Consider the following 57,406-nt stretch of genomic DNA (forward strand, 5'->3'; position numbering starts at 1 on the left):
GGTGCCCACCAGCACCATTCTCTCGACCAGTTCGGGCCGCCGCTGCGCGAGGCGGTAGACAATCGCCGTGCCGTAGGAACCGCCCACGAGATTGACGGAGGTCAGCCCCGACTCGTCGAGCATGTGACCCAGGGCGTCCGCGAGGAAGTCCGCACCATGGCGGTCAGGCAAAACGTTCCCGGCACCCCATCCCGGAAGGTCGACGGTGAACACGTCCACGTGCGCGAGCAGTTCACGTTCCAGACGGCCCCAACTCTCCTTGGTCTGGAACGCTCCGCCGACCAGCACCAGTGGTGCGATACGCGGCGCGGCCGCCCGGACCAGCCGCGACTCGCAGCGGAATCCCTCCCATTCGTGGCGGGATACGAGAGCGGATCGGGTGCGGGTGTTCGGGTGGGCGAGCGCCGGGGACATCAGAGACACGGGGCCTCAACCCCCGTTCCGTGCACCAGGTCCCGCGGCGGGCCGCCTCGGCACCTTCGCCGCGTGGTGGATCCGGCCCAGGTCCCGACAAAACCGTGCAGTGACATGCCATCAAGATATCGTTCCGAACGGAACATTCCGTTCTATTCGCTGGATAGTGGTCGAGTCGTGGCATACCAACTCTCTAAGCTCGCAGACTTGTTCCCCCCGACGCCGGTGCACAGCCGCAAGCGCAAGCGCCGGCTCAAGTACGACGGTCGGCGAGCAGGCGCTGAAGCCAGCGGGTGCGCGCGTCGCGTGCGTCTCGGCTCAGGGCCGCCTTTGGCGCCAGGCTGTCGAAGCCGTGGTAGGCGCCGGGCCATACGTGCAGTTCAGCCTGGCCGCCGGCCTGCCAGATCGCGTGCGCGTACGCCACACCCTCGTCCCGGAACATGTCTGCCGACCCGACGTCGAGATATGCCGGGGGGAGTTGTGACAGGTCCGTGGCACGGGAGGGGGCCGCGTACGGGGGCAGGTCCTCAGCACCGTAGAGGTCACCGAGCAGTGCCTGCCACGCGGTGGCGTTCGAGGTGAGGTCCCAAAGCCCGAGGCCCGACATCTGCTGACTGGAGACGGTGCTGCCGCGGTCGTCGAGCATGGGGCACAGCAGCAGTTGCCCCAGCGGCTGCGGACCGCCGCGATCGCGGGCCAGCAGGGCGAGGGCCGCGGCGAGCCCGCCGCCGGCGCTCTTGCCTCCGATGACGATGCGGTCAGGGTCGACGCCCAGTTCGGCCGCGTGCTCGGCCGTCCAGGCAAGCCCGGCACAGCAGTCCTCCAGCGGCCCCGGGTACTGGGCCCGCGGCGCCAACCGGTACTCGGCCGAGATCACGGCCATGTCCAGCGGAAGCGCCCACGCGCGAAGAATCCGGGGAAGCACGGACCATGCGTTGCCCATGACCATCGCGCCGCCGTGCATGTAGTAGAGCAGCGGCAGCGGTTCGACGAGCCCGGACGGCCGGGCGCTCACGAGCGTGACCTCCGGCCCGCCGGGCGGTCCCGGTACGCGTAACTCCGTCACCTCGAAACGGCCGTCCGCGCGAAGATCCTCGACGGTCGGCCTGGGCCGGGCCGTGGCATCCCGCTTCTGCCAGGCCGCAAGATTCTCCGGTGTGAGCGGCTCCCTCGGCTCCTTGTTCAAGTCAGCGAGTGCGAGGCCCAGTTCGGGGTCGAACGGGGGCGCCGCCATGGGTGCCGAGGCCCGGCCGAACTCCGATTCCGAGCCGCGCGGCGGTCACTCATGACCCATCCCTTGTCGGACTGCGAAACGATCGCCTGAGACGCATGCAACGCAGCCAACCACATTGATTCGACGGGGGAGATAGGGCCGTTATTCATCCCTACGAGTGAATTGATGAATGGACGTCTGAACGGTCGTCCCGGCGGTGCGCTGTGCTGGGTCAAAGGACAACGGATGCCGAGGGGGAGCGTATGCGTGTCGCCGTGCTGTGTGTCTGGCTGGTCACTGCGAGCCTGGGCGGATATCTGGCCACGGTGTGGATCCGCCACGGCGGGCTGCAACAGCGCACGCCGGGGGTGACGCGGCTGCCGCTGTGGCTCGTCCTCGGCCACATCGCCCTCGCTGTCGCCGGACTTGCCGCCTGGACCGCGTACCTCCTCGGCAACGCGCGCGGCTCCGCCTGGGCCGCTTGCGCTGTCGTTCTGATCGTCGCCGCCTTCGGCTTCATGATGCTCTTCCGCTGGCTGCCCAGCCGGGGGAGACATTCGCAGGGCCATGCCACCGCCGAACGGAACTTCCCGCTCACCGCGGTCGTCGCCCATGGCATGAGCGCCGCCGTCACGGTGCTGCTGGTGGCGCTCGTCGTCCTGGGGCGCGCGTGACACGAACCGTGGCGGCGTCCCGCTCCCTCAGGAGCGCTCCCGCACCGCGTCCAGGCGGTCACGCACCCAGGCGTCCACGTCGCTGACGTGCCGGCTGGCCGCGGTGAAGGCGGCGAGGCTGTCGTGGTCGCGCAGCGCGCGGTAGATGTCCATGTGCTGCTCGTGGGTCCAGGCGAGTACATCGGACTTGATCAGGGCCCGCCAGATACGGGCCCTGGCCGTCTGCTGGGTGACCGAGGAGAGCAGCGACTCGAGGGTGCGGTTGCCCGTCGCGGCGACGATGTCGGCGTGGAACGCGAGGTCTTCGCGGACCAGCTCCTCCGGGTCGTTCAGCGTGCGCATGCGCTCGATCCGCTGCTGGAGACCATCGAGGGTGGCCGCGTCGATCCGGGTGGCCGCGAGCGCGGTGGCGCTCGGCTCGATGACCTTGCGGCACTCCAGCATCTCGTCGAGCCCGGTGTCGTTGGCGAGGTCCAGGAAGCTGCCGATGGCGCGCACCAGCCGGTCCGGCCGCAGATCCGTGACGAACGTGCCGTCACCGCGCCGTACGTCGAGGACCCCGGCCATGGCGAGCGCGCGTACGGCCTCGCGGAGAGAGGGGCGGGACAGCTGCAGCTCGTTCGCGAGCGCGGTCTCCGGGGGAAGCCGCTGCCCCGGCGCGAACTCGCCTGATTCGATGCGCTTCTTGAGCCGGCTGATCGCCACGTCGACGACACTGTGCCCGCTCTCGCCGGAGCCGTCCGCGTCCCTCTTCGTTGACATGGGGTCAGGATCCCATCCGGTCGGCCTCGCCCCAGACCGGACCGGTGGGGTAGCGGTAGGTCTCCAGCGTCTCGCGGCGGATCTGCGCGCTGTAGCCGGGGGCCTCGGGCACCAGGTAGCGCGAGCCGCGGATGCGCACCGGGTCGTGGAAGTGCTCGTGGAGGTGGTCCACGTACTCCACGACGCGGTCTTCCATCGAGCCGCTGACCGCCACGTAATCGAAGACCGACAGGTGCTGGACCAGCTCGCACAGGCCGACGCCGCCCGCGTGCGGGCAGACCGGCACATCGTGCGCGGCAGCGAGCAGCAGGGCGGCGACCGCCTCGTTCACGCCGCCGAGCCGGCAGGCGTCGATCTGGCAGATGCCGATCGCCTTGTTCTGCAGGAACTGCTTGAACATCACGGCGTTGTGGGCGTGTTCACCGGTGGCCACGTGGATCGGCGCGATGCGCTGCGCGATGGCGGCGTGGCCCAGGATGTCGTCCGGGCTCGTCGGCTCCTCGAACCACCAGATGGTGAACTCCGCGAGCGCGTCCGCCCAGGCGATCGCCTCCTCCACGCCGAGGGTCTGGTTGGCGTCGATCATCAGCCTGCGGTCGGGGCCGATGATCTCCCGGGCGATGCGGCAGCGGCGTATGTCGTCCTTGAGGTCGGCGCCGACCTTGAGCTTGACCGCGTCCCAGCCCTGCGCGACGGCCTCCTTGCACAGCCGGGCGAGCTTGGCGTCGTCGTAACCGAGCCAGCCCGCGCTGGTGGTGTACGCGGGGTAGCCGTGCCGGCGCACGTACGCTTCCCGTTCGGCGCGGCCCGGCACTCGGGACTCGAGGAGTTCGAGGGCGGCCTGCGGAGTCAGCGCGTCCTTGAGGTAGCGCCAGTCCACCAGATCCACCAACTGCTGCGGTGAGAAGTCGGAGAGCAGCTTCCACACCGGCTTGCCCGCCAGCTTGGCGGCCAGATCCCAGGCGGCGTTGACGACCGCGGCCGTGCCGAGATGGATCGCTCCCTTGTCGGGGCCCAGCCAGCGCAGCTGACTGTCGCCGAGCAGATGGCGCGAGAAGCCGCCCAGGTCGCTGACGATCTCGGCGACGGACAGGCCCACGGCCCGCTCGCCGATCGCCCGTGCGGCCTGGACGGCGAGGTCGTTGCCGCGGCCGATGGTGAAGGTGAAGCCGTGCCCCTCGGACACGTCCGTGGCCTTGTCGCCGCCGGCCACGCGCAGCACCACATACGCCGCCGAGTAGTCCGGCGAGTCGTTCATCGCGTCGGAGCCGTCGAGATCCTTGGACGTGGGAAAGCGGACGTCGATCGTTTCCACATCGACGATACGAGCAGTCATCGGCGGTCACTCCTGTGTTTCGGCGGATTGATGGCCAAGATGTCAGATGTCTGTCGCACTCGCCAGACGTTTCGCTCAGATCATCTAGGTAGTTCCCAGGTATTGCCCGTCAGTTGGGTCATCGCTACGGTCCAGTGGCCAGATGTCTACGGCGCTCCCAGGCCAGACATCTGACAGACAGCCGCAACCCCTACGCGCGTCAGCGTGGACCGCAGGGAGGTCCGATGAACACGGTGTCCACCGTGGAGAACGTGCGCCGGAAGGTGTCCCGGCGCTTGCTCCCTCCACTCTTCTTGATGTTCGTACTGAGCTTTCTGGACCGCACGAACGTCGCGCTCGTGAAACCCCACCTCGAGGCGGACGTGGGTATCGACGCCGCCGCCTACGGCCTCGGCGCCGGCGTCTTCTTCGTCGGATACGCCGTGCTAGGAGTCCCGTCCAACCTCGCTCTGCACCGGATCGGCGCCCGCCGCTGGCTGGCCGGCCTCATGTTCGTATGGGGCCTGCTGTCCTGCGCGATGGCACTCGTCAACAGCCCCACCAGTTTCTACGCGTTGCGCTTCCTGCTCGGCGCCGCCGAAGCCGGCTTCTTCCCCGGCGTGATCCTCTACATCACGTACTGGTTCCCGGCCGCCGACCGTGGCAAGGCGACCGGGATGTTCCAGTCTGCCGTCGCCATCTCCAGCATCATCGGCAACCCCCTCGGCGGCTATCTCATCGGGCTCCACGGCCTGGCCGGGCTCGACGGCTGGAAGTGGATGTTCCTCCTGGAGGGCGCGCCCACCGTCCTGCTGGCCATCGCCGTCCCCTGGCTCCTCACCGACCGTCCGGAACAGGCGAGTTGGCTGACGCGCGAGGAGAAGGTGCTCCTCACCGACCGCATCGCCGCGGACCGCCCGGACCCGAGCATGCGCTCACCGCAGCGCGCCCGCGCCATCATCAGCGACAGCCGGGTGCTCCGACTGATGTTCGTCTACTTCGCGATCCAGATCAGCGTGTACGGGGTCACCTTCTGGCTGCCCGCGCTGGTCGGCCGCATCGACGGTCTCGGCGATGTCGGCATCGGCTTCGTGTCCGCTCTGCCCTGGGTGTTCGCCCTGCTCGGCGTGGTGATCCTGCCCTGGTACTCCGACCGCACCGGCGACCGGCGCGGGCCCCTGCGACTCGCCCTCGTACTGACCGTCGCCGGACTGCTCGGCGGCGTGCTCCTGCCGCCGGTGCCCGCGGTCGCCGCCCTGTGTGTCGCCGCCTTCGGCTTCCTGGGCGCGCAACCGGTGTTCTGGACGGTGCCGCCCACGATCCTCGCCGGCATCCAGATCGCCGGGACCATCCCGCTGATCTCCGGCTTCGGCAACCTCGGCGGTTTCGTCGGCCCGTATGTGTTGGGTGCCGTCGAGTCGGGTACCGGTTCGGGGGCCGGCGGCCTCTATGTCATCTCGGCGATCGCCGCCGCCGGGGCCGTCGTGGCCACCGGTTTCCACTGGGTGGGTCAGACCACCCGAACTCCCGCAGAGGGGAACGAGAATGACGCGCATCGTGCGCTTCGCTGACGACACCGGAACCGTACACACCGGAGTCAGCGACGGGACCGGAACCATCCGCACCTTCGAAGGCGCGCCGCGCATCGCCGACCTGCTGCGACTTCCGGCAGCGGAACTGCGCACCCTGACGGAGGCCACCGCGGCCTCCACCGGGCCCGGCCTCCCGGTGGGCGACGTCCTGCTGCTCCCGCCGCTCGACGGCCTGATGGAGCTGTGGGCCGCCGGCGTCACGTACGAGCGTTCCCGGGACGCCCGGGTGGAGGAGAGCACCGAGCAGTCGGTGTACGAGCGGATCTACGACGCCGAGCGCCCGGAGCTGTTCTTCAAGTCCCAGCCCTGGCGCGTCGTGACCGACGGCGAGCCGATCGCCGTACGGGAGGACTCGGACCTCGACGTCCCCGAGCCCGAACTCGGCCTCGTGCTCAACCGGCATGGCGAGACGGTCGGTTACGTGATCGTGGACGATGTCAGCTCCCGTTCGATCGAGGGCGAGAACCCCCTCTATCTGCCCCAGGCCAAGATCTATGCCGGAAGCGCGGCGGTGTCCGCAGGCATAGCGCCCTCCTGGGAGATCGAGGACGCGACCGCCCTGAAGATCGCCCTCGTGGTGCGGCGGGGCGGGGCCGTCGCCTACGAAGCGACGACCACCACGGCCTCCTTCCACCGTCCGCCGCAAGGGCTGGTGGACCATCTCTGGCACTCCCAGCCGTTCCCCGACGGCGCGGTGCTGTCCACCGGCACCGGCATCGTGCCGGGACTCGACTTCACCCTCCGGGGCGGCGACGTCGTCGAGATCACCATCGACGGCGTCGGAATGCTCTCGAATCCCGTACTCGGGGATCAGGCAGAGCTGGACTGGCTGGTCGAAGCGATCGACCGCCCACTGACGCGGCGTGCGCACCGAAGGGGGCTGAGCGGGGGCCGGTGACCGACGGGTGTGCGGCGGAGGCCTCAGGGGCGGGCTGCGTCAAACTGCCAGCGGGACAAGGGAGTTGACCCACTCGTGGGGGTCCCTGTGAGGAGGGAGGCCGGCCCACCGACGGGGCACTTGTCAGCGCGAGGCTCTAGTCTCGTCGCTTGTGACTGAGACTCCCTCCCACCACCATGCGACAGCGGACGCCTACGACGCCGTGGCCGTCCTCTACGCCGAACTCGTCCGCAACGAACTGGACACACAGCCGCTGGACCGCGCCGTGCTCGCCGCGTTCGCCGAACTCGCGCAGACGAACGATGGCGGGCCCGTGGCCGAGCTGGGCTGCGGCCCGGGCCGAGTGACCGCGCACCTGCGGAGTCTCGGACTCGATGTCTTCGGCATCGACCTGTCGCCGGCGATGATCGATCTGGCCCGCGAGACCTACCCGGACCTGCGGTTCGAGGTCGGCTCCATGGACGCCCTGAGCCTGGCCGACGGCTCGCTGAACGGCATCGTGTCCTGGTACTCGGTCATCCACACCCCACCGCAGGACGTGCCCTCGTACTTCGACGAGTTCCGGCGTGTACTCACGCCCGGCGGCCACCTCTTGCTCGCCTTCTTCGAGTCCGGGGACGATCCGGTCACGGAGTTCGACCACAAGGTGGTGACGGCTTACCGGTGGCCGATCGACGACCTGGCGAAGATGGCCGCCAAGGCCGGGTTCACCGAGGTGGGCCGGATGCTGCGCGAGCCACGCGAGGGCGAACGGTTCCGCCAGGGGCGTCTGCTGATGCGCAGGGGCAGCTGACGCACACCGCTCGCCCGCGAGTCGCCCGGCATATGCGGCCAGTCAGGCGCCGGCCTCGCTGATGTTCACCATCCAGGTGATGCCGAACTTGTCGCTGCACATGCCGAACACGTCGCCCCACATCTGCTTCTCCAGCGGGACCGCCACGTTGCCGCCGGCGGACAGCTTCTCCCAGTAGCCGCGGAGTTCGTCGGCGTCGTCGCCGCTCAGGCTCACGGAGAAGTTGTTGCCCTGCTTGAGCTCCATGCCCGGAGGGTTGTCCGCGCCCATGAGCGTGAAGCCGTTCGGAGCCTCGAGCAGGGCGTGCATGACCTTGTCGGCGTACCCGGGGGCGTCTCGGAGCCGAATGAGCCGTACGTGTTCACCGACAGGTCGCCGCCGAAAACGCTCTTGTAGAACTCCATGGCTTGTTTGGCGTCACCGGCAAAGCTGATGTACGGGTTGAGTCGAGAGGCCATGTGGGATTCCTTTCGTGACGTTTTGTCAGGGGTGCACAGTAGTCGCGTTCCGGCTGTTCAGCGGGGATAGGCGCAGGCCGATTTCCCGGGCCGGGCCCTGGACGAGCGGATTCGTCGGCGGCAGCGGAATTCCCGACACTAGAGTGAAACGGTGAATCTCCCGCAGGAAAACCCGGCACGCCCGATCAGCGAGGACGACCGCAACACAGCTGTGCAACGTGTGCAGGAGGCGTACGCCGAGGGGCACCTCTCGCATGAGGAGATGGACGAGCGGCTGCAACAGGTGCTCACCGCCAAGACGCACAGCGACCTCGGGCCGGCTCTTGCCTCGCTCCCGGAGGAGGATGCGGGCACCTCGTCCACGATCGGCGCCCTGGGCGGACGGATCCAGCGGCGCGGAGCATGGCGGGTCCCTCGGAATCTCAAGGTCGAGTCCGCGTTCGGAAGTGTGCGTCTGGACCTGTCCCGGGCGGTCTTCGAGCATCCGGCAGTCGACATCGAGCTTCAAGTCGGCACCGGCACGGCCAGGATCACGGTTCCTCGTGACGCGATCGTCGACGTGGCGGGTCTGCACACCGGGTGGAAGGACCTGCGCTACAAGGCGCCGCGGAGCTCCGGCCGGGGCGGGCCGAGGATTCGGATCTCTGGGACCATGGGTTTCGGCCGGTTGAAGATCCGCCACGCGCGGCGTTGAGAGTCATCCGGCACTACGACCGTCTCGCACTACGACCGGCCGGCGCTGAAGCCGTCTGGCGACCGCTGGTTCAGTGGTCCCGGGCGAAGGCCCGAACAGCATGACCGAATGGCTGGAGTTGCCGAGGGCAGGCACTCGAACTTCCTTTGAGGGAAGGCCACTTGGCGGTGTTGCGCAGAGGCAGGCAACCCCATGAGTCTTACGGGCCCGACCCGCACGATCGTAGGCCGCCGCCTTACGGGAGGATGGCGTCGATATATCCGCCGTCGACCCGCAGCGCGCCGCCCGTGGTCGCGGACGCCAGGTCGGAGCTCAGGTAGACCACCATGTTGGCGATCTCCTCGGGTTCGATCAGGCGCTGCAACAGCGACTGCGGGCGGTACTCCCGCATGAAGACTCGCTGTGCCTCGTCCCACGGCAGGTCGCGGTCGACGAGTTGGTACACGAAGTCTTCGACACCGCCGGTGTGAGTAGGGCCCGCGATGACGCAGTTCACGGTGACGCCGGTCCCGGCCGCATGCTTGGCGAAGCCGCGGCTGACCGCGAGCAGAGCGGTCTTCGACATGCCGTAGTGGATCATCTCGGCGGGGATCACCACCGCGGAGTCGCTCGCGATGTACTGGACGCGCCCCCAGCCGCGTTCGGTCATCCGCGGCAGGTACAGCCGGGTGAGCCGGACGGCGGCCAGCACGTTCACCTCGAAGTAGCGGCGCCATTCGTCGTCCGTGATGTCCAAGGGGTTCTTCGCTTCGAAGATGCCGAGATTGTTGATGAGGATGTCCACGTCAGGCAGCGTTTCCCAGGCGCGTTGAGCGCCCTCCTCGGAACCGACGTCGGCGGCGACCGGAACGAAGTCGCCGTCCGGCACGCCGACTTTGAGCTGCTCGACGGCCGCCTCCACCCTGCCCCGGTCGCGCCCGTTGACTCCGACCCGCGCGCCGGCGCGTGCGAGTCCGGCCGCGATCGCGGCTCCGATGCCTTGCGTGGAGCCCGTCACCAGAGCGGTCCGGCCCGAAAGATCCAGGTGCACGTCTTGTTCCCCTACTGGAATAGGTGGGTGATCGGCAGGTCACGAGACTCTTCCCGCTCGCAGACCCCCGGTGATGTCCGGGCACCCGGAATTGGGGCCGAACGGGTGGGGAGCGGCACGGCTGTTACGCGCTTCTGAGTGACGGGACGCCGCGATGAGCGGCAGAAGCCGGGCCGGAGTCGTGCGGGGTAACGGCCGAGGCGTCAACTTGGTGCCTACAGTGCATAAATGGACGATGCATGTGAGAGCAATAGAAATATGGACGACTTGTAACCACCTTCACGCCGTGTACACATTCGGGACGATCTGTTGGCAAGTTGTGCGTTCTCGGCCACAGGGCCGGGACCCGCACAGAGCAGACCTGCGGCGCACCACGCCAGTACACGGGTCTGCAGTACAAAGTGAAGGGGCATTCATGTCCGCTTTCATGTCAGTCACTGCCCGCCGTACGGCTGCCGCCGCTCTCGCGGCCGGCGCGCTGGTCGGAACGTTCGCCGCGTCGGCATCGGCCGATGCCGGTGGCCGCCTGCACCGCGACCGCGTCGAGATCTCCGGCGCGCAGTACGACTCCCCGGGCTGGGACAACGGCACCAACCGCTCCCTCAACAAGGAGTGGATCGATGTCACCAACACGTCCCGCCACGCGGTGAACCTCGACGGGTGGACGCTGTCGGCCTGGGACGGCAGCACCTACACCTTCCATCACTACCGCCTGGCGGGCCGCTCGACGGTCCGCGTCCACACCGGTGTCGGACGCGACAGCGGCCGTGACGTGTACCGGGACCGTCGCAGGTACGTGTGGGACAACCGCTCCGACACCGCCACCCTGCGCGATGACCTCAACCGGAGGGTCGACACCCTTTCCTGGGGCGGCGACCGCGACTACCGCGACTACCGCGGCCACGGACGCGGGCACGGCGGCGACCGCGATTACCGCGGCGACGGACGCGGGCACGGCGGCGGCCACCGCTGACCTGACCTGAACCTGCCCGCGGGACTCCCAGCCCGCGGGCAGCGATGACCCGCCTCAGGAGGGGGCGTTCCGCAGTACGGTCTGCGGGACGCCCCCTCCTGGCTGCCGCCGACAGCACGGTTACCGCCCCGCTGTCACCCGTGCCAGTCGTAGCGGCGCTCCGGTCGGCCGGCGACGCCGTAGCGCAGGGACACGCCGGCGCTGCCGGCGCCGTGGAAGTACTCGAGGTATCGGCGGGCACTGACGCGGGAGATGCCGGTCAGGGCGGCGCATTCGGTGGCGGACAGAGAGCTGTCGGCCTCGCGCAGGGCGCGTTCGACCACCGCGGCGGTCTCGACGCTCATGCCCTTGGGCAGGCCACCACCCGGAGCGGCCAGGGCCGTTCCGCCCAGCACGCGGTCCACGTCGGCCTGGCCCCGTACGACCGCGGAGAGCAGCCGGCGGCGCCGGGCGGCGTACCGCTCGAGCCGGGGGAGCAGGTCCTCGAAGTCGAAGGGCTTGAGCAGGTAGTCGACCACGCCGCGGCGGACCGCGCGGCGCACCGTCTCCGCTTCCTGGGCGGCACTGATGACCATGATGTCGCAGTCGTGGCCGGCTGAGCGCAGCCGGGGGATGAGATCGAGGCCGAAGACGTCCGGCAGGTACAGGTCGAGCAGGACGAGGTCGGGGCGCAGTTCCTCGACGGCGTCGATCGCCTGTTGACCCGTGTGAGCCGTGCCGATGACGCGGAACGGAACGACGCGCTCGACGAAGGTGCGGTGCACCCGGGCCACCATGAAGTCGTCGTCCACGACGAGCACGTCGATCGAGTCGTTTCCTTCGGCCGTGTCGTGCGGGGCGGTCATCCGGGGACTCCTTCGGGCGCCACATCGGCGGGGTGACCGAGGGGCATGTGGGCGGTGAACATGGCGCCGTCGGCTGTGTTGGCCACCGATATCTCGCCGCTGTGGCGCTCGCAGACGAGCTTGGTGAGGGCCAGGCCGATCCCGCGCTCGCCCTCTTGGGCGGCTTTGGTGGTGAAGCCGTGCGCGAAGACTTCCCGAGCGACTTCGGGCGGTAGGCCGGGGCCGGAGTCCCGGACCACGACCTCCACGCTGGACGCGTCCTGCCGCAGCTCCACCTCGACCCAGGCGTCGCCGGTGTCGTCGTCGGAAGCGGCGGCGTCCACCGCGTTGTCGACGAGGTTGCCGATCACGGTGGCCAGATCGGCCGCGTCCTCCGGTGCCAGCCGGCCGAGTGCGGTCCCGGCGGAGATCCGCAGGCTGACCTTGCGTTCGGCAGCGAGGGAGGACTTCGCCATGAGCAACGCGGCGATCGCGGTGTCGCGCACGCGCCGGGCGAGTGTCACATCGAGTGATTGGCGGCGCTGGTTGAGGGCGCGGATGTAGCGGACCACTTCGTCCTGTTCCCCGATCTGGATCAGACCGGAGATGGTGTGGAGCTGGTTCGCGAACTCATGTGCCTGCGCGCGCAGCAGCTCGGAGGAGCTGCGGAAGGAGCCGATCTCCCGTTCCAGCTCGGCCAGTTCGGTGCGATCGCGCAGGGTCGTGACCGAACCGAGCAGGCGGCCGTCCTTCATGACCGTCATCCGGTTCATCACCAGCAGGCGCCCACGGCGGATCACCACCTGGTCGTGCCGGTCGGCCGCGTCGTGCCGGGCCCCCGCGAGTACGTCCCGCAGCCGCCCCTCGAAACCCAGGTCGTCAATGCTCTGCCCCACGCAGTCCTCGGGCAGGTCGAGGAGGCGCCTGCCCACGTCGTTGACCAGGGTGAGACGGAGTTGCGGGTCCAGTGCGACGACGCCCTCCGCGATCCCGTACAGCATTGCCTCGCGGTGCTCGGCGAGGCCGGCGATCTCGCGCGGCTCCAGGCCGTACGTCTGGCGTTTGACCCGCCGGGCAAGGAGCCAGGAACCCATCACGCCGAGTCCGCTCGCGATGCCCAGGTAGGCGAGCAGGTACGACGAGGCGCCGCCGAGCCGCCGCCACACGGTGGGGGAGGCCTCTCCGATCATCACGGTGCCGAGCTGCCTCCCGAGCGTCTGCCGCGCAGCGCTCAGAACCGGCACCTGCGCCACCAGCTCCCGGCTTCCGTCCAGCGTCAGGTCGCCGGACCAGCTGCGCCCCCTGGCAACCCCCGCTCCCAGGCCCAGCCGTTCCCCCACGACCGTGGGGTTGGTGGACGAGACGATACGGCCCTGAGCGTCGGCCACGGTCACCGACGTGACGCCGGACTGCGCCAGCGTGGAGTGCACCAGCGGGGCCAGTGCCTCCCTGGGGGAAGGCTTCATGAGCTGACTGCGGACCAGGGGGTTGGCGCCCAGTTGCTCGGCCAGAGCGTCGACCTTGCGGCCCTCTACCCGCTGGAAGGTGGCCTCGGACTGGGCGAGCGAGACACCCGCGACCGCCAGCAGCACCACCACGACGATGGCGAGCTGGAGCACCAGCATCTGGCCCGCGAGGGTATGGCGGCGGAACGTTGTGACCACAATTAACTCAATCTTTGCTACTGACACAACGTGGGCAGCCCGTGTGCCATGTCGGACAATCATGACGCCCGGCAGTTGAAATCGAAAGTGAGGTGCCATGAGAGGTCCAGCACGTGCCCTTCTCGGCACCGTCACCGCACTGACACTTCTCACCGCCGGCGCGTGTGGGGTGTTTCCGGGCGGGCGGGCACAGCCGGACAGCGATCTGCGGATCATGGTGCCCAACACACCCGGTGGCGGCTACGACACCACGGCACGGACCGCGGCCCGGGTCATGGACGAGACGCACATCGCGCCGGACGTGCAGGTGTTCAACCTTCCCGGCGCGGGCGGCACGGTCGGACTGCAGCGCATCGTCGACGAACGAGGCAACGGAGAGCTCGCGCTCCAGATGGGCCTCGGCGTCCTGGGTGCCTCGCATGAGGCGAAGGCAAAGGTGACGGTCGCCAGGACCACACCGATCGCCCGTCTCATCGAGGAGGCAGGCGCGGTCGTCGTCCGCAAGGACTCGCCGTACAGAACGGTCGGCGACCTCGTCACCGCGTGGCGAAAAGCCCCTGAACGCCTCGCCGTCGGTGGCGGATCATCCCCCGGTGGACCGGATTACCTGCTGCCCATGGAGCTGGCGAAGACAGTCGGCATCGACCCCGGGAAGGTCGACTACGTCGGCTACGGCGGCGGTGGCGGGGACTTGCTGCCGGCTCTGCTCGACGGTGAGGTCGACTTCGCCACCAGCGGCCTGGGCGAGTTCCTGGACCAGGTCGACAGTGGCCAGCTGCGTGTCCTCGCCGTCACCGGCGAGCATTCTGTCGAGGCCCTGGCCGGGGTCCCGACGCTCAAGTCGTCGGGCATCGACCTGGTCTTCAGCAACTGGCGGGGCATCGTCGCCCCGCCCGGCATCAGTGACGCCGACAGGAAGCGCTGGGTCGACGCGTTGACCGATTTGCACCGGTCCGCGCGGTGGCAGGCCGAGCTCGACCGGCACGGCTGGACCGACGCGTTCGCCACCGGCGACACGTTCGCGGCCTACCTCACCCAGCAGGACAGGCTCGTCGCCGATCTCGCCGCCTCCCTCGGACGGGAGTGACCAGGCCGTCGTCGACCGACGGCTCGCTTCGACACCGAAGGCTTTCACCACGGGCAGCCGCCCGACGTAACCCCACCCACCCATGACCGGGACGGTCCAGCCCGTGCGCGCGGGCTCGCCGAGCCATGCCCGTTTTCCCCCTGCCCGAACACGGCCAGATCCCGAAAGGCACCCCCTCCCGCATGACTTCACACACCTGGTACCTGCTGCTCGTCCTCACCGTGGCGATCGGGCTGCTGATCTACTTGATCAACTCCCGGCTCCGCATCCACCCGTTCATCGCCCTCATAGTGGTGACCATCGGCACCGGGCTCGCCGCCGGCGAACCTGTGGCGAAACTGACCGGGTCCATCGAGGAGGGAGCGGGCGGCACGCTCGGTGACATCGGCCTCACACTGGCCCTCGGAGCCATGCTCGGCCGCCTCCTGTCCGACTCCGGAGCCACCGACGCCATCGCCCACGCCATCGTCGACCGCTCCAGCAACCGCAGGCTCCCCTGGCTCGTCGCGGCCGCGGCATTCGTCATCGGCATTCCGATGTTCTTCGAGGTCGGCCTCATCGTGCTGCTGCCGCTGATCTTCAGCGTCGCCCGCCGCCTGGAGGACGACGGCGCGACGAAGGGTTCTCCGTACGTGCTGCTCGGCGTGCCCGCCATCGCAGCGCTGTCCACCCTGCACGGCATGTTGCCGCCCCACCCCGGACCGCTGACCGCCATGACAGGCCTGCACGCGGACCTCGGCCTGACCCTCGGCGTCGGCATCATCTGCTCGATCCCGACCGTCATCCTGGCCGGCCCTGTGTACGCCCGCTGGATCGCGCCCCGCCTTGCCGACGTACGGCCCGACCCCGTGCTCGTGGCCCAGTTCACCGGAGCCGACCGGAACAACGCAGTCGACACCACCACCGACGCTTCTTCCACCGGCCCGGCCGTGGGGACGGTCACCGACACTCTGCAGCGCGCCGGTGTGTCCACGGGACTGGCCGTCACCTCGGTTCTCATACCCGTCGCCCTGATGCTGCTGCGCACCCTCGCCGAAACCGTGCTCGACGAGTCCAGCACCGTGCGTGCGGCGCTCACGTTCGTCGGTGAACCGCTGGTGGCGATGCTCGCCGGATTCCTGTTCGCGCTCGGTGTGACCCTCGTACGCGGTGGCCGCTCCAGCGAGGCGACCCGCTCCTCCCTGACGGACAGCCTCAAGTCCATCGCCGCGATCCTGCTCATCATCGGTGGCGGTGGCGCGTTCAAGCAGGTGCTTCAGGACTCCGGTATCGGTGACGCCATCGCCTCCGCAGCCGAGGGAGCCCACCTCAACGTGATCGTGCTGGGCTGGCTGATCGCCCTGCTCCTGTCCCTGACCACCGGTTCGGCCACCGTCGGCATCGTCTCGGCCACCGGCATCGTCGCCCCGCTGATCGGCACGGGTGGCGGGCTCGAGGCCTCGCTCCTGGTGGTCGCGATCGGCGCCGGCTCCCTGGGCCTCAACTACGTCAACCACGCCGGGTTCTGGCTGGTCAAGGAGTCCTTCGGCATGGACCTCACCCAGGCCACCAAGACACAGACCGTCGTGCAGACGCTGGTCAGTGTGATGGGTCTCGGGATGGCCCTGCTCCTGTCCGTCCTCGTCTGACCGGACGCGAGCGCTAGGAGTTGGACCAGTCGCGGGTGGACAGCACCAGCAGGTAGCCGTCCGGGTCCTGGATCGTCACACCCCACGTGTCCCAGTACGGGTTGTGCGCCGGGACCCGCTTGCCGCCGTGCTGTTCGAGGCGTTCCACGAGGGAGTCCGGGACCGGTTCGCCGAGGTAGACCACCAGTAGATCCTCGGCGGTCGGCCTCGGCTCCACGGGTGCGGCGGGATCGTTGACCAGTTCCAGGTGCCAGGCCGCATCCGGCCAGCCGGCCATGAGGAGTGAGTGGACGTCAGCCGTGCCGTCCGACGTGTGCCGGTAGAGGACGTCGAGGCCGAGTCCCGAGATCCAGAAGAGTTCCGCCGCTTCAAGGTCACGCGACGGACGGGCGATGCGTACATGAGCCGCGGCAATGGCCGGCATCGTGTCAACTCCTGATCGGTGAGGACTTCCTGCCAACTGACAGGTCGTACACCGAGCCTAACGAGCAGTAGGGGCCCCTGCCCGGCATCGATGCCGGGCAGGGGCCCCTACTGGGATCTGCGACCTGGGATCCGCGCGCTGACTACGTCAGCCGTCGGATTCCGGTGACGGGATGTAGGCGCCCGGCACGTCCTTCGGGGCGAAGATCTTGTTCTCGCCGGGGTACGGCTTCGACCACTCGTGCGTCTGGTACCACGTGAAGTGGTTCATCTGCGCGGGGTTCGCGAAGTCGGGCTTGGCGTCGCGCCCGGTCAGCCGCTGCTGCGACTTCCAGGCGTCCCACTGCGCCGCGAGCTTCTGCTTGTCCGCCGGCACCTTCGCCGACGGCGCCGGCGCGGCATGGGGGTTCTGCGGCGCGGGGGTGTCCGGGCCGCAGGAGGGCGGGGTCTTCAGACCGCCGGTGAGCGAGGTCCGGTTGGGCAGCGTCTTGAAGGGTGTGAGGTCCGCCTTCTGGCTGAACGCCCCACGCATCGGGCTGGCCGCGCTGTCCTTCTGGTTCATCGGGTGGACCCCGAGGATCTGCTCGATGGTGCGGATCATCGTGATCTGCGAGTAGTAGTGGCTGTCGACGACGCCGTGCCTGGCCCAGGGGCTGATGATCTGGATCGGCGCGCGGTGGCCGTCGACGTGGTCGAGGCCGGCCTGGGAGTCGTCCTCGACAACGAAGATCGCCGAGTCCTTCCAGTACTTGCTGTGCGAGATCTCGTCGACCATCCTGCCGACCGCGAGGTCGTTGTCCGCGACCTGGGCGGCGGCGTTCGCCGGACCGCCGGTGTGGTCGCTGGACAGCCAGAACATGTTCAGGTTGGCCGGCCCGTTCTTCTCGAAGTCACGCTTCCAGATCTCGGACCGGTAGATGTCCGGGACGCTCGTGTCGAACTTCGGGAACCCGTGCACCGACACGGAGTTGAGGGACGGGATGGGCGAGGAGGACACCAGGGGGTAGGCGGTGTCCTGACCGGTCGCGCCCATGTTCTTGGAGTCGCAGTACAGGTTCTGCCAGCTCGCGTCCGCCGGCTTGGTGAGGAACTGCTGGAACTCGCCGAAGTCCCGTACGGACTTGCCGGCAGCCTGGGCACCGGTCCAGATGAAGCCGGTCCGCTGGTGACCGAGCGCGTCGTCCTCGGTGTCGTAGCTGCGTGCGTACTCACCGGCCGATGACTCGGTGTACTCCGGGTCGTCGGCCTGCATCAGCCAGTTGTGGCCCTCGGCGGAGTTCGTGCCGATGTCGTACGTGTTGTCGTACAGGCCGAACTGCTTGGCCAGGGCGTGCTGGTTCGGCGTCACGTTCTCGCCGAACTGTGCCAGCGACGGGTCCCCGTTGCCCTCCGGGACGTCGCCGAGAACCTGGTCGTAGGTCCGGTTCTCCTTGACGATCATGAAGACGTGCTTGATCGTCGAGGGGTCGCCGAGCCGCTCGGGGACCGGCACCGGCTTCGGCTTCTTCTTGCCCTTGCCGTGGCTCAGCGTCACCGAGCCGCGGGTCCAGCCGTTCTGCCGGAAGACCTTGGCCGTCTGCGACTTGATGACGCGGTCGTTCGGCAGGGTGAACCGCTGCACGCTCGACGTCGTGTCGTGGGTGGCGTGCCCGGCGCCGGTGGTGGGGCGGCGGGCGTCGATTCCGCGGGTGTTGGAGACGACCACCTGCTTGCCGACGGTGGCGATCTCGGCGGGGAAGTAGTCCGTCGGAAGCAGGCCGACGTAACTGACCGGCTCCTGCGGGGTCGTGTACCGGTAGACGGCGACCGCGTTGGCGCGGCCGAGGGTCACCAGCAGATGGCCGTCATCGGTGAGCGTCACCGCGTCGGGCTCGTAGCCGACCGACGACTCCGGCCACGGCTGGGTGGCGACGGTCTGCACGACCTTGTTCTTGGTCGTGTCGATGACCGACACGTCGTTGGTGGCGGTGTTGGTGACGAACAGCGCGTTCTTCTTGGCATACAGCGCGGTCGGGTGCAGACCGACGTTGATGCTCGATACGGCGGCATCCGGGTTCGCCAGGTCGATGACGCTGACCGTGCCGGTGGTGGTGGAGGCGGTCACCGGGTCGGCGGGCACCTGGGTGTTGTAGGAGTTGATCGTGGTGTCGCCGGGCTTCGCGGGACGCCCGCCCTCGTTGCTGACGTAGAGCTTGGTGCCGACCTCGGCCATGTCACGCGGGGCGTTGCCCACGGCCCAGCTCTGCTTGATGGCGCCGGTCGCCGCGTCGATGGCGACGACGCGGTTCTGGCCGTTGACCGCCGAGTACACGGTGGAGCCGTCGGACGAGAACACGGGCTCGCCCACCAGCGCGTGCTTGGGCCCGTCCGCCGGGATCTTGACGGACGTCGGATGGGCGACGCTGCCGTCCGGGTTGACGGTGAACTTGGTGTAGCCGTCGATCTGGCCCAGCCACAGCTGCGTCCCGTCGGGCGAGTACGTGGGGCCTTCCTGGCCCACGTCGTTGCCGCTGATGCGCAGGTCGGCCGACGCGGAGTTGCCGACGAGCTGCTGCACCTTCCAGCTCTTGAGGTCGACGATGGAAAGGGCCATGCCGCCGTCGGTGATCGAGGCCGCGAGGTGAGTGCCGTCCGGGCTGAGCGAGGACGACATGATCTTGCCGTTGTTGACGACGAGCCGGTCGCCGTACGGGGCGATGTACTGATCACTGGAGATGACCTGGCCCTGACGCGTGCTCTGGCCGACCTGGTCGGTGCCGAACTGGTGCGTCTGCGCGAAAGCGGTGCCCGCGGCGGCGAGGGCAAGAGCCGTGATGCCTGCCGTGGCCAGGGGTATTCGGCGGCCGATGTGTCTGCCGAGAAGGCCGGAACGGTCCTTCGCAGCACGCCTACGACGGCGTGTTACCTGCATTGCGTTATCCCTTCGGGGTTGCGGGAAGCAGCTCGACATTGCCGTCGAACTGCCAGAGCGGGTTCGGTCCGTCCCCGGTCGGGGTGCGCACCAGGAAGTAGCCGTTCACTTCCTTCGGTCCATCGCCGTCGGCCATGAACCGCCCGTCAGCGGTGACGTCGAGCTGGTAGACGGCCGACCCGGTGGCCTCGACGTCGGGGAGATGCCAGGAGACGACGCAGCGCCAGTCGTTGCCCGGCCCCTCGGCCGCGACCCTGGTGCTGCCCTTGGTGCACGCCGCGCTCGCCTTGAGCTGCGCTTCGGTGACGTCGGGGCGGTTGAGCTGCTCGGTCTGCCGGCGGTAGAGATGGGCGAATGCCGTGGCGACCGAGCGCTGCACCTTGTCCTGCCCGATCCCGGAGCCGGTGGCCGAGGTCGCCGGGGCGACGACGACGGCCGTCAGGACGAGGAGCCCGACGAGCGGCAGGGCTCCGACCGTGATGGCGCGGCGCCCCGAGCCGTCGTGGGTCAGGTCGGTGAAGTCCCGCCTCAGGAAAAGGAGATAGGCCAGCGCCGTCGCGATCACCGCCCACAACAGGCTGACAACGATGCCAATGAGGAGCGGACCGAGCTGGGACGGGCCGGTGAACAGACCGTTCCAGGCGATGAAGGCGTAGCTGGGCAGGGCCAGGCGCACGGCGACGGGGAGCGGCAGCATCTGGACGAACTGCATTGTGAGCGCGACGAGCATGGGCAGCAGGAGCCCCATCGGGGAGCGCCCGAGCGCGACGGACCCGAGCAGTCCGATCGCGGCGAAGGCCAGGGTCGGGGCGAGTACGCAAACCCAGGCGAGCAGGACCTGGACGGCCGCGTCTCCCGGCGACAAGAGGTGGCCGTCGAGACCGACCAGCGACTGGTTGCCGACCGCCACGACCCCACCGGCCGCGCTGGAGCAGGCCAGCCCGGCGACGAGCAGCAGGATGACGGTGAGGCTGGCCAGTGCCTTCGCGGCGAAGATCCGCCGGGGCGAGCGGACCGCCACGAGCAGATGGCGCCAGGTGCCCAGCCGGTCCTCGGAGGCGAACACGTCACCGGCGACCACCGAAGTCAGCAGCGGGAGCACCCAGGTACCCGAGAAACCGAGCACCACCAGCGATCCGGCCCATCCCGTGGCGTGCATCCAGCGACCGAAGAGCGTGTCGACGGGCAGCGAGCTCTGCTGGCTCACCGCTGCGACGAAGAGTGCCGGCGCGATCCAGCAGGCGAGGACCAGCAGGCGGATCCGCCATTGCGAGACGAGCTTGACGAGCTCGAAGCGGTAGCCGCGCGCCACCGAGACGCGGGCGGTGGCAGCGGCGGCGGGGCCGGCGGCGATGGTTGCGGTCATCTGCTGTTCTCCTGCTGCTCGGTGAGGGCGAGAAACGCCGCTTCGAGCGGCGACACCACGGGCGCGAGCTCGCGCAGCGCGATGTCCGCGTGCACGAGCCGCACCACCAGTTCGTCGAGGGCGGGCACCGGCGCGCGCACGACGAGCGCCTCGGTGTCGTGCCGTCCCACGGCGTTGTCGACGACGCGGATCCCGGAGGTGTCGGCCGCAAGGTGGCGCGCGGCCTGCGGGTCGGAGGTCAGCAGCCGGTAATCGAGCTCGCTGTTCTCGGCGGCCAGCTTGCTCAGCGGGCCGGAGAAGACGATCCGTCCGGTGGCGAGGATGGTGACCTCCGAGCACAGCGCCTCGAGGTCGTCCATGCGGTGGCTCGACAACACGACGCTGGTGCCCTCCGTCGCGAGCCGGGCCAGGACACCGTGTACGTGCTTCTTCCCTGCCGGGTCGAGTCCGTTGGACGGTTCGTCGAGCACGAGCAGCCGGGGCTTGGTGAGCAGGGCCGCGGCGAGCCCGAGCCGCTGACGCATGCCGAGGGAGAAGCCGCGGGCACGGTCGTCGGCGACATCGGTGAGCCCGACCTGTTCGAGTACGTCGCCGATCCCCGACGCCCGTGCGTCGACGCCGCGCAGGGCGGCCAGCGCGGCCAGGTTCTGCCTGGCAGTGAGCGAGGGGTAGAGACCGGGACCGTCCACGAAGCCGGCGACGCCCTCGGGAGCGGCGAGCGCCCGCCCGATGGGCGTACCCAGGATGTCCAGCCGGCCGTCGTCGGCGACGGCCAGGCCCAGCAGGAGCCCGAGCAGCGTCGTCTTCCCGGCGCCGTTCGGTCCGACCAGGCCGTGGATCTGCCCCTGCGCCACATCCAGATCGATGTCGTCGAGCGCGATGACGTCGCCGAAACACTTGGTGATCCCGCGAGCCCGTATTGCACGGCTTTCGTCCATGAGTGCCTTCCCTGGAAACCTCCGAGGACCTTAGGGACGGCATACGACGCAGGCGGGGACGGATACTTGACGTTCAGAGAACGGGAGACGACCGGAATCCATTGCACCGATGCCTGGCCGGTAACAGTCGATATTTCTAACTGCTCGTCTCTCAGGGGGAGTTGACGCGGGATCATCCGCGGCCTACGCCACACAGATCTCCCGGCATGGAGACACAGACGTGACCGACGAACTACCTGAGCACGCGCAGGGACGCCAACACCCTGAAGGTGCTGGCCGACCGCTGGCTGGAGGCCGGGACCGGCCCGGCGCCGGACGCCCGACCTTTGCGGCAGCCGGCTGCCCGGACCTCAGCGACCGTACGACCGTGGCCACAACCGGCGTCCTCTTCACGGCCGACGGCATCGAACCGGCCGAACTGACCGCGATGAAAAGGCGGTTCGAGGCGACCGCCGAGGCGTGCGAGCGCCTGTCCGGCTGGCTCGCCGTACACATGACGGCCGAGTGGAAGCGCCACGACGCCCTGCTCACCCCTGCACTGACCGACGCCGCCCGGGTCCGGTACGTCGCACTGGCCCGCAGCGCCACGGGCGGCAACGCCTACGAGGTCGCCGCGCACCTGGTGACCGCCGCGCTCGACGCGATGCGCTCGACGCGATGCGCAATCTGGACCTGACCCCGTCGGGGATCCGCTGCCGACCCGGCCGGATCGGCAGCGCTGCTGCGGACCTCGTCCTGGCTCGTCGACACGGCGGCCGCGACGACAGCCGAGCAGGCCGCCTCGCTCAGCCGCTCCGACCCCGACTGGACCGCCTTCATTACAGCCTTTGACGCGCTCGTCGCACCGACATGACCGTCCACTGGCGGCGACCGGTGCCACCGGGCGCGGGCACACAAGTACTGACGAGCATGACAAGCTGTCCTTCCCATTGCCCGAACCCAGGAGGTCACCATGGCTGCAGAGGCTGCATCGCAGGAAGGTTCGGAGCCGACCGAGGCCGAGACGGAAAAGCCGGCGCCCGAGACGGAAGGACTGGCGCCCGACGAGGAGGGCCAGTACGACCTGAAGCGCAAGTTCCGCGAGGCGCTCGACCGTAAGCGCGGCATGCAGGCGGACGCCGCCGGCGGCGCCGCGAAGACCACGTCGAAGATCCGTGGGGCGCACGGTCCGGCTTCGAGCCAGAAGTCGTTCCGACGCAAGAGCGGCGGCTGAGCACGACAGAGCTCCTTCGACGGTGAGGCGCCACATGGCACGCTGAGCCCCCTGGGTCTGTGATCGTCTGGGAGGTTGGCCACGTGGCGCAGTATCAGCCGGCGCGGAACGTGGGCGATGCGGAGGCCCGCGCCGAGGAGCACCGGCTCCGCAAGGATCTCGGTTTCTGGGGCCTGGCCGCGATCGCTTCTCCAACATCCTCGGCTCGGGCTGGCTGTTCGCCGCCCTGTACGGCGCGCGGACCGCCGGCCCCCACTGCTGTCCTGGATCGCGGCCGGCGCGCTCTGCGCACTGGTGGCCCTGGTCATGGTCGAACTCGGCGCCACCAGGCCGGAGGGCGGCGGCACCGTCCGGTGGCTGCTGTACGCGAGCGGCCGGCTGGTCGGCACGGTCGTCGGCTGGTCAGTCCTGCTCTCCGTGGGCGGTACCGCCGCCGAGATCAGCGCGATCATGCAATACGCCGCCCACTACGTGCCCGGGCTCCACGAAGGCGGCAAGCTCACCGCGTCGGGCCTGGGCGTCGCCTCCGCGCTCAGTGTGCTGCTCACCGCGCTGAAATGGTTCGCGGTACGGATGTTCGCCCGCCTGAACAACCTCGTGTCGGCGTTCAAGGTCGTCGTGCCCGTGGTCACGATCGTCGCGCTCTTCCTGTCCTGCACCCACTCGGGCCGCCTCACCGACCACGGCGGCTTCGCCCGTCTCCCGCATGGCGGACCTCCTCGACGGCTTCGGATGGATCGAGCGCGCGGCGGACCCGAAGGACCAGCGGGCCACCCTGATCGCCCTCAACGACACAGGCCGGGCGCTCCTGGACTCCACGCGCCGCCAGGCAGCCACCCGTCTCGCCGAGCGGATCGACCAGCTCATCCCCGACCAGCAGCGCTCGCTGCACGATGCCCTGCCGGCGCTGGAAGCACTCACCGAACAGCGGCTCGGCGAACCGCCAAGGACCAGCCGACGCCAGAGCCTGTCTTAGGCGGACCCGTCAGTGCCGGTCCGGCCGAGGGGCCTGTGTGCGCTGGACGGCGATGACGGCGGCATCGTCGCCGAGATGTCCTTGGCAGTGAGCGAGGAGGTCCCGGCGGAGGTGATCCAGGAGCGCTTCCGGGCGGTTCTCGGCCCACTGCTCGACTCGCTGCGCCAACGGATAGAAGACCCCGTTTTCATCGCGGGCTTCGGTGACCCCGTCGGTGTAGAGGATCAGGGTGTCACCGGCGTCGAAGGCGAACTCTTCGACGGGAAACTGCGAGGCCGGCAGCGCGGCCACGCCGAGGGGCGGGGCCGGGTGGGCGCTGGTGAGAGTACGGACGTGGTGCTCGTGCAGCAGCAACGGCGGGGGATGTCCGCAGCAGGTCATGCGGGTCACGTGGCCGTCATGGGGGATTTCCAGGAGCAGGGCGGTGATGAAGTGCTCGTCGATCCCGTCCTCCGCCTCGACGAAATCGGTGAGGTAACGGGACACGCTCCGGTCCAGGGCGCCGGCGAGCGCGGGCAGCGTGGGGTGCTGGTCGGCGACCACGCGGAACGCACCGAGCAGCTGCGCCGACTCGCCGACCGCCGACAGCCCGTGTCCCCGTACATCACCGATGATCATCCGTACGCCGTCGTCGGTGCCGGTCGCCGTGTAGAGGTCGCCGCCGATCTCGGCCTCGTCCTCCGCCGCCAGGTACAGCGAGGCGATCCGCAGCGGGCCGATGCGGTGGGGGAGCGGCCGCAGCAGGGCCTTCTGCGCGGCCTCGGCCACGGACCGCACTTTGGCCAGCTCCTGTCTGCGGTGCTCACGCACGCGGCAGATGAACACGATCAGGGCGGAGAGCACGGTGAGGGAGAAGACCTGCACCATCACGTTGCGCGTGTACAGGACGCCGAAATGGATGCCGATGTACGCCTGGGCCCCAATCGCCAGGGCCGCGACGAATGCCGTCAGGCGGGGTCCGGCGAAGGAGGCGGTGAGCGCGGGGGCCACGACCAGTAGCGGCCCCAGATGGACGTCGGCCGGCACCAGGATGTCGACGACCGTGATCACCACGATGAGCGCGAGCGGAAGCATCACCAGCGCGTGACTCGGCTGCCACCGCTGCCACAGACCTCCCAGGCGCCGCCGTAGGCCCACCCATCCACTGTGCACCCTCGGAGGGCGGCGTGGGTGTCGAGAGGCTCTTCACGTGCGGAGATTGCACAGGGTGACGACTCTCGGGGACTCCAGCTCTCGCTGCACGCCGTCGTTCAAGGGCGCGCGCCTGGACAGCCGAGCGCGCGTGGCAGGCGGCGATCAGCAGGTCCAGGGCGAGCCCCGGACGCAGGCGGCCAGTCCCGTTCGTCGAGGCCTATCCCAGCTTCTTGAACATGTGGACATCTTCGGCGCCGCCCGGGATTCCCAAGGTTCGGCCGGTCTCGACATATCCGTGGCGCTGGTAGAACTCCGGCGCTTGGAACGTGAAGGACGATACGCAGGCGCGGTCACAGCCTCGCCGGCGCGCCTCCGCCTCCGCAGCCAGGAGGATCTTTGATCCCCACCCGTCCTTACGGCTCTTCTCACGGATCCAGAGCATCTCGATGCCGAACAGCCCACCCCACGTCCAGCCGGAAAGGCCTCCGAGCAGCTCACCGGCGTCGTCGACGACCTTCACCGACAGCGAACTCTGATCTGCGGCAGTGGTTCCGGTGGCAGGGAAGTTGACCTCGTTCAGGCCCTGGGACAAGCGCTCGTTGAGCTCCGAGTCGCGCTGCCCGACGCTCAACGTCTCACCGGTCTGATCATGTGTCATGCGGCGGAGTGTGACACACACGACGCACCTCGGGCGCTCGGCCTCGGCGCGGGGGCTGAGCTTGTCGCAGGCGCGGTGACGGGATCGTCTACGGTGACACCGGCCGCCGCGAACGAGGCCCCGGCAGCTCATCGCGCCGGGGCCGGCCCGGCGAAGGCAGAGAAGGAAGAGAGCAGGGATCGGTGTACGTAAAGATCTGCGGTCTGCGCACGGCGGACACACTTGACGCGGCGGTCGCGGCAGGCGCGGACGCCGTCGGATTCGTCTTCGCGCCCGGCAGCCCGCGACTGATCGGGGCCGAAGCCGCCGGCGAGCTGGCGCGACGCGTGCCCGCCGCGGTCGAGACCGTGGGCGTGTTCCGGCGACAGCCCATCGAGGAGGTCCTGGCGACGGCCTCCGCCGCGCGCCTCACCACCGTCCAGCTGCACGGCGACGAGGAGGACGCGGCGTTCGAACGCCTCCGCGCCGAAGGGTTCCGGACGATCCGGGCTCTGGCCTGGGACGGCTATCTCGCGCGTGCGGAGATGGATCCCGCTGACCGGCTGCTCCTCGACGCCCCGGTGCCGGGCAGCGGTGCCCGCTTCGACACCGACCTGCTCGCCGAACGCCCGCCCCAGGGATTCTGGCTGCTGGCAGGGGGGTTGGACCCTGACAACGTAGGCGCGGCCGTACGGTCGGCCGCCCCCGATGGTGTCGATGTGTCCAGCGGCGTCGAGTCCGAGAAGGGCGTCAAGAGCGCCGACCTGATCCGCCGTTTCGTGGCGGCCGCGCGCACCGGGTAACGCATGCGCGTACCGCACCGTCGGCCCGGGGACCCGAAGGCGACGATCGTGATCAGTCGTGTGCGGGACAACGGCGCGATCTGCGGAGTGCTCGCGCCGACGACGAGGCCGACCACACCACCAGACGTACCCCCACCAGCTTCAGCAGGGCACGCGCTCTCCACAGCGTCGGCGCCGAGCGGCCTCGTCTCGGGCAGACGACGCCGTAGGCGCCGAGAGCCGAAGTGGTGAGCGATCAACGATCAAAGAGAGACCATCTGAGAGATCAGGCCTATGCGGCGTTGTACGCCTCGCGCTGGTTCGGGGTCGGCCGGATCGCGCGGAGGCGATGAGTTCTCGTCGGTGCGGCAGTCCACACGGGTGAAGGCACAATCCGTACGGAAAGGGACCATCATGAGCAGCGGCAAGCTGATCGTCACCGCGTTCATCACCATGGACGGCGTCATGCAGGCTCCGGGCGGCCCGGGCGAGGACGTCGACGCCGGCTTCGAGCACGGCGGCTGGCAGGTCCCTTACGTCGACGACGACTTCATGGTCCTCATGACGGGGGTCTTCGAGCAGACCGCCGACCATCTCCTCCTCGGCCGGAAGACGTATGACATCTTCGCCGCCCACTGGCCCCGCGTGACCGATGAGAACGACCCGATCGCCGTGAAGCTGAACACGATGCCCAAGTACGTCGCCTCGCGCACCCTGGACGGCGGCCTGGAGTGGAACAACTCCCACCTCCTCAAGGGTGAGGCCGCCGAGTCCGTCGCACAGCTCAAGGATCAGGTCGATGGCGTGATCATGACGCAGGGCAGCAGCGACCTCATCCGCACCCTGCAGGAGCACGACCTCGTGGACGAGTACCGGCTGCTCATCAACCCCGTGATCCTCGGGACGGGCAAGCGGCTCTTCGCCGAAGGCGCCGCCCCTGTCGCCTGGACGCTCACCGAATCCGGTGCCACCGGCGCGGGCGTTCAGTACTGCGTCTACGAACGGGCCGGCAAGCCCCGGTACGGATCCTTCCTGCTGGACGACCAGGAGTGAGGCAGGGGGAGTCGGAGACTACGACACGGTCGGTCCCGCACTTCTGGCCACGCTCGAACCGGACCAGTTCCAGTCCACGCGGGAGCTCCACACTCATTTCCTGAGGCCCGTCTGCCCGGGCCGGATCATCGGGAAGGGGCGCGTGGTGCAGCGGGCCGGGGCCCCGCCGGGCGGGTAACCTCCGGGCCGTTTGCCGCCGGCCGGCGGGCGCGCCAGGCCGCGGTTCCTAGCGTTCTTGCGCTTCCGCTTCCAGCAGCCGTCCAACAGCCTGTTCCAGTACGGCGATCCGGTCCGCCAGGACCGCCGCCTCGGGGCCGTCCGTACCCTCTCTGTCGCGGAGCAGGCTTTGCACCTGGGCCAGGTGACGTTCGACGTTGGCAAGGCGGTGCTGTTCCTCGGTGGGTTTCGTGGGCACGTCCACCGCCAGGAGACGAGTCAACTGCTCGGTCTGATCGGCTAGTTGACGGTTCTTGCGGTGCAGCTCCAGGAAGACGTTGACCTTGGTCCGCAACAGCCAGGGGTCGAACGGCTTGACCAGGAAGTCCGCCGCGCCGACCGTGTAGCCGCGATAGGCGTAGTTCGGGTCGACCGCCGCCCCGGTCAGCAGGATGATCGGGATGTCCTTGGTCTGGTCGAGGCCCTTGATGTTGGCGGCGGTCTCGAAGCCGTTCATGCCCGGCATCATGACGTCGATGAGCGCGACCGCGAACTCCTGCCGCAGCATCGCCTTGAGCGCCGCCTCGCCCGAGTGCGCGCGGACCACCCGGGCCAGTGAGCCGAGTACGGCTTCGAGGGCGACCAGGTTCTCCTCCATGTCGTCGACGATGAGGATGCTGGAGGCGTCCGCCGCCGCACCCTGCGGCGCCGTCACGGCGTCCGCCCCGAGGCGGCGTCACCGGACGTGTCCGGAGGCGGTTCCGAGGGGATGTGCGGGTCGAGCAGCCGGCAGATCACCGACAGCAGCCGGTCTACGTCCACCGGCTTGGGGATGTAGTCGTTCGCGCCGCTCTCGATGGCCTTTTCGCGGTCGCCGGGCATGGCCTTGGCGGTGAGCGCGATGACCGGTAGGTTCGCGAAGCGGGGGGTGCGCCGCATCGCCGCGATCATCTCGTAACCATCCATCTCGGGCATCATGATGTCCATCAGGACCAGGGACACATCGGGTGTCCGGTCGAGGACCTCGAGGCCCTCTCGGCCGTTCTCGGCGTATTTGACGGTGATTCCGACGCGGCCCAGTACATGGGTCAGCGCGAAGACGTTCCGGATGTCGTCGTCGACGATCAGGATGAGGCGGTTGGCCAGCACCCCGGCGGCGCTGCCGGTCAGCCACTCCTTGAGCCGGGTCGTCTCCGGCCAGCCGGTGTGTTCGTCCACGAGGTCGGCCTTGAGGTCGTCGGTGAGGTCGTCGGCGGTGCGGGTTCCCGTGCGGGGCACGGACGCCGGGTCGGTGAACACGTCGACCTCCACGGGGGGTTGCGCGCGGGCCGTGGGCCGGCGGGCCGGTGAGTCCGGTCCGGTGATGGCCTGCACTTCGCCGGCCGTGGGGAGCGGTTCCACCGCGGGGGAGGTGTAGTTCACAGGTACATAGAGGGTGAAGGTGGAGCCGACGCCCGCCTCGCTCTCGGCCGTGATCCTGCCGCCGAGCAGGGCCGCCATGTCCCGGCTGATGGAGAGACCGAGACCGGTGCCGCCGTACTTTCGGTTGGTGGCGCCGTCGGACTGCTGGAACGCCTCGAAGATCCCGTTGAGCATCTCCGGCTGGATGCCGATTCCGGTGTCCTTGACGGAGAGGGCGATGACGTCGTCCGCGTCGCGCAGTGTCTCCTCCTCGAAGTCTGCGGGCGTCGCGCCCTCCACGAGCAGTTCCACCCCGCCGGACGAGGTGAACTTCACCGCGTTCGACAGAAGGTTGCGCAGGATCTGCTGGAGGCGCTGCTCGTCGGAGAAGAGTTCGTTGGGGACTTTCTCGCCGACCTTGATGGTGAACGACAGGCCCCGGTCGCTGGAGAGCGGCTGGAACGTCGCCCGTACGTAGTCGAGCAGTTTGTGCAGCGGCAGCTTCTTGGGGTGCACATCCATGCGGCCCGCTTCGATCTTCGACAGGTCGAGGATGTCGTTGATCAGTTGCAGCAGGTCGGAGCCCGCCTGGTGGATGGTGATGGCGAACTCCACCTCCTCCGCGGAGAGCCGGCCGGAGGGATTGTCGGCGAGCAGCCGGGACAGCACGAGGAGCGAGTTGAGGGGGGTGCGCAACTCGTGCGACATGTTCGCCAGGAACTCCGACTTGTACTGGGAGGACGTGGCGAGGAGCGCCGCCTTCTCCTCCAGCTTGGCGTTGGTGATCTGCAACTCGTCGGAGCGCTGGCGCAGTTCGGCGGTGAGGCGCTGGGACTCCGAGAGGAGGGACTCGGTGCGGGCGTTGGCGATGATGGTGTTGATGGAGACACCGATGGTGTTCACGAACTGGTCGACGAAGGCGAGGTGGACCTCGCTGAAGCGGCTGAACGAGGCCAGTTCGATGACGCCGAGCACCCGGTCCTCGAAGAGGATCGGCAGGATGACGACACTGGCCGGCGGCGCGGCGCCGAGGCCGGAGCTGATGGTGATGTAGTCCGTGGGGACCGCGTCGACGAGAATCCGCCGTTTCTCCGCGGCGGCCTGGCTGATCAGGCCCCAGCCGGGCGCGCCCAGGCTGAGCCGGGGACGCGGCCGGCGGCCTTCCTCCTGACCGGTGCCGTAACCGGCCAGGAGCTCGAGGTCCTCGCCCGGTTCCGCACCGGCCTCGGCCAGGAAGAACGCACCGTACTGGGCGTTCACCAGAGGGGTCAGCTCGCGCAGGATCAGGTCGGCGACCTCGACCAGGTCGCGGTGGCCCTGCATGAGCCCTGCGATACGGGCCAGGTTGGACTCCAGCCAGTCCTTGGCGCGGGTCGTCTCACGGAGGTTCGCCACCATGAGGTTGATGTTGTCCTTCAGAGTGGCGACCTCGCCCTGGGCCTCCACCGAGATGGAGCCGGACATGTCGCCCTGCGTGACCGCGCTCGCGACCTCGGCGATCGCGCGCACCTGGGTGGTGAGGTTCAGGGCCAGCTCGTTCACGCTGGTGGTCAGGCGCTTCCACGTCCCGTAGACGCCTTCCACGCGGGCCTGGCCGCCCAGCTGACCCTCGGAGCCCACCTCACGGGCCACACGCGTGACCTCGGAGGAGAAGGAGGAGAGGGTGTCGACCATCGTGTTGATCGTGGTCTTGAGTTCAAGGATCTCGCCGCGTGCGTCGACGTCGATCTTCTTCGACAGGTCGCCGCGCGCGACGGCGGTGGCGACCTGCGCGATGTTGCGGACCTGGGAGGTCAGGTTGTCGGCCATGAAGTTGACGTTGTCCGTGAGGTTCTCCCAGACCCCGGAGGCGCCGTGGACCTGGGCGCGGCCGCCGAGCCGTCCCTCGGTGCCGACTTCGCGGGCCACACGGGTCACCTCGTCAGCGAACGCCCTCAGCTGCTGGACCATCGTGTTGATGGTGTCCTTGAGCTCCAGGATCTCGCCGCGTGCGTCGACGTCGATCTTCTTCGACAGGTCTCCGTTGGCGACGGCGGTGGTGACCTGGGCGATGTTGCGGACCTGGGACGTCAGGTTGAGCGCCATGAAGTTCACGTTGTCGGTGAGGTCCTTCCAGACCCCGGAGGCGCCCCTGACCTGGGCCTGACCGCCCAGGTTGCCCTCGGTGCCGACCTCGCGGGCCACACGTGTGACCTCGTCGGCGAAGGCGGACAGCTGGTCGACCATCGTGTTGATCGTCGACTTCAGCTCAAGGATTTCTCCCTTGGCCTCCACGGTGATCGTCTTCGCGAGGTCTCCCTCGGCGACGGCGGTGGCGACCTGGGCGATGTTGCGGACCTGGGAGGTCAGGTTGTCGGCCATGAAATTGACGCTCTCCGTGAGGTCCTTCCAGACCCCGGATACGCCCCTGACCTGCGCACGTCCGCCGAGCTGGCCCTCGGTGCCGACCTCGCGGGCCACACGTGTGACCTCGTCGGCGAAGGCGGACAGCTGGTCGACCATCGTGTTGATCGTCGACTTCAGCTGAAGGATCTCGCCCCGCGCGTCCACGGTGATCTTCTGGCTCAGGTCTCCGTTGGCGACGGCGGTGGTGACCTGGGCGATGTTGCGGACCTGGGAGGTCAGGTTCGACGCCATGAAGTTCACGTTGTCGGTGAGGTCCTTCCAGACCCCGGAGGCGCCCCTGACCTGGGCGCGGCCGCCGAGCTGTCCTTCGGTGCCGACCTCGCGGGCGACCCTGGTGACCTCGTCTGCGAACGCCCGCAGCTGGTCCACCATCGTGTTGACGGTGAGCTTCAGCTCCAGCAGCTCGCCGGTGGCCTCGACGGTCACCTGCTGCGTCAGGTCGCCACGGGCCACGGCGGTGGTCACTACCGCGATGTCCCGCACCTGCGCCGTCAGCCGCGACGCCATCGTGTTGACCGCCTCGGTCACGTGGAGCCAGTCGCCGGACAGGCCCTGCGCCTTCGCGCGGCCCCCCAGACGCCCCTCGGTACCCACCTCACGGGCGACCCGGGTCACCTCTCCGGTGAACAACGAGAGCTGGTCCACCATGCGGTTCACGCCGATGCCCAGGCGCCGCAGGTCGCCGCGGAGCTGGCGGCTTCCGTCGTGCAGATCGACGTGCTGGGTCAGATCGCCGTCCGCGACGGCGTCGAGGACCCGGGTGGCCCTGGCGACGGGCCCCACCAGCGCTTCGATCGCCGTGTTGGCGGCCTCGACGTTCGTCGTCCAGGTGCCTGAGCCCGGACTCGCCGAGATGCGCTCGTCAAGCCGGCCCCGCCGGATGATCTCGTGCCGGACGCGCTGGAGCTCCGACGCGAGATGGCCGTTCCGCGCGATGATCTGGTTGAGGACCGCGCCCATCTCGGCGACGACCGGGTCGTGCGGGGCGACCTCGCCCTCTTCCGGCGAACCGGCTGCACGCGCCGTGAAATCGCCGTCTCGCAGGGCCTTCATCGTGGCGAGAAGCGGGCGCAACTCACTCGTACGGACCCATGGTCCGGAGTCCGTCGTGGGCGCGTGGGCCGCGCCCGGCCGCGTCGTGTCCATGGTCATGAACCATCCTCCGCCCGGAGTTCGTCGCGCACACCAGCGGCCTATGTGGGCATGTTTGTCATATTATAAGGGCCGCGAAAATACTTCTCCCATGCGCTGTTGCCGCACCCAGGGGGCGTCGTGATCCCGTTGCCCGCACACTCGGCTGAATTCGTGTGCAGCAAGGAGTTGCCGGCGAACCAGCTCGCGTCCGCACGCGCGCGAAGATTCCTGCGTGAGGTGCTCACGGGTAGGACGCCGTCCACCGAGACGCCTCCCGGAGAGGACCCGATTCCCGCTCCCGGGACCGTCCCCCAAGGGCTCGTCGACAACGCCGTTCTGCTGGTCAGCGAGCTGGTCACCAACGCCGTCGTGTACGCCGGCACCGACATCGACGTGATCTGCCGCCTGGAGCGGCACCCGGACACCGGCATGGCCGTCGTCGTGGAGGTCCTGGACCGCCACCCCTCCAGAGGCCTACGCAGCGCGGCGGACGCCCGGCACGGTGAGCCCGGCTACGGCCTCCAGCTGGTGAGCGCGCTCTCCCAGGCCTGGGGCGTGACGTACCGCCGATCGGAGAAGCGGGTGTGGTTCCGACTGGAGTCCTCGTCGGCGGAGCCGGCATCCGTGGGGGCCGACACCACCCCGGCCCGTACCGGCGAGACCGGTGGACCCAGGACCGTGCAGGGCGCACACGCTGACGTGAGGCTGCCGGACCACCCGGCACGCAGCCTTCGGTACGCCGCCGAGTGGGTCGACCGCGGTGGCCCGTCGTTCCTCGCCGAGACCAGCGAGCTCCTGGCCGGGCAGCTGGACCAGGGCATGGTCGTGGCGCTTGCGTCCCAGCTGCTCGTACCCCGTCTGGCCGACTGGTGCGGCATCTGGCTGCGAACCCAGGGCAGGGGGCTGAAACTCTCCCGGGTCTGGCACGTCGACGAGCGGCGCATCATGCCGCTGCGCGAGGAACTGGAGCGGATCCCGCCGTCCGCCGGCATCCGCGCCGGGGGCACGCCCTGGCCCTGGCCGGAGAGCGGCGGGTCCGACAGAGAGGGCGGGTCGGCGTTCGCCTTCCCGCTCACCGTCCGTGACACCGACGTGGGGGTACTCCTGCTCGGCCGGACCGGGCACCTGCAGATGACCGACGCGGTGGTGCGGATGGTGGACGACGTGGCCCGCCGCGTGGCGCAGGCCGTGTACACCGCCCGCCAGTACACGAGACAGACAACCATCAGCGTCGCCCTCCAGCGCAGGCAGCTGCCGACGACCCTGGCCAGCATCGCGGGAATCGACACCGCGATCGTCTACGAGCCGCACGGCGAGGGCCAGACCGTCGGCGGCGACTTCTACGACATCTTCCCGAAGGGCGAGGACCGCTGGTGCTTCCTGCTCGGGGACGTGCAGGGGAAGGACCCGGAGGCCATGTCCGTCACCGGCCTCGCCCGGCACCTGGTGCGGCTCCTGGCGCGCGAAGGCCACGGCGTCGAATCGGTGCTCGAGCGGCTGAACACCGCCATGGCGGAGGAGAGCGCCGAAGCGCTCACGGCCGACGGAGAGGAGGCGTCCACCCGTTTCCTGAGCCTGTTGTACGGGGAGCTGGCCGTCGACCCGGGCGTCGCGGGTGCCCGCTGCCGGGTCGCCAGCGCCGGCCACCCCCCGCCCCTCCGTCTGTTCACCGACGGCCGGGTGGAACCGGCCTGCGAACCCAGGATGCTGCTCGGCATCGACGAGGGCGCCGAATTCCGGGCCAGCACCTTCGACCTCGCGCCCGGCGAAACGCTGCTGTGTGTCACCGACGGCGTCACCGAACGACGACGCGGCAACTGGCAGTTGGACGACAACGACGGCCTCGCGGATGTGCTCCGCCAGGGCATGGGCCTCGGCGCCAAGGCCCTCGCGGAGCATGTGCGGCGAGCGGCACACGACTTCGGGACGGGCCCGATCGAGGACGACCTGTCGGTACTGGTGCTCCAGGTGCCGATGGCCGACGCGCGCATGTGCCACGCTCCGAAGCCACCGCACCGCGCCTGACGTCGGGGTTCGGGCCGCCCCGCCGCGACTGATGCAAGTCGGGGACGGGGTTCCCCTTCCATCGACAGGTGCAGGGACCATACTGGTCGAGCCCCCGATCACCCACAGAACGATTCCATGGCCAAGAACAGCAGCTCCTCGACCACCGTCCCCGACACCGCGTGGCTGGGACGCGGGCGCCATCTCGGGCCCGAGCCCGAGCAGGACATCCGGCGCAACCTGATCGCCCTCAAGGCGGCCGGGGTGCTCGACGACTTCCTGGACCTCGACCCCGTCGAGGCGGCCCGCTCCACCGTCCTGCACCCGCGGGACGAGTCCGCCGACCTCGGTCCGACCGCCCGCCGCCTCTTCGAGGCCCGCTGGCGCGTCGCCGACGACGTCACCGTGCGCGCACAACTGACGACGTACGACCCCGAGGCCCGCCGCAAGGAAGGCGCGGGCGTCACCTGGGTCCTCGCCGCCGAGGCGGAGCGGGCGTGGGACGCGCACTGGCCCTCGCCCGCCACCATGTTCTGGCCCGACAGCGACCGGGTCGACTGGGACCACGACACGGTGCCCGGCGTGCGCCTGCGGGCCGCGAACTACCTGCCCAAGGACGACGACGAGCTGCGCCGCCGGCTGCGGGACTGCACCCGTAACAGCTGGTTCATCCATGTCGTGGTGCACGAGGCGATGACGCCGGACGCCATGGGCCAGAAGCCTGTCTCGGCATTCCTGCCGTCGAGCCTGCGGCACCGGGTGGTCGAGCACCGGGGCACGCCGCACCAGGCCCAGATCGCCGATGTCGCGATGAAGCGGGAGCTGGGCCTTCGGATGCCGCGCGGCGGCGCTGTCGTCCTGCCCACGGTGCCGCGCGTCCCGGGTTACGAGGCGGAGCGCTTCACAGTGCGCAGCGTCTTCCTGGACGGTTCCGAACCGACCGAACTCCTCGACAGGATCAGGGAGTTCGCCGCGCTGCAGAGGCCGTTGCCCGCCGAGGCCGAGCGGGCCCTGACGCGGCTGCGCCAGGGCTGGCACCTGCTCACTCCGGACGAGGAGCTGGTCCATGCCCAGGGCATGGTCGTCAGGTACGCGGAGGCGCTCGAGGCCATGACGAAGTCGTGTGATCTCTACCGGGAGGCGGCCGAGGCGGCGCAGGCCGCGCTGGCGGAGGCGACCGGCGGCGCCGGTGTGCCCCGGCCGGCCGGCCCGGGTACGGCCAGACTGGACGGCTCGCCGCTCACCGCCTTCACGAAGGCGTTCGGCCGCTTCCGGGGGCCGAACAAGTAGGGGGTTGCCGGTGGACGACCGATGACTTCCGGCCGCTTGGGGAGTCAGTACTCCCAGACAGGCACCAGATCCCTCCGGAGGCACCATGTCCACCACCGAGAACGCCCTCCCGCCCATCGTCGACGCGGCCACCTGGCAGAAGGAGCTGGCGGCGCTGCGCGTCCGGGAGAAGGCCGCCACCCGGGAGCTCGACGCCATCGCCGCCCAGCGCCGCCGGCTGCCGATGGTCGAGATGCCTGACTACGTCCTGGAGGGCGAGGAGGGTCCCGTCCGCCTCGCGGAGATCTTCGGCGACCACCCGCAGCTGATCGTCTACAACCACATGTGGTTCGAGGACGCGGAGTGGCAGTGCAGCGGCTGCACCGGCTTCACCACCCAGTTCACCCGGCTCCTCGGCCTGGAGAAGTTCGACGCCCGGTTCGTGATCGTCACGCAGGGGCCGATCGACGAGGCGCTCGCCTACAAGCGCAAGGTCGGCAACAAGATGACCTGGTACTCGACGGCGAACAGCTCGTTCGGCAGCGATGTCGGCGCCCCGCCGAACGCCGGATTCGCGGTCAACGTGTTCCTGCGCGACGGCGACAAGGTGTACCGGACCTGGCACACGGACGGACGCGGCACCGAGCAGTTGAGCCATCTTTTCGGCCTGGTCGACCTGTTGCCGTACGGCCGCCAGGAGGTGTGGCAGGACTCGCCGGAGGGCTGGCCGCAGCAGCCGACGTACAGCCGGTGGGCCGCGTCGGAGGAGATCGCGGCGGCTTACGGCGAGAACAGCTGACCTCACCCGTCGGCGGTGTCCGCGTGTGCGCTCAGCTGATGCCAGCAGCTGGAGTGGCGGGGCGCGGGCGTCCGGGCGTTCGTCCTCGGCGAGGAACGAGACCTGGCCGCCCGGGCTCTGCGCGACCACCTGGACGGCCTGGGCAGCGCATGACGCCCTGAGGGCTGTCGGTGTGGTCCGCACGGCAGGCATGTGCCGTGCGGACCACCCGCCGGTTCGTGCCCCGCCCGGGATTCGTTCGGTCAGCCCCGGGCGACCGCGATGGCCCCGGCCAGCCGCTCGCCCGCCTCGTACACCATGTACGGCACCCCGTGCTCCGTTCCGAACGACGGCGCTGCCGCCCGGCCGTTCTCGGGGGCTGTGGAACGGGAGTCGTAGAAGACGCCGAGGTGCTTGCGGAGCGAGAAGTCCGCGCCGACCTCGGTGATCATGAGGTCGCCGCCGCTCTCCTTGTCCTTGTTGTAGACGACGTACGCGGAGCCGTTCCGGGTCAGCAGGTGGGGGCCGCCCACGTTCACCGCGCCGACGTCCGAGTGCCGTACGAGCGGCGTCTGGTCGAAGGTCCAGCTTCTGCCGTCGGCCGACCAACCCCAGCAGATGTCACGGTGGTTGGTCGTGTTGTTCAGCATGAAGAGCATCACGTAGTGCGCGCCGCGCGCCGGCAGTTCGTGGCGGAAGACACGGGCGTACGACGTCTCGGTCGTGCCGGTGGGCATCATCGACGTCGACAGGACGACCTTGTCGTACGTGAAGTGCACACCGTCCTTGGACCGGGCCAGGCGCGTCGTGGTGTTCTCGCCGTGGAAGTACAGCCAGAACTCCTTGGCGTCCTCGTTCCACAGCACGTGCGGGGACGACACGTGGCTGACCGAGTAGTGCGGGTCCCACTTGTTCGACACGATGGGGTTCGCCGGGTACTCCGTGAACGGGCCCTCCAGCGAGTCGCCGTACGCCAGGCAGATGCCGCCCGGCGCGTCGTGCGGTGCGTAGTACAGGTAGTAACGGCCCAGCGGTGACGCCAACTTGTCGTACACGCCGCGCACGGTCGGGAAGATGATCTCGCCCGTCGGGTTGTACTTGAGCTGCGACGGTGACAGCAGGGTGCGGACGTAGGTGTAGTCCGGGAACCCGCCGGGCGCGGCCGACGCGGACGGCGTCGAGAGGGCGCCGAGGGCGAACGCGGCGCCGGTGACGGCGGTGGTGCGCAGGAACATGCGACGGTCCAGGCCACACTGCGGCTCTTGCATGATCGGCTCCTGAAGTCGGTTGCTTTCAGAGGGGTTTCACAGGTAGGTGGCGGCGGTGACGCACAGGCCGCCGAGCGCCACCGCCCACACGTACGGCAGCGTCCGGACCATCACCTGCTGCGGCGACACGCCCGCGTACTGCGCGCTCCACACCGTCTGGGTGCTGGTCGGGTCGGCGACGCCGAAGACCTGGTTGTACGAGGTGGCCATGCCGAGGACGGCGACGGCCGGGTAGATGCCGGTGGCGATGAGGACGCCCGCGATGCCGGCGCCCAGGCCGAACACGTTCAGCGGTCCGCGGTAAAGGCACAGCGGTACCAGGAGTGTGAAGACCAGGACGAACAGCACCGCGTTGTGCGGGCTGACCGCCTTGACGAGCGGCTCCAGCGCGTCGACCGCGCCGGGCAGTTTCACCGCGGCGAGCAGAATGCCGATCGCCACGAACAGCGTGATCGGTGGAGCCGCCACCTCGAAGCCGCCGTACAGGGTGCGCAGCAGGCGGCGGTTCATCTCGCGCGGCCGCGTCGTCGTCACCAGCGCGTACAGCACACCGGCAAGGAGCGACGGGATGATCGCCAGTTCGAAGCCAAGGGCCAGCACCAGCGGCACCACCGGAGTGAGCAGCGCGTACCACGGGGCGTCACCGAACCGCTGACGCCGACTGCTGCCGCGCGAACTCGGTGTCTTCTGAACCGACTTGAGCGACCACGCATGCTCCACACCTCGACGCCGCGACTCCACGAGGACGTAGGCGGTGGCCGCCACCAGTGCGAACGGGAACAGCTTCAGCATGAAGCCGCGCACCGTGTCCACCGGCAGCTCGAGCGCCGTGGAGAAGAACTGCCACAGCGGCAGCTCGAACGGCATCCCGGCCGCGATGCCCATCAGGATCGTGCCCGCGGCGGTCACCTTCGGGATGCCCACCGCGATCATCGCGGGGATACCGATCAGCCCGGCGAGCATCGCCGCGGGCGCGGAGCCGGTCACGGTGCCGACAAGCGCGGACACCGCGAGGACACCGAGCGCCACGAACACCGGCCGGTCTCCGCCGAATTCGACGATCTTACGGACCAGGGTGCCCGCGATGCCGGTCTCCTCCAGGAGCTTGCCGAGCCACGATCCGAGCAGGATCGCGATCATCGTGGCGGCGAGCGCGGGCGCGCCCTCCTGCAGCACCGTGTCGAACACGCTGTTCTTCCCCGTCAGCGGCGCGCCCGCGAGGAACGCGATCACCACGGCGAGCAGGACCAGCGCGAACGCGGTGGGCAGCTTGCGGCTGAGCATGGCGGCCACTCCGGCCGCCATGACGAGCAGAATGACGACACCCATCGGTCACTTCTCGCTTTCGCAGGACACGGCGGCGGCCAGCGCCTCCGTCAGCATCAGGGGACTGCGGCCCAGGCCGCAGGCGGCGCGGGCATAGGCGTGCGAGGCCAGTTCGTCGGCGCCCGCGACATGTGCGTAAACACGGCGCCGCCCGAGCCTCAGTGCCGTGTGGCCGAGCGCCCGCTTGAACTCGGCCCGGACCTGCGCGTGGTGGAGCCAGGCGTGCGCCTGCTCGTGGGCGAGGGCGGCTGCCCGCACCGACCCCTCGGGGAACCAGTGCCGCCAGTCGCGCTCGGCGATCAGCCGCTCGGCGCGGTCGACCGTGTCGACGTAGATCTCGACCACCGGCGGCCTCGACCGGTACCGGGCCAGCAGGCCGGCCGCGAGCCCGCCGTCCTGCTCGACGACTCGCACCGGTCCGGGATCCGGAGCCATCCGACGGCCGAACTCCTCGGCCTCGAACCGCTTGTCCTCGGCCTGCACCTGCTGCGGCTCGACATCCTCGCTGAGGCAGTGCGCGGCGAGCGCGCCCGCCACCTCGCCGACGTTCCACTCGACGGGGTGCAGCCGGTAGCAGCCGTTGGTGATGTGGGTGGTGCCGATGTTCTTGCCGGCGGGCAGCAGATTGCGCACCCGGCGCGGCACCAGCGCGCCCAGCGGGATCTCGAACGGCACCGACCCGATGTCGATGTACGAGTCGCCGCCGGTGGAGGGGTGCAGATCGAGCCGGTAGCCGCCGACCCCCACCGAGTCGCGGTAGCGGGTCCTGCCGTACGGGCCGACCACGTCGATGGCGACGTCCTGCTCGACGACGGTCGTCACTGCCTTGATGCGCCGCGACTCGCGCACGTACGGGGACTTGGCGAGCCCGTCGGCGGTGCCGGTGACGTCCGGACGGATGCGCAGTCCCGGGAACCCGGTGCCGCCGTCGGCGCGCGGGGCTTCCGTCTGCAACCAGTACAGAACTGACAGCGACAACTGCCGCGCCTCGCGAAGCGCTTCGGCCTCCTGGCCGATGTACGGCTTCAACCAGTAGTCGTTCAACGGCCAGTTGACGAGCGTGATGTCCGAGTCGAAGGCGCCCGGCCGGTGCAGCTTGCGCGCCAGGATCCGCCGGAATCCCCACAGCTCCTTGTCCCCGGCGTCGGCGCTCTGGTCGGCGCTGACCGCGAGCGGGTCGAGGTCCGGGTTCGGCACGAAGGTGCGGGGGACCGGCTCCAGGGTGCGCGGGTCGGGTGCCTCGAAGCCGAGCAGGGGCCCCGGCCAGAAGTCGGGCCGGTAGGCGCGCCAGAACTCGTAGTCCTCGGGACGGTCGATGATGTGGTCCTCGCCCTCGTGGTGCGAGAGCGCGAAGCAGACCGTGATGCCCTGCTGGTTGTCGGGCTGGGCCTCTGCAGGTGCGTGCGGCTCGCCGAACTCGCCTTGCGCTTCCGCACCGTTGGCATGCTCAACGCCTGCGAGTGCGAGGAGTTCGCCGGTCTCGGTGGCGTCGATGACGTAGCGCGCGGGGATGGCTGTGAGGGTGTCGCCGCGCAGATCCCGCAGTGTGACGGCGCGGATGACATCGTTGTCTGCCTCTGTGGAGACGGCGCGGTGCTCGGTCAGGACGGTCAGCAGGCCCGACGCCCGGTGCGGGGCGAGCATCGCGTCCAGGACGGCGAGTGCGATCCGCGGTTCGTGGCACAACTTGCTCACGCGCCCGGCGCCCGGGTTGAGGTCCGCGAGCCCGAGCGCCTCGGAGCGCAGCGGATACCACTGCCGGTAGTACGCCCGGATGCCCTCGCGCAGCGCCCGGTACGACGCCGTCGTGCCGAACTGCTCCACCCACGGATGCTCGTCCGGCGGCACGGCCTGGGCGGTGAGCTGCCCCCCGATCCAGTCCGTTTCCTCGGTCATCACGACGCGCCGGCCCGCCCGGCAGGCGGCGAGCGCTGCGGCGACACCGCCGAGGCCGCCGCCGACGATCAGGATGTCCGGTTCGGGTATCACAGTGCTCCTTGTGGTTGTTCTTCGTGGTTGTTCTTCACATGTTCAGAACTGGCTGCCCCTCAAGGGAGTTGGTCGACGCGTGGCCCGGCCGTCACGCCGTCGCGGACCTCGCATGCCACCAACGGCTCGTCCGCTTCCTCCCCGGCGACCATCGAGGCGAGCAACCGCACCGCGGCGGCGCCCAGCGCGTGCCGGGGCACGTCGAACCCCATCGGCACAGGCTCCCGGGCAAGGTCCGGCGGCGGGCTCCCGAGCAGCGCCAGCGAGACGTCCTTCGGGCACGAGAGCCCGGCCGCCCGCACCGCCCCGCTCACCGCCCGCCACGCGGCGCCGGTGTCGGTCTCCTCCGCCACGAACGCGGTTACGCCGTCCGTGACCAGCTCCCGGATCCGGTCCGCCGTCAGCTCCACCACCGGATCGACGCAGCGCAGCACCGCGTCAGGACCGCCCGGCAGACCCGCCCGCGCGAGACCGTCGAGGAAACCTTCCTGGCGGTCGGCCGACGCGGGGGCGTCGTCGTCCTCGCGTACGAGCACGATCCGCCTGTGTCCCAACTCGCCGAGTCGCGCGACGACTTCACGGCTCGCGCTGACGTAGTCGGCGCCGACCCAGGCGAGCCCTTCGAGCTCCTCCCGGCGCCCCAGATGCACCACCGGGAACCCGTCGGCGACCAGCCGCTTCAGCTCGGCGCGCGGCGCGTGCCGGCCGAGGAACAGGCAGCCGTCGGCGAGCCGCACCCGGCTGAGCGCGTCCGGCCCAGCGGCGCCCGCGCCCCCACTGCTCGATCCGGTGAACAGCACGAGGTCGTAGCCGCGCGCGGCTGCTTCCTGCTCCACGCCCACCAGGAACGGGTAGTACGAGTGCTGCACATCGGTCGGGAAGGTCGACGTGAAACTGAAGACGCCGAGCAGGTTGTTGCGGGCGGCGGCCAGCCGGCGTGCCGCCGGGTCCGGGACGTAGCCGAGGCTGCGCGCCGCGTCGAGGACCCGCTGCCGTGTCTCCTCGGAGATCGTCGCGGCCTTGCCGTCGCGACGGGCGTTCAGGACCAGGGAGACGGTTGCCTGGGAGACATCGGCGAGGCGGGCCACCTCGGCCTGGCGCGGGCGCGACGTGCGGCCGGTGGGGGACGGGGCCCGGCCGGGCTTCGCGCGCTTCCTGGGTTGCTCCACCCCTGGTGCTCCTTGCTGTCGACACTTCGTCATCGCGTGACTACGTGTTGGTAATGCGTATTAGTTAATGCGTATTAGCCCGTACTGTGCGGGCGCCTCAGGGGGCAGGTCAAGGGGCCGGACGAAACTTTCTGGTGGGGTGTGGCCTTGCTGTGAGGGGGAGTTGAGGTCGCAGACGCAGAGTTCGCCCGGCGCGAGACGGCGAGGGACCCGGCCTGCCGCGCGGGCGGGCTGGGTCCCTCGGGGTGCGTTCTGTGCGAGTCTCAGCGCAGGATCGCGTCGTGAAGGCGGAGCGTCGTCTACGTCTCAGAGCACTGGCGGCCCCGCCTCGATCCGACGTAGAACCGGGGTCAGACGATCCAGGTCGGGGCCGGTCTGGATCTGCCGTTCGTCCCACCAGGTGGCGCCTGCGTCGTGCAGCGGTCCGATCACGTCCTTGGCTTTCGCCGCGTCCGGGGGCGTGGCTCCGCCGAGCACGAACTCGAAGGGCCGGTCCGTCCCTGCCGTACGTTGACTGCTCACATAGCCGATCAGCTCCCGTACCTCCGCTGCATCCGGCACATGCCCATGCCGGGCCCTCTCGAACAGCGGCACCGCGCCGTCCCAGCGCGCTGCCCGCCGCATGGGCGCACGGCGTGGCCAGAATCCGCCTATCCACACCGGGGGAGCGGGACGCTGCACGGTGGCGGGGAGCATCGCCACGTCCCGGACCTCGTAGTGCCGGCCGTGGTGGTTCACCGGCTCGCCTGACCACAAGCGGCCCAGCAGCTCCAGCCCCTCGTCCAGTCGCTCGGCGAGGACGCGCGGCTCGGCGGCGTCGCCGAAGCTGCGGTACTCGTCCTCGACCGGACCGCCCAGACCCGCGGCGAAGATCACCCTGCCGCCGCTGAGCTGGTCCAACGTGGCGACCTGGCGGGCGAGTTGCTGCGGCCGGTAACGAGGGACCGGCGTCAGCAGGGTGCCCAGTCGGATCCGCGAGGTCGCCAGCGCGGCGGCGGTCAGGAGCATCCACGGGTCCCCGAAGGGGCGATCCTGGTGCTGTCGGTGCAGTACGTGATCCCAGATGAAGAGCCCGTCCCAGCCGGCCTGTTCGGCGGCGGTCGCTACGGTTGCGACGTTACGGGGGTCGGCGAAGTCACCGAAGTTGGGGATGTTGATGGAGAAGCGCATCCCAGCAGGATGCGGTGCAATCGGAACAGGGTCCAGAGGGTCTCACGGCACAGTGTGGCCCCTTTGATCAGTTGCCACAACAGCTGCGTGCAGTCGGCCCCGGCTGGCGTCCCCTCCTGTCGCGCTTGCACGAAGGTCTCCGTGCCCACGCTGCCGACTATCGGGTCGACGATCTGAAGGAGAAGTTCGGCACGGTGCGGATCCAGGTCTCCGGAGTTCCGGACTCGGCCAGCGGTGAGATCCGTGTGCTTCTTGCCCCGGCCGGGGGCGGTTCTGCCGTCACATGTCCCGTCAGTGATCCTGTCAACGGATCGTGACTACGCCCCCGGTCGGCGACCAGGGGCGTGTGTCGGGCTGCGCTCGCCGTGGCGCACGTGTAGCGCCGTATCCCGTCAGGACTCCGTGAGGGTGTCCGCCGGGCGCAGGACTCGGGCGAGGAACTCCCGGGTGCGTGGGTGGCTGGGGTTGCCCAGGACCTCGTCAGGGCTTCCCTGTTCGACGATGACGCCGTCGTCCATGAAGACGACACGGTCGGCCACTTCCCGGGCGAAGCCCATTTCGTGGGTCACGACCATCATCGTCATCCCGTCGTCCGCGAGGCCGCGCATGACGGCGAGGACGTCTCCGACGAGTTCCGGGTCGAGCGCGCTCGTGGGCTCGTCGAACAGCATCAGCTCGGGGCCCATTGACAGGGCGCGGGCGATGGCCACCCGTTGCTGCTGACCGCCCGACAGTTGTGAGGGGTAGCTGTCCTCCTTGTCCGCGAGTCCGACACGGGCCAGGTTCTGTCGGGCCACCTGTACCGCTTCGGTCTTGTCCCGCCCCAGCACCCGTCGCTGAGCGATCGTCAGGTTGTCGAGGACGCTCAAGTGCGCGAAGAGATTGAACTGCTGGAACACCATGCCGATACGGCGACGTAGCCGGTCGATGTCCACATCCGGGTCGGTGATGTCGGTTCCGGCGATGAGGACGTGGCCCTGAGTGGGCTGTTCGAGCAGGTTGGTGCAGCGCAGCAACGTCGACTTGCCCGACCCGGAAGGGCCGATGACGCACACCACCTCGCCTGTGTCGACAGTGAAGTCGATGCCGCGCAGGACCTGGAGGTCACCGAAGGACTTATGGAGCGCGCGGATCTCGATCGCCCGGGTCGGTGTGGGCGCGGACGTGTCGGCGGTGGTGGTGGCATGCGTCATGCCCGTCCCCTTGTGTTCTCTCATGGTGCCGGAGGGCTCGCTGGCGCTCATCGCTTACCGCGCCTTCGCATGGCCCGCCTCCAGGCGGCGCACCACGTAGCCCAGCGGGACGGTGATCAGGAGGTAGCAGAGACCGGCCACGAAGATGGGTGTGGTGTTGGCGGTCTCGCTGGCCAGGTCCCGTCCGAACTTGGTGAGTTCACGGGTTTGCAGGGAGACGCCCAGGAACAGCACGAGTGACGAGTCCTTGAAGAGAAGGACCAGTTCGTTGGTGAGCGGCGGCACGATGATGCGGAAGGCCTGGGGGATGACGATCGACCACATGGCCCTCGCGTGGGACATGCCCAGCGTTCGCGCGGCCTCCATCTGGCCGCGGGGCACGGCCTGAATGCCGGCCCTGATGGTCTCCGCCATGTATGCGGCGGCTACGAGGCCCAGGGCCACGGCGACCTGACCGTACGCGCCACCGGGGATGGCAAGACCGGGGAATGCCAGGGGGACGCCGACCCCGATGAAGATGAAGATCAGCAGGGCGGGCAGTCCGCGGAACACCTCGATGTACAGCGAGGCGATCCAGCGGTAGGGGGCGACCGAGGAGAGCCGCATGAGGGCGATGACCAGTCCGAGTACGAGGCCCACACCGAATCCGGACAGGGTGTACGCCACCGTGTTGGCCAGCGCCACCGTCAGTAGATCGGGGAACATCCGCTTGGCCACGGACAGTTCGAGGAACTGCTGCTGCAACTGGTGCCAGTCGGCCAGCACGGCGACAGCGATCACCGCGCCGGCCAGGACGACGTACTGCGCCCCGCGGAGCATGCTGCGCCGCCGACGCGGGGAGAGGCGCGGGCGCGCGGCCGGCTGGGCCGGGGCCTTCCCCGCGACGGGTGCGTGAGAGGAGGTCACTGGGACGCGGCCTCCGCGGGCATCGGGCCGATCCACTTCTCGTACAGCTTCTTGTACGTGCCGTCCTGCTTGGCCTTCTTGATGGCCTTGTCGATGGCGGCGAGGAGCTTGGGGTTGCCCCCCTTGCGCACGGCGAAGCCGTACTTCTCGCCCGTCTGGACCGTGCCGGTGACGGTGAACTTCGCTGCGTTGGCGGGGTTCTTGAGCCAGTTCTGGACCACCGGGTAGTCCTGGATGACGACGTCCACCTGGCCGGTGCGCAGTCCGTTCAGCTCGGCGTCCGAGCTCTCGAACGACTTGGAGTCGATGCCGCCGGCGTGCGCGGTGTCCTCGCCGGTGGTGGCCGACTGCGATCCCAGCTTGATCTTGCCGCTCTTGATGGTGTCCAGCGACTTCGCCTTGACGCCCTTACGGGCCAAAAGCGCCTGGTTGGCGTCGAAGTAGGGGGTCGAGAAGTCCAGGTGCTGCTTGCGCTCGGGGGTGATCGTCATGCCCGCGGCAGCCACGTCGCAGACCCCTGCGTTGAGGTCCGCGCCCGTCTTGATCGTCTCGAACGACTTGTCCACGATCTCCTGCTTCAGACCGAGGTCGTCGGCGACCAGATCGATCAGGTCGACGTCGAAGCCGACGATCTTCTTCCCCTTCTCCGACTGGAACGGCGCGTACGGGAGATGCGTACACGTCGTCAACTGGCCGGATTTGACCAGCTTCACGCCGCCGGCCGTCGTGGTGGCCTGTTCCTTGCTGCAGGCGGTGGCCGACAGGGCGAGCGCGGCGGCGAGCACGAGCGGGGTGGAGCGGCGGACGAGTCTTCCGTGAGGGCTCACTGGACTTCCCTTGTGCATGGAGAATCGCAACTTCCGTTGGGCAGGGAGAAGTTGACCTGGAATGGGACGGGCACCCGACGGGTTCCCGCGCAGCCGTGACTACGGGCCACTGGGGGACAGGCCCAAGCGGAGCTCCGACTGCGGTGGGCACACCCTGCATCAGCGCGAACACGAAAGTCCAGAGCTGTCACCAGCCACTCCGGAAGCCTTCACATTTTCGATCTTGAGTGGTGCGGGTCGCACGCGGGACGCCTCATCGGCCTGGGCCCACGGTCATCGGCCGCGTCGTATGCAGGGATGATGTGCACATGCCTTGACGAGTGGTCTCGACCACAAGCACCGTTACGGGAGAGTCGTTCTTCGTCCGGTGGGGGGCACGTGAACAGCAGACTGTTCGGCGTGGGCGCGGTGTTGTCCGTTCTCGCCGTCGTGGGAGGCCTGTCGGTACCGGCCTCGTCGGCGTCGGCCCCAGGGTCGGCCGGCGCATTGCCGCTCGGCCCCGCCGACCTGCCCGAGACGCGGACGACGCAGCAGCTCCAGCCCGGTGTCACCCTCACCCGTATCGTGCGCGGCGCCGACGCCCCGGCGCTCGGGTGGACGGTCGAGGTCTCCATCCCCGGCGGTGCCGGCTCGCCGGATCCCGATGCGCCACCAGCAGCGCTCAACGACCGCGCGAGCGCCGACGAACTGGTCGCCCGCCTGCGCGAAGACGGCTTCGAGGCGCGGGCCGAGGAGGTGACCACACCAGCGACGGCGGACTTCGCGGGCGGCACGCTCGGATGGCGTGTCCGGGTCGGGGAGTTCGGGTCGCAGTCCGCGGCCACGGCCGAGCGCACCCGGCTTCGGACGGTCGGATTCACCGGTGCCGCCGTGTATCGCGGGTGGGACGGGGAACCCACGGACCGGGGCCCGTGGCGGATCGACGTCCTCACCATCGACCCGCACCGCTTCCGCGGCGCGCTGAGAGCGTCGTACGGGCCGGATCTCGAGAACCGTGAGAAGACCAGTCAGCTCGTGGCCGCGGCCGGGGCGACCGCAGGGGTCAACGCCGGGTTCTTCGTGCTCGACCCGAACGCCGGTGCCCCCGGCGATCCGGCCGGAGTCGGTGTGTACGACGGCCGGCTGTTGAGCGAACCCGTGGGCACGCGCCCCTCCCTGGTGATCCAGGACTCCGGGACGCGGACCGGCATCGCCCGGCTCACCTGGCAGGGCAAGCTGGTAGGCAGGGGCGCCTCGATCCCGCTGGACGGGATCAACCGCGTCCCCGGCCTGATCAGGAACTGCGGCGGCACCGCCGACGACACGCCCACCTCACTGCCGCTGCACGACACGACGTGCAAGGACGACGACGAACTCGTCGCCTTTACCGGCGAGTTCGGCGGGAAGACCCCGAGCGGCGAAGGCCTTGAGGCCGTACTCGACCGCCACGGACGGGTACGTGAGGTGCGATCGCCGCGTGGTGGATCGCTACCGGCAGGCGGCAGCTCCGTACAGGCGACCGGACGCTACGTGTCCCCACTCGCCGAACTGGCGCAGACTGGACGCCAGTTGCGGATCCAGGCCGTGCTGAAGGACGCCGACGGGCGCACCGTCTCCCCGTCCACCAGTACAAGCATCCTCAATGGCGGCCCCGGACTCATCCGGGACGGCCGTACACACATCACCGTGGGCACCGACGGCATGGTCCAGCCGGGTAACCCGAGCTTCTACTACGGCTGGGTGCACAAGCGCAATCCGCGCACGCTGGCCGGAGTCGACGCCGCCGGACGGACCGTCCTCGTCACGGCCGACGGACGCAGCACGGGCGCGCTCGGACTCAGCATCCCGGAGAGCGCCGCGGTCGCGCGGGCACTGGGCCTGCGCGACGCGATCAACCTCGACGGCGGCGGGTCCACCACCATGGTCGCCGACGGGCACGTGATCAACGCCCCGTCCGACGCGACCGGCGAACGCCCGGTCGGAGACGCCCTGTTGGTCCTCCCCGGCCGAGACTGATCCCACCGTCCGCGAGCCATTCCAGGGCGGCTACGACGAGTGCTTCCACGCCCGTGCTCAAGGTGGGCTCGACGAGTGGGGCGAAGCGGGGGGAGTGGTTGGCCGGCAGTTCGTCCAGCCGGTCCTCCGCGAGCGCGGTGAGGACCGTTTCGGTGTCCAGGCCGCCCCAGAACCAGAACACGGTCGGCACGCCGAGCACCTCACCGAATACGCCCACGTCCTCGCTCGCGTTCACCTGAGGCATGGGCATGATCCGCTGCTGTCCGAAGTGCTCCGCGAACGCGGCGACCGTGGTCCGCGTCGCCTCCGGCTCGCTCACGAGCGCCGGAGCGGCGCCGGTCCAGTCGAATTCCGGCGGCTGCTCCGCGCCGCTCGCCTGCGACTCCGCCATGACGATGCGCTCGATAGCGGTGCGGACCTTGTCGCGGACCGCCGGGGTGAAGGTACGGACGTTGACCCCCAGCTCGGCCTTGTCGGGGATGATGTTGTCCTTTGTGCCCGCCTGCAGGCGACCCACCGTCACCACGGCCGTCTCCGCCGGAGGCACCTCCCGCGCGACGATGCCCTGCAGCCGGGTGACCACGTTCGCCGCCATGAGCACGGGGTCGATGGACGCCTCGGGCCGGGATCCGTGGCCGCCGCGACCGTGGAGGGTGACGTTCAGGGAATCCGCGGCAGCCATCACTGGGCCCGTGCCGTAGCCGACGACCCCTGCGGGCAGTGGCCCGACGTGCTGGCCCAGCACGATCTCGGGCTTGGGGAACCGCTCGAACAGTCCGTCATCGACCATCCCGCGCGCGCCGACCGCGAGTTCCTCAGCCGGCTGGAACACCACCAGCAAGGTGCCGCGCCACTGATCACGCGACCGCGCGAGCAGCATGGCGGCGCCGGTCAGGCAGGTGGCGTGCATGTCATGACCGCAGGCGTGCATCACCGGTACGTCACGGCCCTCGTTGTCCACACCACGCGCCTGGCTCGCATAGGGCAGCCCGGTCTTCTCCTCCACCGGCAGCGCGTCGAAGTCCGCGCGGAGCATGACCACCGGCCCCTCACCGTTGCGCAGCAGCCCGACCACGCCGGTGACGCCGATTCCTTCGGCCACCTCGTCAAATCCCGCGTCGCGCAAGCGTTGCGCCAGCAGACCGGCGGTTCGTGTCTCCTGGAGCGAGAGTTCCGGGTTCTGGTGCAGATCCTTGTAGAAGGCGGCGAGTTCATCGCGGATCTCCGGCAGTTGCGCGGTCACCGTCTTCGACATGGCTACCTGACCTTTCTGAGTACCGATGTGCGTACCGTAACTCCGCACACATGTGATGCGGGTCGCCCCCGGGCAGGTGGCGCTGATTGATGTACGTGCCAAGGGGTTGTGCGGGGGTGTGCACCGTCACCGTCGCGGGAGTCGACCGTGTCGCCGAGCACGAGAGGACGCGTGCCGCACTGGGCGAGTTCAACTGGTCGGAGTGGTGACCGGCCTCGCGGCAGGGCGTGCCCTGGAAGGGGCGGTGACCAGCCGCGAGGCCGGGTGTCAGATGCCGAGGTAGACGTCCAGTCGGCCGCACATGCCGAAGCGTCCCCGGGCGGTGGGCCCGGTCGCGGTGACCCTGGCCCGGGCCAGGTGTCCGGCGTCCTTCGCACGCAGAGCGCCGAGTTGGGACCCGGTCGCCGCCGCGGCGGCATGTGCGCCGTCCTGCCAGCGCTGCTCCCAGGCGTCGAGGCGCGGGCGGATCAAGTCGGCGGCGGCCCGCTGGAACGCCGCCAGCGGTTCCGGATCGCCGCCCTCGGTGGCTTCGCGCAGTTCCAGGAACCGGCGGGTCGCCAGATCGCGGCGGGCCCGGGCGACCTCCACCTGCCGGCCTTCCGGGACGTCGGTGGGGATACGGGTCGCGCTCGCGTAGGTCTCGGCGTCGGTGAGGAGGTCCTGGGGGAGGGTGAGTACCGCGTCGCCCGCTTCGGGCAGGCCACTGTTCTGCATCACGACGGTGATCTGCAGGCCGCCGGCATTGGTGAGCCGATGGATCGTGCCCGGCGTGAACCAGGCCACGGTGCCCGGCTCCAGAGGTGTCTCCTGGTAGCCGGACGTGGTCAGGGTCTGCACGGTGCCACGCCCGGCCGTCACCACGTATCCCTCGCTGCACGTGAGGTGCAGATGCGGGGTGCCGCCGCCGGGCAGCCCGTCGACCGTGGGCCAGTCGTAGACCGTCAGGTGGGACACACCCACCGCCGCCGGGAAGCCGTCGTACGTCGCGCTCACCACGCGTGCCCCCGCAGGTGCGCGGCGACCTGCTCGCGGTCCCAGGCGCCGTCGGCGATCGTCACGCGGTAGCTACGGGTAAGGGTGTCGCCGGGCGCGAGGACGAGTTCCTCGTGGAAGGCCCAGGACGGCGCGACCGCGGCGAACGGGTCGCTGCGCACGAACCAGTGAGCGGGGTGCGTTCCCTTGTCGCCCGCGTGGTCGTTGGCGGCGGCGTGCTCGAAGACAAGGGTGGCGTGACCGTCGCGCCCGTCGTGCTCACCGACGTACGCCAGCCAGGGTGCTTGACTGCCCATTAGGTCTCCGCCGTCCGCTTCGGCGGTGAAGACCCGCCCGTCGCGGAAGGCCCGCGGCCCGCGCCAGAACAGGCCGGTGTATCCGGCCGCAGGACGGCCGTGGGTGGTGGGGCTGCCGAAGCGCAGCGGCTCGTCGCGCCGGTTGGTGACGGCCGAGGTCCATGTGAGCGACCAGCTACCGGAATCCGCGTCCACGTCGCGCACCTCGATGCGGCGTTCCTCGTCGGCCCACAGTTCCTTGGTGTGCGGGTGCCAGGTCAGACGCTCGGCGATGACGGCGCGGCCGTCTGTGGCGGAGACCTCCTCGAAGGCGACGTGGGCCATCGAGCCGACCTTCTCGGGCTGGGCGAGGTATCCGTCGCCGTGCACGTAGGTGTTGCCGCCCCACAGGTTCTGGCCCGACAGGTGAGAGGCCGTCAGCTGCAGTCCCTTGTGCCAACGGTGGTCGTTGGGGCGGTAGTCGGTGACGACCGCGCCGGAGAGGGTGCGGATCGGGTGCAGGTACGGCTTGGGGGCCTCCCATGCGGCTTCGGGCCGGTACACGTAGGCGAACAGCTCGGTGCCGGTGGCCGCGTGGGCGACGGTGACGCGGTCGCCGTGGGCGTGGGTCAGTGCGAGCGTCATGCGGGGTCCTCCTCCTGGTGGGGGCCGGCAGGCGCCCATCCCTGGGCGTCGCCGTGCAGGGCGGTGTAGTAGGGGTCGCCAGGGGCTATGTCACCGGCGCGGACGGGCACGTCGGTGAACGCGGACTTGTACAGAGCGGTGATGAACTCGAGCGTCTGCCGTCCGCCCGCGCCGCTGGTGGCGTGGCGTCGTCCGGCCTTGATGTCGGCGACGAGCGCCCGCAGTTGGGCGAGGTGCGAGCTGGGCTCGTCTTCCCCGAAGTCGTGCCAGCCGGCGACGGTCTCCTCGGGGACGCCGGGAGCGGGCGTGATGCGCCAGTCGGCGTTGCGGTAGCCGTACAGATGCGTCAGCTCGATCGTCGCGAGCTCGCAGTCGATGCGGATGCGGCTGACCTCGTCGGGGCTCAGCACGCTGTTGACGACCGTGCCGACGGCACCGTCGGCGAACCGGATCTGGGCGGTGGACACGTCCTCGGTCTCCACGTCGTGCACGAGCCGCGCGGCCATGCCGCGCACCTCGGTCCACGGCCCCATCAGATCGAGCAGTAGATCCGTCTGATGGATGCCGTGCCCCATCGCCGGGCCGCCGCCCTCGGTCGCCCAACGGCCGCGCCACGGCACGGCGTAGTAGGCGGTGTCCCGGTACCAGGTGGTCTGGCAGTGCGCCACCAGCGGCCGGCCGAACGCGCCCTCGCGCAGCAGTCGGCGGATGTGCCGGGCGCCGGAGCCGAAGCGGTGCTGGAAGACGATCGACGCGTACGGGTCCCCGTCACCGCCCTTCTCGGCCGCCTCGACGGCGTCGTAGTCGGCCAGAGACGGGCACGGCGGCTTCTCGCACCAGACCCAGGCACCGGCTCGTAGCGCCGCGACGGACTGTTCACGGTGCACGGCGGGCGGGGTGCACAACACCACGAGATCCGGGCGCACTTCGGCGAGCATCGTGTCGAGATCCGTGGACGCGTAGGGAATCCGGAACGCGTCGGCGAAGGCACGTACCGCGGTGTCGTCCACGTCCACCACGGCCACGACGTCCGTCTCCCCTTCCGCGGACAGCTTCTGCAAGGCCGGCAGATGGCTGGACCGCGCGATACCACCCGCTCCGACGACGGCCGCGCGGAGCGGACGGTGGGGACGATCTGGAGACATGGGAACCCTCTCGAGAGACGGACGGCAAGCGCTTGCCGTGAGGTGGTTCCAACGTTGTAACCGCCACGCATCCGCAGGGTCAACCCCCTCCGCCGTTCGAGGTGCACGTGGCCCCCTACTGGCTGGAAGTGCGGGAATCCACGAGCGGTGAGCGGCAGCCGCTGCCCGCCGCCTGACGGATCGGCGCCCGGCCTGCGGCCCGCACGCGCGGGCCGCAGGCATCAAGGACGCGGACCGGCGGTTCAGGAACAGGCCTCACCCATGGGTGACGCGCACCGGCTCGAAGGTCACGGCGGTCTGCGGACCATCGGCCCACAGCACGCGCAACTCCCCCTCGCTGAACCGTACTTCGGACACCACGTCGGCGAGCGGAGCGCTGGGCTCACCGGCGCTCAACGACGCCAGCGCAACGAAAACCGCCGTTCCTTCGGCCTCGCCGGCCAGTCGCGGCACCCGCACCCACCGCTCGTACGCCGTCCCCTGCGGCGCCCGCACCTCGTCCCGCTCGCCCCACCCGTACAGGCCCTGCAGCTGTGAACTCAAGGCGTCCGAGGCCCACCCCGTGAGCGTGAGCCCCGCCCCGTGCGGCGCCCCTACGACCCGGTGCACCCGCAGCTCGTACCGGCCCCGGGCCACGGTCACGCTCTCCACGCGCAGCCCCGGCACCATCGGCGGGCCCGAAGCGAACACCGGCAGGTGCGAGGACGCGGCCCAGCCCCACCCGTCACCCTGGCCCGCGCCTAGCGGACGGATCCGGCGCCGCACGCTGGACGAGCCGCCGACCACGACCGAGAGATGGTTGTCGGCGACATTCGTCCGGGACGTCGGGCCCGTGTGCGTCGAGTACGCGTGACGGCCGTACAGCGGGTCGTCCTGAGCGGCCGACTCCGATTCGTGCGGGCGGACGTGGTCGCTGCCGTGGTTGTGGAGCCGTACGATCCCGTCGGCCCGCGTCGACTGGACGAGCAGTCCCGGCGCGGGCAGGGCGAGCACCCGGTCCGGGCCCTCGCTCGGCGCGGGCTCCTCGGTCGCCGTCCACAGCGGATCGTCCTCCGGCGCGAGCAGCGCCACGAACGCCTTCGACGCCCAGTACGGTGATGCCGGCCCCGAGTACGTCTGCAACGTCGCGTCATGCGGGCCGTGCCAGCCCAGGCTCAGCAGCCCGTCGTCCGTCACCCCGCCCCGGTCGAGGAAGTAGCGCAGGCTCGCGCTGATGAGGCGGCGCGACGTACCCGGCGTCAGCGGAGTGTGGCCGGTGACGGCGCCGATGCCGACGGCCGCCGACGCCGCGAACCGGTAGGTCAGCGAACGCCCGAAGTGGATCGGCGCCCCGTCGGCGCCGAAGAGCAGCGAGAACCCTTCGAGGTGCTCACGCAGACGGGGCCCGAACCGGGCGGCCAGCGCCGTGTCGCCGGACAGGTGCGCGTGCAGCATCGGGTACAGGTGCAGCGCCCACCCGTTGTAGTGGTCGAAGGCCTGCCCGTCGCCGTCCGCATACCAGCCGTCGCCCCGGTACCACGTCTCCATCAGCCCAAGTGCCCGCTCCATGGCGCGCGTTGTGGCCTCGTCGCCGCGGCCGACCGACTCGAGGAACGACGCCACCGTGAACGGGAACAGATACCAGTTGTTGGGTGCGGGCGTGTGATTGATCGCGCCGCGCAGCCAGGTCTCCGCCCGGTCCTGCACATCGGCGTCGAGCCGGTCCCACAGCCACGGCCGGGTCAGAGACAGGCCGAGCGCCACGGACGCCGACTCGACCATCGGCTGGCCCTGTACATGGTGTTCGAGGATCAGCGGCCATGACTCGGCGTCGTCCCGGCCGGGCGTCCGCGTGCCCGCCGTCAGGCCCTGTGCGTACCGCTCCAGCCAGCCGTGCGGGTCCTTTCCGCCGGCGCCCGCGACCCGGAAACCGGCTGCCAGGAACGTACGGGCGAAGCCTTCGAGGCCGTCCGAGCGGACCCCGGATGCGGAGGGGCGTCCCGGCAGGTCGAGCAGGGCGCCCTCGGGTGTGGCCCAGCGCCACGCGGCGCCGAGCAGCCCGTCGGCGACGGCCTCCCAGTGTGCGCGCGTGTAGCCCGTGAAGGGACTCAACTCGCGGTCGTCGTCAGGCAGTTCGAACGGGTTGGTCATGCGAGGAACGCCAGCCTTTCGCGTCGTACGGGATGGGCGAAGCCGTCGCCCGCGGCCCACCGGGCCACCTCGCCGACGGCCGTGTCGGCGAGGCGTTCCCACTCGTTGCCCTGGGAACCTGCGAGGTGGGGCGTGATCAGTGCGTTCGGACAGGCCCACAGGGGGTGAGCGGCGGGCAGGACTTCGGGGTCCGTCACGTCGAGCACCGCCCGGATGCGGCCCGTGCTCACGGCATCGGTGAGCGCGTCCTGGTCGACGACGGCGCCGCGCGAGGTGTTGATGAGGGTGGCCCCCGCCCGCATGGAGCCGAGCAGCTCCCGGCTGACGAGGCCGCGCGTGGCCGGCAGCAGCGGTGTATGGACGCTCAACAGGTCGCTGCGCGCGAAGAGTTCGGACAGCTCCACCCACTCCACGCCCAGTTCGGCGGCCTCCGCCCCGGTGACGTACGGGTCATGCAGCAGCACCTCGAAGTCGAAGGGCCGCAGCAGCTCGATCACCCGGCGGCCGATCAGGGACGCGGACAGCAGGCCCACCGTGCGGCGGTAGTTGCCCACCTCATGCGTGGTCAGCAGCCAGTTGTCGCGCGCACGGGTCCGCCGGAAGTCGCGGGCCCGTTCGAGGACGTTCTTGCCGTGCAGCAGGATCATCGCGAGGGTGTACTCCGCGACCGGCAGCGCGTTGGCCGCCGCGGCCGAGGACACCTCGACGCCCTGTTCCCAGCAGGCGTCGGTGACATGCCCGCGCACCGAACCGGCCGCGTGCACCACGGCCTTCAGGCGCGGCGCCGATGCCAGTACGTCCGCGTCGAGCGGCGGGCAGCCCCAGCCGGTGACCAGCACCTCGACATCGGCGAGGACATCCTTGGCCCGTACGCTCGTCAGGTCGTCCAGTACGGGCAGCGGCGCCAGGTCGCACACCTCCGCGAGCGCGGCCACGGACCGCGGCGTGAAGACGGCCGCCGCGGCCTGGGGGGACATGGCCAGCGCTACGCGGGGCTTGCTCACTTGACCGCCCCCGCCGTCAGGCCGGACCGCCAGAACCGCTGGAGGAAGATGAACGCGACGACGAGAGGGAGGACCGCGAGGAGCGAACCCATGATCACCACCGGGTAGTACTCGGGCGAGACGGTCGCCTGGCTGTTCCACTGGAACAGGCCCAGGCTGACGGGATAGAGCTTCTGGTTGGACAGCATCACCATCGGCAGGAAGAAGTTGTTCCAGATCGCGGTGAGCTGGAAGAGGAAGACCGTGATCAGGCCGGGGCCGAGCATCCGCAGCGAGACGCGGACGTATGTCGTCAGCTCACCGGCGCCGTCGACGCGGGCCGCCTCCAGGACTTCGTTCGGCACGTAGCCCTGGGCGAAGATGCGGCCCAGGTACACACCGAAGGGGTTGAACAGGACCGGGATGAAGACCGACCAGAAGGTGTTCACGACGCCGGTCGCGGACGCGAGCAGGTACAGCGGCAGCGCGAGCACCGTCTGCGGCACCATGACCGCCGCGAGTACCAGGCCGAACAGCTTCTCCTTGTGCCGGAAGTGGTACTTGTCGAAGGCGTAGCCACAGGCGACGCTGATCATCGCGCCGATCGCGGCGCCGAGCACCGCGTACAGCAGGCTGTTTCCGTACCAGCGGCTGTAGAGGCCGCCGTCCATCGCGAACAGGTCCTTGACGTTCTGGACGAACGAGAAGTCCTTGAAGGAGAGGATGTTGCTGCTGAACAGGGCGTCGCGGGACTTGCCGGCGGCGAGCACCAGCCACAGCGCCGGCAGGATGGTGTAGAGGACGGAGATCGCGACGACGACGTTGACAGTCGTCCTGCCCAGCAGACGGGGTCGCAGCAGGGTGGACCTGCTCAGCTCGGCAGTGGTCATCGTGCGTTCTCCTCGGCCGAGTTGACACGGTTGGTCCAGCGGGTGACGCCGTAGGAGACGGCGATCGTGATGACGAGGAGGATCACCGACGCGGCGGCCGCGAGCGAGTAGTTGTTTCGGCTGAACGCCGCGTCGTAGATGTACATGCTCGGGGAGAACCGGGCATCGACGACCTGCGAACCCGCGCGCAGAAGCATCGGTTCCGTGAACAGCTGCAGCGCCCAGATCAGTGTGAACATCGCGACCATGACGATCGAGGAGCGCACCAGCGGTGCCTTCACCTGGAGCGCGGTGCGCACCGGGCCCGCCCCGTCGACCACGGACGCCTCCAGGACCTCCCGGGGGACCGCCTGCAGGGCCGCGTAGAAGACGACCATGTTGTAGCCGAGGTTGCTCCACACCGCGATGTTCACGATCGACGGAATCGCGGTGTGCAGGCCCAGGAAATCGACGGTGATGTCGGCCTTGCCGAGCACCTGGATGATCGGGCTGATGCCGGGTGTGTAGAGGTACAGCCAGATCAGCGCCGCGATGATGCCGGGCACCGCGTGCGGCAGGAACAGGCCCAGCTGGGCCCAGGAACGCAGCCGTACGAGCCCTGAGTCGAGCAGCAGCGCCAGCGCCAGCGAGCCGATGGTCATTACCGG

General features: G+C 69.5%; 47 protein-coding genes and 3 pseudogenes (2 of these 50 only partly in view). 18 read left to right on the forward strand and 32 right to left on the reverse strand.

Annotated features, from left to right (window positions below; genetic code table 11):
• Positions 1-414, reverse strand: the beginning of a protein-coding gene (locus tag ACY0PA_RS40985) for an alpha/beta fold hydrolase (RefSeq protein ID WP_473086592.1). Its footprint begins 558 nt before the window's first position; only the first 414 of its 972 coding nucleotides appear in the window; its start codon is at positions 412-414; its stop codon lies beyond the left edge, outside the window.
• Between the two features lie 253 nt (positions 415-667).
• Positions 668-1,648 (reverse strand): alpha/beta hydrolase, encoded by a 981-nt coding sequence (locus ACY0PA_RS40990; RefSeq protein WP_473082408.1) that lies wholly within the window; start codon positions 1,646-1,648, stop codon positions 668-670.
• A 242-nt stretch (positions 1,649-1,890) separates the two neighbouring features.
• Between ACY0PA_RS40990 and ACY0PA_RS40995 the strand changes: the two genes are divergently transcribed.
• A complete protein-coding gene (locus ACY0PA_RS40995) occupies positions 1,891-2,301 on the forward strand; it encodes a hypothetical protein (RefSeq protein WP_326771815.1) in 411 nt (136 codons plus the stop codon).
• Positions 2,302-2,328: 27 nt separating this feature from the next.
• Here the strand turns inward: ACY0PA_RS40995 and ACY0PA_RS41000 are convergent, their stop codons facing one another.
• Together ACY0PA_RS41000 and ACY0PA_RS41005 are read right to left on the reverse strand one after the other, a co-directional pair.
• A complete protein-coding gene (locus ACY0PA_RS41000; protein ID WP_473082409.1) occupies positions 2,329-3,063 on the reverse strand; it encodes a FadR/GntR family transcriptional regulator in 735 nt (244 codons plus the stop codon).
• A gap of 4 nt (positions 3,064-3,067) precedes the next feature.
• Positions 3,068-4,399, reverse strand: a complete 1,332-nt coding sequence (locus ACY0PA_RS41005; protein ID WP_473082410.1) for an enolase C-terminal domain-like protein — start codon at positions 4,397-4,399, stop codon at positions 3,068-3,070.
• A gap of 224 nt (positions 4,400-4,623) precedes the next feature.
• Between ACY0PA_RS41005 and ACY0PA_RS41010 the strand changes: the two genes are divergently transcribed.
• The 3 genes from ACY0PA_RS41010 to ACY0PA_RS41020 all read left to right on the forward strand — a co-directional run bounded on the left by ACY0PA_RS41010 (position 4,624) and on the right by ACY0PA_RS41020 (position 7,661).
• Positions 4,624-5,949, forward strand: a complete 1,326-nt coding sequence (locus ACY0PA_RS41010) for an MFS transporter (protein ID WP_473082411.1) — start codon at positions 4,624-4,626, stop codon at positions 5,947-5,949.
• Complete coding sequence (locus ACY0PA_RS41015) at positions 5,924-6,868, forward strand: fumarylacetoacetate hydrolase family protein (RefSeq protein ID WP_473082412.1); 945 nt, start codon at positions 5,924-5,926, stop codon at positions 6,866-6,868. Before ACY0PA_RS41010 ends, ACY0PA_RS41015 begins: the two co-directional genes overlap by 26 nt.
• A 151-nt stretch (positions 6,869-7,019) precedes the next feature.
• Entirely contained in the window at positions 7,020-7,661 is a 642-nt protein-coding gene (locus ACY0PA_RS41020; RefSeq protein WP_473082413.1) for a class I SAM-dependent methyltransferase, read from the forward strand.
• Positions 7,662-7,703: 42 nt separating this feature from the next.
• Here ACY0PA_RS41020 and ACY0PA_RS41025 read toward each other — a convergent pair.
• Positions 7,704-8,119, reverse strand: a pseudogene (locus tag ACY0PA_RS41025) (VOC family protein).
• A gap of 151 nt (positions 8,120-8,270) precedes the next feature.
• Here ACY0PA_RS41025 and ACY0PA_RS41030 point away from each other — a divergent pair.
• Positions 8,271-8,813, forward strand: coding sequence for a DUF1707 SHOCT-like domain-containing protein (locus ACY0PA_RS41030; RefSeq protein WP_473082414.1), 543 nt, complete (start codon positions 8,271-8,273; stop codon positions 8,811-8,813).
• 235 nt (positions 8,814-9,048) lie between these two features.
• Here ACY0PA_RS41030 and ACY0PA_RS41035 read toward each other — a convergent pair whose 3' ends face one another.
• Positions 9,049-9,843 carry an SDR family NAD(P)-dependent oxidoreductase gene (locus tag ACY0PA_RS41035; RefSeq protein WP_473082415.1) on the reverse strand — a complete coding sequence of 265 codons (795 nt, stop codon included), beginning with the start codon at positions 9,841-9,843 and terminating at the stop codon, positions 9,049-9,051.
• Between the two features lie 427 nt (positions 9,844-10,270).
• On the opposite strand from ACY0PA_RS41035, the gene ACY0PA_RS41040 reads away from it, so the two are divergent.
• Positions 10,271-10,816 carry a lamin tail domain-containing protein gene (locus ACY0PA_RS41040; RefSeq protein ID WP_473082416.1) on the forward strand — a complete coding sequence of 182 codons (546 nt, stop codon included), beginning with the start codon at positions 10,271-10,273 and terminating at the stop codon, positions 10,814-10,816.
• 134 nt (positions 10,817-10,950) lie between these two features.
• On the opposite strand, the gene ACY0PA_RS41045 is transcribed toward ACY0PA_RS41040, so the two are convergent.
• Complete coding sequence (locus ACY0PA_RS41045; RefSeq protein WP_473082417.1) at positions 10,951-11,661, reverse strand: response regulator; 711 nt, start codon at positions 11,659-11,661, stop codon at positions 10,951-10,953.
• Complete coding sequence (locus tag ACY0PA_RS41050; RefSeq protein ID WP_473082418.1) at positions 11,658-13,304, reverse strand: sensor histidine kinase; 1,647 nt, start codon at positions 13,302-13,304, stop codon at positions 11,658-11,660. The genes ACY0PA_RS41045 and ACY0PA_RS41050 overlap by 4 nt, the downstream gene beginning before the upstream one ends.
• A gap of 97 nt (positions 13,305-13,401) precedes the next feature.
• Here ACY0PA_RS41050 and ACY0PA_RS41055 point away from each other — a divergent pair, with 97 nt between their 5' ends.
• Positions 13,402-14,391: a Bug family tripartite tricarboxylate transporter substrate binding protein gene (locus ACY0PA_RS41055; protein ID WP_473082419.1), complete on the forward strand. Its 990-nt coding sequence runs from the start codon at positions 13,402-13,404 to the stop codon at positions 14,389-14,391.
• 182 nt (positions 14,392-14,573) lie between these two features.
• Positions 14,574-16,019: a GntP family permease gene (locus ACY0PA_RS41060; RefSeq protein ID WP_473082420.1), complete on the forward strand. Its 1,446-nt coding sequence runs from the start codon at positions 14,574-14,576 to the stop codon at positions 16,017-16,019.
• A gap of 13 nt (positions 16,020-16,032) precedes the next feature.
• Here the strand turns inward: ACY0PA_RS41060 and ACY0PA_RS41065 are convergent, their stop codons facing one another.
• From ACY0PA_RS41065 to ACY0PA_RS41080, 4 genes are all read right to left on the reverse strand, one after another.
• Positions 16,033-16,443, reverse strand: a complete 411-nt coding sequence (locus ACY0PA_RS41065) for a VOC family protein (protein WP_473082421.1) — start codon at positions 16,441-16,443, stop codon at positions 16,033-16,035.
• Positions 16,444-16,590: 147 nt separating this feature from the next.
• Complete coding sequence (locus ACY0PA_RS41070) at positions 16,591-19,353, reverse strand: alkaline phosphatase family protein (RefSeq protein WP_473082422.1); 2,763 nt, start codon at positions 19,351-19,353, stop codon at positions 16,591-16,593.
• A gap of 4 nt (positions 19,354-19,357) precedes the next feature.
• On the reverse strand, positions 19,358-20,719 hold the full coding sequence (locus ACY0PA_RS41075) for an ABC transporter permease (RefSeq protein WP_473082423.1): 1,362 nt from the start codon (positions 20,717-20,719) through the stop codon (positions 19,358-19,360).
• Positions 20,716-21,657 carry an ABC transporter ATP-binding protein gene (locus ACY0PA_RS41080; RefSeq protein WP_473082424.1) on the reverse strand — a complete coding sequence of 314 codons (942 nt, stop codon included), beginning with the start codon at positions 21,655-21,657 and terminating at the stop codon, positions 20,716-20,718. The genes ACY0PA_RS41075 and ACY0PA_RS41080 overlap by 4 nt, the downstream gene beginning before the upstream one ends.
• A 367-nt stretch (positions 21,658-22,024) precedes the next feature.
• Between ACY0PA_RS41080 and ACY0PA_RS41085 the strand changes: the two genes are divergently transcribed.
• The 4 genes and pseudogenes from ACY0PA_RS41085 (at position 22,025) to ACY0PA_RS41100 (ending at position 23,846) form a co-directional block, all read left to right on the forward strand.
• On the forward strand, positions 22,025-22,333 hold the full coding sequence (locus tag ACY0PA_RS41085) for a hypothetical protein (protein WP_473082425.1): 309 nt from the start codon (positions 22,025-22,027) through the stop codon (positions 22,331-22,333).
• Between the two features lie 276 nt (positions 22,334-22,609).
• On the forward strand, positions 22,610-22,870 hold the full coding sequence (locus tag ACY0PA_RS41090) for a DUF5302 domain-containing protein (RefSeq protein WP_473082426.1): 261 nt from the start codon (positions 22,610-22,612) through the stop codon (positions 22,868-22,870).
• A 110-nt stretch (positions 22,871-22,980) separates the two neighbouring features.
• Positions 22,981-23,581, forward strand: a pseudogene (locus ACY0PA_RS41095) (APC family permease); the annotation flags it as partial.
• Complete coding sequence (locus ACY0PA_RS41100; protein WP_473086636.1) at positions 23,577-23,846, forward strand: hypothetical protein; 270 nt, start codon at positions 23,577-23,579, stop codon at positions 23,844-23,846. The pseudogene ACY0PA_RS41095 and the gene ACY0PA_RS41100, both read left to right, overlap by 5 nt.
• Before the next feature lie 9 nt (positions 23,847-23,855).
• On the opposite strand, the gene ACY0PA_RS41105 is transcribed toward ACY0PA_RS41100, so the two are convergent.
• On the reverse strand, positions 23,856-24,983 hold the full coding sequence (locus tag ACY0PA_RS41105) for a PP2C family protein-serine/threonine phosphatase (protein ID WP_473082427.1): 1,128 nt from the start codon (positions 24,981-24,983) through the stop codon (positions 23,856-23,858).
• Positions 24,984-25,197: 214 nt separating this feature from the next.
• A complete protein-coding gene (locus ACY0PA_RS41110; RefSeq protein WP_473082428.1) occupies positions 25,198-25,638 on the reverse strand; it encodes a GNAT family N-acetyltransferase in 441 nt (146 codons plus the stop codon).
• A gap of 182 nt (positions 25,639-25,820) precedes the next feature.
• On the opposite strand from ACY0PA_RS41110, the gene ACY0PA_RS41115 reads away from it, so the two are divergent.
• Together ACY0PA_RS41115 and ACY0PA_RS41120 are read left to right on the forward strand one after the other, a co-directional pair.
• A complete protein-coding gene (locus ACY0PA_RS41115) occupies positions 25,821-26,420 on the forward strand; it encodes a phosphoribosylanthranilate isomerase (protein WP_473082429.1) in 600 nt (199 codons plus the stop codon).
• Between the two features lie 393 nt (positions 26,421-26,813).
• Entirely contained in the window at positions 26,814-27,452 is a 639-nt protein-coding gene (locus tag ACY0PA_RS41120) for a dihydrofolate reductase family protein (protein ID WP_473082430.1), read from the forward strand.
• Positions 27,453-27,678: 226 nt separating this feature from the next.
• On the opposite strand, the gene ACY0PA_RS41125 is transcribed toward ACY0PA_RS41120, so the two are convergent.
• Positions 27,679-28,323 carry a response regulator gene (locus tag ACY0PA_RS41125; RefSeq protein WP_473082431.1) on the reverse strand — a complete coding sequence of 215 codons (645 nt, stop codon included), beginning with the start codon at positions 28,321-28,323 and terminating at the stop codon, positions 27,679-27,681.
• Complete coding sequence (locus ACY0PA_RS41130; RefSeq protein ID WP_473086593.1) at positions 28,320-32,561, reverse strand: HAMP domain-containing protein; 4,242 nt, start codon at positions 32,559-32,561, stop codon at positions 28,320-28,322. Before ACY0PA_RS41130 ends, ACY0PA_RS41125 begins: the two co-directional genes overlap by 4 nt.
• Positions 32,562-32,720: 159 nt before the next feature.
• On the opposite strand from ACY0PA_RS41130, the gene ACY0PA_RS41135 reads away from it, so the two are divergent.
• From ACY0PA_RS41135 to ACY0PA_RS41145, 3 genes are all read left to right on the forward strand, one after another.
• Complete coding sequence (locus tag ACY0PA_RS41135) at positions 32,721-34,574, forward strand: SpoIIE family protein phosphatase (protein ID WP_473082432.1); 1,854 nt, start codon at positions 32,721-32,723, stop codon at positions 34,572-34,574.
• A 117-nt stretch (positions 34,575-34,691) separates the two neighbouring features.
• Complete coding sequence (locus tag ACY0PA_RS41140) at positions 34,692-35,843, forward strand: hypothetical protein (RefSeq protein ID WP_473082433.1); 1,152 nt, start codon at positions 34,692-34,694, stop codon at positions 35,841-35,843.
• Positions 35,844-35,928: 85 nt separating this feature from the next.
• The gene (locus tag ACY0PA_RS41145) at positions 35,929-36,621 is read left to right on the forward strand and encodes a DUF899 family protein (RefSeq protein WP_473082434.1); all 693 of its coding nucleotides are present in this window, start codon (positions 35,929-35,931) and stop codon (positions 36,619-36,621) included.
• Positions 36,622-36,863: 242 nt separating this feature from the next.
• Here the strand turns inward: ACY0PA_RS41145 and ACY0PA_RS41150 are convergent, their stop codons facing one another.
• The 8 genes and pseudogenes from ACY0PA_RS41150 to ACY0PA_RS41185 all read right to left on the reverse strand — a co-directional run bounded on the left by ACY0PA_RS41150 (position 36,864) and on the right by ACY0PA_RS41185 (position 46,448).
• Complete coding sequence (locus tag ACY0PA_RS41150) at positions 36,864-37,868, reverse strand: hypothetical protein (RefSeq protein WP_473082435.1); 1,005 nt, start codon at positions 37,866-37,868, stop codon at positions 36,864-36,866.
• 36 nt (positions 37,869-37,904) lie between these two features.
• Positions 37,905-39,197, reverse strand: a complete 1,293-nt coding sequence (locus tag ACY0PA_RS41155) for a TRAP transporter large permease (protein ID WP_473082436.1) — start codon at positions 39,195-39,197, stop codon at positions 37,905-37,907.
• A gap of 435 nt (positions 39,198-39,632) precedes the next feature.
• Positions 39,633-41,183 (reverse strand): annotated as a pseudogene (locus ACY0PA_RS41160) (FAD-dependent oxidoreductase); the annotation flags it as partial.
• Between the two features lie 59 nt (positions 41,184-41,242).
• A complete protein-coding gene (locus ACY0PA_RS41165; protein ID WP_473082437.1) occupies positions 41,243-42,352 on the reverse strand; it encodes a LacI family DNA-binding transcriptional regulator in 1,110 nt (369 codons plus the stop codon).
• Between the two features lie 306 nt (positions 42,353-42,658).
• Entirely contained in the window at positions 42,659-43,522 is an 864-nt protein-coding gene (locus ACY0PA_RS41170; protein WP_473082438.1) for an LLM class flavin-dependent oxidoreductase, read from the reverse strand.
• A 392-nt stretch (positions 43,523-43,914) separates the two neighbouring features.
• Positions 43,915-44,715 carry an amino acid ABC transporter ATP-binding protein gene (locus ACY0PA_RS41175; RefSeq protein ID WP_473082439.1) on the reverse strand — a complete coding sequence of 267 codons (801 nt, stop codon included), beginning with the start codon at positions 44,713-44,715 and terminating at the stop codon, positions 43,915-43,917.
• Between the two features lie 54 nt (positions 44,716-44,769).
• Positions 44,770-45,534, reverse strand: a complete 765-nt coding sequence (locus ACY0PA_RS41180) for an amino acid ABC transporter permease (protein WP_473086594.1) — start codon at positions 45,532-45,534, stop codon at positions 44,770-44,772.
• Positions 45,535-45,617: 83 nt separating this feature from the next.
• On the reverse strand, positions 45,618-46,448 hold the full coding sequence (locus tag ACY0PA_RS41185; protein WP_473082440.1) for an ABC transporter substrate-binding protein: 831 nt from the start codon (positions 46,446-46,448) through the stop codon (positions 45,618-45,620).
• Positions 46,449-46,826: 378 nt separating this feature from the next.
• Between ACY0PA_RS41185 and ACY0PA_RS41190 the strand changes: the two genes are divergently transcribed.
• Entirely contained in the window at positions 46,827-48,443 is a 1,617-nt protein-coding gene (locus tag ACY0PA_RS41190; protein WP_473082441.1) for a phosphodiester glycosidase family protein, read from the forward strand.
• Here the strand turns inward: ACY0PA_RS41190 and ACY0PA_RS41195 are convergent.
• The 8 genes from ACY0PA_RS41195 to ACY0PA_RS41230 all read right to left on the reverse strand — a co-directional run.
• Entirely contained in the window at positions 48,370-49,698 is a 1,329-nt protein-coding gene (locus ACY0PA_RS41195) for an amidohydrolase (RefSeq protein WP_473082442.1), read from the reverse strand. The two genes, ACY0PA_RS41190 and ACY0PA_RS41195, sit on opposite strands and share 74 nt — an antisense overlap.
• Before the next feature lie 267 nt (positions 49,699-49,965).
• Entirely contained in the window at positions 49,966-50,694 is a 729-nt protein-coding gene (locus ACY0PA_RS41200; protein ID WP_473082443.1) for a cupin domain-containing protein, read from the reverse strand.
• Complete coding sequence (locus tag ACY0PA_RS41205) at positions 50,688-51,611, reverse strand: DUF6807 domain-containing protein (RefSeq protein WP_473082444.1); 924 nt, start codon at positions 51,609-51,611, stop codon at positions 50,688-50,690. Before ACY0PA_RS41205 ends, ACY0PA_RS41200 begins: the two co-directional genes overlap by 7 nt.
• Positions 51,608-52,756, reverse strand: a complete 1,149-nt coding sequence (locus ACY0PA_RS41210) for a Gfo/Idh/MocA family protein (RefSeq protein WP_473082445.1) — start codon at positions 52,754-52,756, stop codon at positions 51,608-51,610. Before ACY0PA_RS41210 ends, ACY0PA_RS41205 begins: the two co-directional genes overlap by 4 nt.
• Before the next feature lie 255 nt (positions 52,757-53,011).
• On the reverse strand, positions 53,012-54,886 hold the full coding sequence (locus ACY0PA_RS41215; protein WP_473082446.1) for a DUF2264 domain-containing protein: 1,875 nt from the start codon (positions 54,884-54,886) through the stop codon (positions 53,012-53,014).
• Positions 54,883-55,863, reverse strand: a complete 981-nt coding sequence (locus ACY0PA_RS41220; protein WP_473086595.1) for a hydroxyacid dehydrogenase — start codon at positions 55,861-55,863, stop codon at positions 54,883-54,885. The genes ACY0PA_RS41215 and ACY0PA_RS41220 overlap by 4 nt, the downstream gene beginning before the upstream one ends.
• 23 nt (positions 55,864-55,886) lie before the next feature.
• On the reverse strand, positions 55,887-56,759 hold the full coding sequence (locus ACY0PA_RS41225) for a carbohydrate ABC transporter permease (protein WP_473082447.1): 873 nt from the start codon (positions 56,757-56,759) through the stop codon (positions 55,887-55,889).
• A protein-coding gene (locus ACY0PA_RS41230) for a carbohydrate ABC transporter permease (RefSeq protein WP_473082448.1) crosses the window boundary here: on the reverse strand, positions 56,756-57,406 show its 3' portion. It continues 333 nt past the right edge of the window; only the last 651 of its 984 coding nucleotides appear in the window; its start codon lies beyond the right edge, outside the window; its stop codon occupies positions 56,756-56,758. The genes ACY0PA_RS41225 and ACY0PA_RS41230 overlap by 4 nt, the downstream gene beginning before the upstream one ends.

It is taken from the genome of Streptomyces sp. DS1-CR2 (assembly GCF_055760475.1).

Excerpts from the sequence above, each read along its gene's own strand:
- ACY0PA_RS40990 (WP_473082408.1), bottom strand. The coding sequence starts at position 1,648 with ATGGCGGCGCCCCCGTTCGACCCCGAACTGGGCCTCGCACTCGCTGAC.
- ACY0PA_RS40995 (WP_326771815.1), top strand. The coding sequence starts at position 1,891 with ATGCGTGTCGCCGTGCTGTGTGTCTGGCTGGTCACTGCGAGCCTGGGC.
- ACY0PA_RS41000 (WP_473082409.1), bottom strand. The coding sequence starts at position 3,063 with ATGTCAACGAAGAGGGACGCGGACGGCTCCGGCGAGAGCGGGCACAGT.
- ACY0PA_RS41005 (WP_473082410.1), bottom strand. The coding sequence starts at position 4,399 with ATGACTGCTCGTATCGTCGATGTGGAAACGATCGACGTCCGCTTTCCC.
- ACY0PA_RS41010 (WP_473082411.1), top strand. The coding sequence starts at position 4,624 with ATGAACACGGTGTCCACCGTGGAGAACGTGCGCCGGAAGGTGTCCCGG.
- ACY0PA_RS41015 (WP_473082412.1), top strand. The coding sequence starts at position 5,924 with ATGACGCGCATCGTGCGCTTCGCTGACGACACCGGAACCGTACACACC.
- ACY0PA_RS41040 (WP_473082416.1), top strand. The coding sequence starts at position 10,271 with ATGTCAGTCACTGCCCGCCGTACGGCTGCCGCCGCTCTCGCGGCCGGC.
- ACY0PA_RS41045 (WP_473082417.1), bottom strand. The coding sequence starts at position 11,661 with ATGACCGCCCCGCACGACACGGCCGAAGGAAACGACTCGATCGACGTG.
- ACY0PA_RS41055 (WP_473082419.1), top strand. The coding sequence starts at position 13,402 with ATGAGAGGTCCAGCACGTGCCCTTCTCGGCACCGTCACCGCACTGACA.
- ACY0PA_RS41060 (WP_473082420.1), top strand. The coding sequence starts at position 14,574 with ATGACTTCACACACCTGGTACCTGCTGCTCGTCCTCACCGTGGCGATC.
- ACY0PA_RS41065 (WP_473082421.1), bottom strand. The coding sequence starts at position 16,443 with ATGCCGGCCATTGCCGCGGCTCATGTACGCATCGCCCGTCCGTCGCGT.
- ACY0PA_RS41070 (WP_473082422.1), bottom strand. The coding sequence starts at position 19,353 with ATGCAGGTAACACGCCGTCGTAGGCGTGCTGCGAAGGACCGTTCCGGC.
- ACY0PA_RS41075 (WP_473082423.1), bottom strand. The coding sequence starts at position 20,719 with ATGACCGCAACCATCGCCGCCGGCCCCGCCGCCGCTGCCACCGCCCGC.
- ACY0PA_RS41080 (WP_473082424.1), bottom strand. The coding sequence starts at position 21,657 with ATGGACGAAAGCCGTGCAATACGGGCTCGCGGGATCACCAAGTGTTTC.
- ACY0PA_RS41090 (WP_473082426.1), top strand. The coding sequence starts at position 22,610 with ATGGCTGCAGAGGCTGCATCGCAGGAAGGTTCGGAGCCGACCGAGGCC.
- ACY0PA_RS41100 (WP_473086636.1), top strand. The coding sequence starts at position 23,577 with ATGGCGGACCTCCTCGACGGCTTCGGATGGATCGAGCGCGCGGCGGAC.
- ACY0PA_RS41110 (WP_473082428.1), bottom strand. The coding sequence starts at position 25,638 with ATGACACATGATCAGACCGGTGAGACGTTGAGCGTCGGGCAGCGCGAC.
- ACY0PA_RS41120 (WP_473082430.1), top strand. The coding sequence starts at position 26,814 with ATGAGCAGCGGCAAGCTGATCGTCACCGCGTTCATCACCATGGACGGC.
- ACY0PA_RS41130 (WP_473086593.1), bottom strand. The coding sequence starts at position 32,561 with ATGGACACGACGCGGCCGGGCGCGGCCCACGCGCCCACGACGGACTCC.
- ACY0PA_RS41140 (WP_473082433.1), top strand. The coding sequence starts at position 34,692 with ATGGCCAAGAACAGCAGCTCCTCGACCACCGTCCCCGACACCGCGTGG.
- ACY0PA_RS41145 (WP_473082434.1), top strand. The coding sequence starts at position 35,929 with ATGTCCACCACCGAGAACGCCCTCCCGCCCATCGTCGACGCGGCCACC.
- ACY0PA_RS41150 (WP_473082435.1), bottom strand. The coding sequence starts at position 37,868 with ATGCAAGAGCCGCAGTGTGGCCTGGACCGTCGCATGTTCCTGCGCACC.
- ACY0PA_RS41155 (WP_473082436.1), bottom strand. The coding sequence starts at position 39,197 with ATGGGTGTCGTCATTCTGCTCGTCATGGCGGCCGGAGTGGCCGCCATG.
- ACY0PA_RS41170 (WP_473082438.1), bottom strand. The coding sequence starts at position 43,522 with ATGCGCTTCTCCATCAACATCCCCAACTTCGGTGACTTCGCCGACCCC.
- ACY0PA_RS41175 (WP_473082439.1), bottom strand. The coding sequence starts at position 44,715 with ATGACGCATGCCACCACCACCGCCGACACGTCCGCGCCCACACCGACC.
- ACY0PA_RS41180 (WP_473086594.1), bottom strand. The coding sequence starts at position 45,534 with ATGCTCCGCGGGGCGCAGTACGTCGTCCTGGCCGGCGCGGTGATCGCT.
- ACY0PA_RS41195 (WP_473082442.1), bottom strand. The coding sequence starts at position 49,698 with ATGTCGAAGACGGTGACCGCGCAACTGCCGGAGATCCGCGATGAACTC.
- ACY0PA_RS41205 (WP_473082444.1), bottom strand. The coding sequence starts at position 51,611 with ATGACGCTCGCACTGACCCACGCCCACGGCGACCGCGTCACCGTCGCC.
- ACY0PA_RS41210 (WP_473082445.1), bottom strand. The coding sequence starts at position 52,756 with ATGTCTCCAGATCGTCCCCACCGTCCGCTCCGCGCGGCCGTCGTCGGA.
- ACY0PA_RS41215 (WP_473082446.1), bottom strand. The coding sequence starts at position 54,886 with ATGACCAACCCGTTCGAACTGCCTGACGACGACCGCGAGTTGAGTCCC.
- ACY0PA_RS41220 (WP_473086595.1), bottom strand. The coding sequence starts at position 55,863 with ATGTCCCCCCAGGCCGCGGCGGCCGTCTTCACGCCGCGGTCCGTGGCC.
- ACY0PA_RS41225 (WP_473082447.1), bottom strand. The coding sequence starts at position 56,759 with ATGACCACTGCCGAGCTGAGCAGGTCCACCCTGCTGCGACCCCGTCTG.